The 56,295-nt window shown below is 53.0% G+C and carries 51 protein-coding genes and 4 tRNA genes (1 of these 55 only partly in view); 39 read left to right on the top strand and 16 right to left on the bottom strand.

Translation table 11 applies throughout. From position 1 onward, the window contains the following. Together AC1RSM_RS01060 and AC1RSM_RS01065 are read right to left on the bottom strand one after the other, a co-directional pair. Positions 1 to 163: the beginning of a PaaX family transcriptional regulator gene (locus AC1RSM_RS01060; RefSeq protein ID WP_492928625.1), read on the bottom strand. The gene continues 734 nt to the left of window position 1, outside the view; only the first 163 of its 897 coding nucleotides appear in the window; it begins with the start codon at positions 161 to 163; the stop codon falls past the left edge of the window. Positions 164 to 311: 148 nt separating this feature from the next. After that, complete coding sequence (locus tag AC1RSM_RS01065; RefSeq protein WP_492928627.1) at positions 312 to 617, bottom strand: Dabb family protein; 306 nt, start codon at positions 615 to 617, stop codon at positions 312 to 314. Between the two features lie 313 nt (positions 618 to 930). Between AC1RSM_RS01065 and AC1RSM_RS01070 the strand changes: the two genes are divergently transcribed. The 4 genes from AC1RSM_RS01070 (at position 931) to AC1RSM_RS01085 (ending at position 4,483) form a co-directional block, all read left to right on the top strand. Next, positions 931 to 1,428, top strand: a complete 498-nt coding sequence (locus AC1RSM_RS01070) for a flavin reductase family protein (protein WP_492928629.1) — start codon at positions 931 to 933, stop codon at positions 1,426 to 1,428. Between the two features lie 62 nt (positions 1,429 to 1,490). Further along, on the top strand, positions 1,491 to 2,822 hold the full coding sequence (locus AC1RSM_RS01075) for an MFS transporter (RefSeq protein ID WP_492928631.1): 1,332 nt from the start codon (positions 1,491 to 1,493) through the stop codon (positions 2,820 to 2,822). A 71-nt stretch (positions 2,823 to 2,893) separates the two neighbouring features. Further along, positions 2,894 to 3,940: a 2,5-dihydroxypyridine 5,6-dioxygenase NicX family protein gene (locus AC1RSM_RS01080; RefSeq protein WP_492928633.1), complete on the top strand. Its 1,047-nt coding sequence runs from the start codon at positions 2,894 to 2,896 to the stop codon at positions 3,938 to 3,940. Positions 3,941 to 4,156: 216 nt separating this feature from the next. Continuing rightward, the gene (locus AC1RSM_RS01085; RefSeq protein ID WP_492928635.1) at positions 4,157 to 4,483 is read left to right on the top strand and encodes a tetratricopeptide repeat protein; all 327 of its coding nucleotides are present in this window, start codon (positions 4,157 to 4,159) and stop codon (positions 4,481 to 4,483) included. 252 nt (positions 4,484 to 4,735) lie between these two features. Here AC1RSM_RS01085 and AC1RSM_RS01090 read toward each other — a convergent pair whose 3' ends face one another. Together AC1RSM_RS01090 and trxB are read right to left on the bottom strand one after the other, a co-directional pair. Then, positions 4,736 to 5,500: a Smr/MutS family protein gene (locus AC1RSM_RS01090; RefSeq protein WP_492928637.1), complete on the bottom strand. Its 765-nt coding sequence runs from the start codon at positions 5,498 to 5,500 to the stop codon at positions 4,736 to 4,738. After that, positions 5,487 to 6,443, bottom strand: a complete 957-nt coding sequence (gene trxB, locus AC1RSM_RS01095; protein ID WP_492928639.1) for a thioredoxin-disulfide reductase — start codon at positions 6,441 to 6,443, stop codon at positions 5,487 to 5,489. The genes AC1RSM_RS01090 and trxB overlap by 14 nt, the downstream gene beginning before the upstream one ends. Positions 6,444 to 6,486: 43 nt before the next feature. Here trxB and AC1RSM_RS01100 point away from each other — a divergent pair, with 43 nt between their 5' ends. The 4 genes from AC1RSM_RS01100 (at position 6,487) to serS (ending at position 12,406) form a co-directional block, all read left to right on the top strand. Continuing rightward, positions 6,487 to 8,862, top strand: a complete 2,376-nt coding sequence (locus AC1RSM_RS01100) for a DNA translocase FtsK (RefSeq protein WP_492928641.1) — start codon at positions 6,487 to 6,489, stop codon at positions 8,860 to 8,862. Beyond that, positions 8,852 to 9,478, top strand: a complete 627-nt coding sequence (gene lolA / locus AC1RSM_RS01105; RefSeq protein WP_492928642.1) for an outer membrane lipoprotein chaperone LolA — start codon at positions 8,852 to 8,854, stop codon at positions 9,476 to 9,478. Before AC1RSM_RS01100 ends, lolA begins: the two co-directional genes overlap by 11 nt. 124 nt (positions 9,479 to 9,602) lie before the next feature. Continuing rightward, complete coding sequence (locus AC1RSM_RS01110; RefSeq protein ID WP_492928644.1) at positions 9,603 to 10,916, top strand: replication-associated recombination protein A; 1,314 nt, start codon at positions 9,603 to 9,605, stop codon at positions 10,914 to 10,916. A gap of 143 nt (positions 10,917 to 11,059) precedes the next feature. Further along, complete coding sequence (serS, locus tag AC1RSM_RS01115; RefSeq protein ID WP_492928646.1) at positions 11,060 to 12,406, top strand: serine--tRNA ligase; 1,347 nt, start codon at positions 11,060 to 11,062, stop codon at positions 12,404 to 12,406. Positions 12,407 to 12,484: 78 nt separating this feature from the next. Here the strand turns inward: serS and AC1RSM_RS01120 are convergent, their stop codons facing one another. Both AC1RSM_RS01120 and AC1RSM_RS01125 read right to left on the bottom strand, forming a co-directional pair. Continuing rightward, positions 12,485 to 12,790: a hypothetical protein gene (locus AC1RSM_RS01120; protein WP_492928648.1), complete on the bottom strand. Its 306-nt coding sequence runs from the start codon at positions 12,788 to 12,790 to the stop codon at positions 12,485 to 12,487. A gap of 180 nt (positions 12,791 to 12,970) precedes the next feature. After that, positions 12,971 to 13,381: a hypothetical protein gene (locus AC1RSM_RS01125; protein ID WP_492928650.1), complete on the bottom strand. Its 411-nt coding sequence runs from the start codon at positions 13,379 to 13,381 to the stop codon at positions 12,971 to 12,973. Between the two features lie 298 nt (positions 13,382 to 13,679). Between AC1RSM_RS01125 and AC1RSM_RS01130 the strand changes: the two genes are divergently transcribed. Next, a tRNA-Ser gene (locus AC1RSM_RS01130) sits at positions 13,680 to 13,769 on the top strand. 131 nt (positions 13,770 to 13,900) lie between these two features. Here the strand turns inward: AC1RSM_RS01130 and AC1RSM_RS01135 are convergent. After that, positions 13,901 to 14,773 carry a LysR substrate-binding domain-containing protein gene (locus AC1RSM_RS01135; RefSeq protein ID WP_492928652.1) on the bottom strand — a complete coding sequence of 291 codons (873 nt, stop codon included), beginning with the start codon at positions 14,771 to 14,773 and terminating at the stop codon, positions 13,901 to 13,903. Positions 14,774 to 14,939: 166 nt separating this feature from the next. On the opposite strand from AC1RSM_RS01135, the gene metC reads away from it, so the two are divergent. Continuing rightward, on the top strand, positions 14,940 to 16,115 hold the full coding sequence (metC, locus tag AC1RSM_RS01140) for a cystathionine beta-lyase (protein WP_492928654.1): 1,176 nt from the start codon (positions 14,940 to 14,942) through the stop codon (positions 16,113 to 16,115). A 74-nt stretch (positions 16,116 to 16,189) separates the two neighbouring features. Here the strand turns inward: metC and AC1RSM_RS01145 are convergent, their stop codons facing one another. From AC1RSM_RS01145 to AC1RSM_RS01170, 6 genes are read right to left on the bottom strand one after another with little or no spacing between them, the layout of a single operon-like run. Continuing rightward, positions 16,190 to 16,915: an amino acid ABC transporter ATP-binding protein gene (locus AC1RSM_RS01145; protein WP_492928656.1), complete on the bottom strand. Its 726-nt coding sequence runs from the start codon at positions 16,913 to 16,915 to the stop codon at positions 16,190 to 16,192. 23 nt (positions 16,916 to 16,938) lie between these two features. After that, positions 16,939 to 17,634, bottom strand: a complete 696-nt coding sequence (locus AC1RSM_RS01150; RefSeq protein ID WP_492928658.1) for an amino acid ABC transporter permease — start codon at positions 17,632 to 17,634, stop codon at positions 16,939 to 16,941. Between the two features lie 10 nt (positions 17,635 to 17,644). Further along, positions 17,645 to 18,340: an amino acid ABC transporter permease gene (locus AC1RSM_RS01155; RefSeq protein ID WP_492928660.1), complete on the bottom strand. Its 696-nt coding sequence runs from the start codon at positions 18,338 to 18,340 to the stop codon at positions 17,645 to 17,647. 57 nt (positions 18,341 to 18,397) lie between these two features. Then, entirely contained in the window at positions 18,398 to 19,252 is an 855-nt protein-coding gene (locus tag AC1RSM_RS01160; RefSeq protein WP_492928663.1) for an ABC transporter substrate-binding protein, read from the bottom strand. Between the two features lie 21 nt (positions 19,253 to 19,273). Then, a complete protein-coding gene (locus AC1RSM_RS01165) occupies positions 19,274 to 20,875 on the bottom strand; it encodes a rhodanese-like domain-containing protein (RefSeq protein ID WP_492928664.1) in 1,602 nt (533 codons plus the stop codon). Positions 20,876 to 20,927: 52 nt separating this feature from the next. Next, on the bottom strand, positions 20,928 to 21,512 hold the full coding sequence (locus tag AC1RSM_RS01170; RefSeq protein ID WP_492931404.1) for a cysteine dioxygenase family protein: 585 nt from the start codon (positions 21,510 to 21,512) through the stop codon (positions 20,928 to 20,930). Positions 21,513 to 21,865: 353 nt separating this feature from the next. Between AC1RSM_RS01170 and AC1RSM_RS01175 the strand changes: the two genes are divergently transcribed. Both AC1RSM_RS01175 and yaaA read left to right on the top strand, forming a co-directional pair. Then, positions 21,866 to 22,648: a 3-hydroxybutyrate dehydrogenase gene (locus tag AC1RSM_RS01175; protein ID WP_492928667.1), complete on the top strand. Its 783-nt coding sequence runs from the start codon at positions 21,866 to 21,868 to the stop codon at positions 22,646 to 22,648. Positions 22,649 to 22,730: 82 nt separating this feature from the next. After that, on the top strand, positions 22,731 to 23,516 hold the full coding sequence (gene yaaA, locus AC1RSM_RS01180; protein WP_492928671.1) for a peroxide stress protein YaaA: 786 nt from the start codon (positions 22,731 to 22,733) through the stop codon (positions 23,514 to 23,516). Positions 23,517 to 23,671: 155 nt separating this feature from the next. On the opposite strand, the gene AC1RSM_RS01185 is transcribed toward yaaA, so the two are convergent. Then, positions 23,672 to 25,957, bottom strand: coding sequence for an FUSC family protein (locus AC1RSM_RS01185; RefSeq protein WP_492928673.1), 2,286 nt, complete (start codon positions 25,955 to 25,957; stop codon positions 23,672 to 23,674). Positions 25,958 to 26,397: 440 nt separating this feature from the next. On the opposite strand from AC1RSM_RS01185, the gene ilvB reads away from it, so the two are divergent. The 6 genes from ilvB (at position 26,398) to pnp (ending at position 33,710) form a co-directional block, all read left to right on the top strand. Continuing rightward, a complete protein-coding gene (ilvB, locus tag AC1RSM_RS01190) occupies positions 26,398 to 28,122 on the top strand; it encodes a biosynthetic-type acetolactate synthase large subunit (RefSeq protein ID WP_492928675.1) in 1,725 nt (574 codons plus the stop codon). A gap of 10 nt (positions 28,123 to 28,132) precedes the next feature. Further along, positions 28,133 to 28,624, top strand: a complete 492-nt coding sequence (gene ilvN, locus AC1RSM_RS01195) for an acetolactate synthase small subunit (RefSeq protein WP_189391150.1) — start codon at positions 28,133 to 28,135, stop codon at positions 28,622 to 28,624. A 211-nt stretch (positions 28,625 to 28,835) separates the two neighbouring features. Further along, positions 28,836 to 29,852: a ketol-acid reductoisomerase gene (gene ilvC, locus AC1RSM_RS01200; RefSeq protein WP_492928678.1), complete on the top strand. Its 1,017-nt coding sequence runs from the start codon at positions 28,836 to 28,838 to the stop codon at positions 29,850 to 29,852. A gap of 425 nt (positions 29,853 to 30,277) precedes the next feature. Further along, complete coding sequence (gene pssA / locus AC1RSM_RS01205) at positions 30,278 to 31,045, top strand: CDP-diacylglycerol--serine O-phosphatidyltransferase (protein ID WP_492928679.1); 768 nt, start codon at positions 30,278 to 30,280, stop codon at positions 31,043 to 31,045. 167 nt (positions 31,046 to 31,212) lie between these two features. Next, entirely contained in the window at positions 31,213 to 31,482 is a 270-nt protein-coding gene (gene rpsO / locus AC1RSM_RS01210; protein WP_003801068.1) for a 30S ribosomal protein S15, read from the top strand. An 89-nt stretch (positions 31,483 to 31,571) separates the two neighbouring features. Continuing rightward, positions 31,572 to 33,710, top strand: coding sequence for a polyribonucleotide nucleotidyltransferase (gene pnp, locus AC1RSM_RS01215; protein WP_492928682.1), 2,139 nt, complete (start codon positions 31,572 to 31,574; stop codon positions 33,708 to 33,710). Between the two features lie 403 nt (positions 33,711 to 34,113). Here the strand turns inward: pnp and AC1RSM_RS01220 are convergent. After that, positions 34,114 to 34,199 (bottom strand) — tRNA-Leu (locus tag AC1RSM_RS01220). Positions 34,200 to 35,310: 1,111 nt separating this feature from the next. On the opposite strand from AC1RSM_RS01220, the gene AC1RSM_RS01225 reads away from it, so the two are divergent. The 3 genes from AC1RSM_RS01225 to AC1RSM_RS01235 all read left to right on the top strand — a co-directional run bounded on the left by AC1RSM_RS01225 (position 35,311) and on the right by AC1RSM_RS01235 (position 36,936). Next, the gene (locus AC1RSM_RS01225; RefSeq protein WP_492928684.1) at positions 35,311 to 35,817 is read left to right on the top strand and encodes a hypothetical protein; all 507 of its coding nucleotides are present in this window, start codon (positions 35,311 to 35,313) and stop codon (positions 35,815 to 35,817) included. A gap of 15 nt (positions 35,818 to 35,832) precedes the next feature. Next, positions 35,833 to 36,627, top strand: coding sequence for a hypothetical protein (locus tag AC1RSM_RS01230; protein ID WP_492928686.1), 795 nt, complete (start codon positions 35,833 to 35,835; stop codon positions 36,625 to 36,627). A gap of 117 nt (positions 36,628 to 36,744) precedes the next feature. Next, entirely contained in the window at positions 36,745 to 36,936 is a 192-nt protein-coding gene (locus tag AC1RSM_RS01235) for a hypothetical protein (protein WP_492928689.1), read from the top strand. A gap of 665 nt (positions 36,937 to 37,601) precedes the next feature. Here AC1RSM_RS01235 and AC1RSM_RS01240 read toward each other — a convergent pair. Continuing rightward, positions 37,602 to 37,691, bottom strand: a tRNA-Ser gene (locus tag AC1RSM_RS01240). 231 nt (positions 37,692 to 37,922) lie between these two features. Here AC1RSM_RS01240 and AC1RSM_RS01245 point away from each other — a divergent pair. From AC1RSM_RS01245 to AC1RSM_RS01330, 18 genes are all read left to right on the top strand, one after another. Continuing rightward, the gene (locus AC1RSM_RS01245) at positions 37,923 to 38,897 is read left to right on the top strand and encodes an NAD(P)H-quinone oxidoreductase (protein ID WP_492928691.1); all 975 of its coding nucleotides are present in this window, start codon (positions 37,923 to 37,925) and stop codon (positions 38,895 to 38,897) included. A 159-nt stretch (positions 38,898 to 39,056) separates the two neighbouring features. Then, a complete protein-coding gene (gene tpiA, locus AC1RSM_RS01250) occupies positions 39,057 to 39,797 on the top strand; it encodes a triose-phosphate isomerase (RefSeq protein WP_492928693.1) in 741 nt (246 codons plus the stop codon). An 18-nt stretch (positions 39,798 to 39,815) separates the two neighbouring features. Continuing rightward, positions 39,816 to 40,226: a preprotein translocase subunit SecG gene (secG, locus tag AC1RSM_RS01255; protein WP_492928695.1), complete on the top strand. Its 411-nt coding sequence runs from the start codon at positions 39,816 to 39,818 to the stop codon at positions 40,224 to 40,226. Between the two features lie 219 nt (positions 40,227 to 40,445). Next, positions 40,446 to 40,530, top strand: a tRNA-Leu gene (locus AC1RSM_RS01260). 618 nt (positions 40,531 to 41,148) lie between these two features. Then, the gene (locus tag AC1RSM_RS01265) at positions 41,149 to 42,360 is read left to right on the top strand and encodes a porin (protein ID WP_492928697.1); all 1,212 of its coding nucleotides are present in this window, start codon (positions 41,149 to 41,151) and stop codon (positions 42,358 to 42,360) included. A 744-nt stretch (positions 42,361 to 43,104) separates the two neighbouring features. Further along, complete coding sequence (locus AC1RSM_RS01270; protein ID WP_189391140.1) at positions 43,105 to 43,464, top strand: NADH-quinone oxidoreductase subunit A; 360 nt, start codon at positions 43,105 to 43,107, stop codon at positions 43,462 to 43,464. A 146-nt stretch (positions 43,465 to 43,610) separates the two neighbouring features. Next, complete coding sequence (locus AC1RSM_RS01275) at positions 43,611 to 44,087, top strand: NuoB/complex I 20 kDa subunit family protein (RefSeq protein ID WP_003801059.1); 477 nt, start codon at positions 43,611 to 43,613, stop codon at positions 44,085 to 44,087. Between the two features lie 26 nt (positions 44,088 to 44,113). Further along, positions 44,114 to 44,725, top strand: coding sequence for an NADH-quinone oxidoreductase subunit C (locus tag AC1RSM_RS01280; RefSeq protein ID WP_492928703.1), 612 nt, complete (start codon positions 44,114 to 44,116; stop codon positions 44,723 to 44,725). Between the two features lie 5 nt (positions 44,726 to 44,730). Beyond that, positions 44,731 to 45,984: an NADH-quinone oxidoreductase subunit D gene (locus tag AC1RSM_RS01285; protein ID WP_492928705.1), complete on the top strand. Its 1,254-nt coding sequence runs from the start codon at positions 44,731 to 44,733 to the stop codon at positions 45,982 to 45,984. Between the two features lie 29 nt (positions 45,985 to 46,013). Continuing rightward, entirely contained in the window at positions 46,014 to 46,508 is a 495-nt protein-coding gene (gene nuoE / locus AC1RSM_RS01290; protein ID WP_492928708.1) for an NADH-quinone oxidoreductase subunit NuoE, read from the top strand. Continuing rightward, complete coding sequence (gene nuoF, locus AC1RSM_RS01295; protein ID WP_492928710.1) at positions 46,505 to 47,872, top strand: NADH-quinone oxidoreductase subunit NuoF; 1,368 nt, start codon at positions 46,505 to 46,507, stop codon at positions 47,870 to 47,872. The genes nuoE and nuoF overlap by 4 nt, the downstream gene beginning before the upstream one ends. A gap of 14 nt (positions 47,873 to 47,886) precedes the next feature. Then, the gene (gene nuoG, locus AC1RSM_RS01300) at positions 47,887 to 50,217 is read left to right on the top strand and encodes an NADH-quinone oxidoreductase subunit NuoG (protein WP_492928712.1); all 2,331 of its coding nucleotides are present in this window, start codon (positions 47,887 to 47,889) and stop codon (positions 50,215 to 50,217) included. Between the two features lies 1 nt (position 50,218). After that, positions 50,219 to 51,292, top strand: coding sequence for an NADH-quinone oxidoreductase subunit NuoH (gene nuoH, locus AC1RSM_RS01305; protein ID WP_492928713.1), 1,074 nt, complete (start codon positions 50,219 to 50,221; stop codon positions 51,290 to 51,292). 17 nt (positions 51,293 to 51,309) lie between these two features. Continuing rightward, on the top strand, positions 51,310 to 51,798 hold the full coding sequence (nuoI, locus tag AC1RSM_RS01310; protein WP_189391133.1) for an NADH-quinone oxidoreductase subunit NuoI: 489 nt from the start codon (positions 51,310 to 51,312) through the stop codon (positions 51,796 to 51,798). An 18-nt stretch (positions 51,799 to 51,816) separates the two neighbouring features. Beyond that, positions 51,817 to 52,458 (top strand): NADH-quinone oxidoreductase subunit J, encoded by a 642-nt coding sequence (locus AC1RSM_RS01315; protein ID WP_492928715.1) that lies wholly within the window; start codon positions 51,817 to 51,819, stop codon positions 52,456 to 52,458. 2 nt (positions 52,459 to 52,460) lie between these two features. Continuing rightward, positions 52,461 to 52,769: an NADH-quinone oxidoreductase subunit NuoK gene (nuoK, locus tag AC1RSM_RS01320; RefSeq protein ID WP_207875778.1), complete on the top strand. Its 309-nt coding sequence runs from the start codon at positions 52,461 to 52,463 to the stop codon at positions 52,767 to 52,769. Between the two features lie 15 nt (positions 52,770 to 52,784). Further along, on the top strand, positions 52,785 to 54,788 hold the full coding sequence (gene nuoL, locus AC1RSM_RS01325; RefSeq protein WP_492928716.1) for an NADH-quinone oxidoreductase subunit L: 2,004 nt from the start codon (positions 52,785 to 52,787) through the stop codon (positions 54,786 to 54,788). 12 nt (positions 54,789 to 54,800) lie between these two features. Beyond that, complete coding sequence (locus AC1RSM_RS01330) at positions 54,801 to 56,288, top strand: NADH-quinone oxidoreductase subunit M (protein WP_492928718.1); 1,488 nt, start codon at positions 54,801 to 54,803, stop codon at positions 56,286 to 56,288. Positions 56,289 to 56,295: the final 7 nt, after the last annotated feature.

The raw sequence follows: 56,295 nt of genomic DNA on the forward strand, positions 1-56,295 counted from the left end.
GATCGGCCAGTAGTTGAACCACACTGGCGACCGGAATTGTGATGCCGGCAGGTCGGGCGTACAGACCGTAGAGCGTCAGAATGTAGTGGTGCGGGGCGAGTTGCTCGTGCTCGCCATGGTCTCGGCTGGCGATGAACTCATCAATCGCGACGCTTGCTTTCATTCTGTTTTCCGGTGGTGGGGCTGATCGCTACCCATTTTTAATAGTAGGTTCTTAGCGGGCCATTTTACCGTGCGAGTCGTGGTGGCGCCAGCGTAGCGGCGTGCCGCTTGCTGGCGCCAAATGAGGATGCTGAAGGGAGCTTGCAGGCTTAGGGCAGATTGTGTTCCAGCACGCTATCCAGCACCACGATGTCCTGAATATAGGGGGCGATGGCATCGAGCATGGCTTGGTGCGCTTGACTGCTGCGGTAGCTGTTCAAGGCATCCGCTGTGCTGAAGACGGACAACAAGGCGTGGCTATAGCGTGCTGAATTAAGTGACAGATTGCTTACCCATTCAAACCGCTCTATGCCTGTGCACGTTTGGCGTATGTGTTCAAACGCCTGTTCCAGCTTGGGTACTAGTTCCGGGCTAAGGGGGGTGTGGGGCGCCATTAATACGATATGCAGATACATGGTGTCCTTCTATTTAGAGGGTGGGGTCATCAGCCTGCTGCTACTTCTGTAGCTGCTAAATATATTGCAAATAAATAATTATAGATAATTAAAGGCAATAAAATTTAGATGAATTGTATAGGTCTATAGTATTTAAAACGACGATTTTTCATAGGGTTAATACCTAAATTAGGCGTGATTCCGCTTTTTTTGTTATTTTTGTTATTGCAAAAAAATGACGATCGACACAAAATTGACGCCAATAAGGTGGGCTTGTTCGAAACTCGTCTTATTCCCGGTTTTGGGTCTTTAACGCCTGAGCAGAGTCATCGTCATGAAAGAAAAAACAAGTGGGTTGGAGGCTATGGCCGTACGCGAGGCCTTTGGGCACTTTCCGTCTGGAGTTGCCGCGATTGCGGCAGTGCTTGATGGCAAGCCGCAGGTCATTGTTGCGTCCAGTTTTTCGGTCGGGGTATCGCTGGCTCCACCGCTGGCCGCATTTTTTGTACAGAAAAGTTCGTCGACCTGGGCGCTGTTGTCTTGCGCCACGCGTCTGGGGGTATCCATTTTGAGCGCCGAGCATGCTGCCATTTGCAGGCAGTTGGCCGGGCCTGATAAGGGCAGCCGTTTTAGCAATATCCAGGTCGAGCTGACCGAGGAGGGGGCCGTACACATCCAAGGGGCATCGGTTTGGTTTGATTGCAGCGTTTTCCAGGTGCATCCGGCCGGGGACCACGATGCCGTGCAGTTGCTCATACACGATGTACAGATAGAACGTGAAATTTCGCCTTTGGTTTTTCATCGTTCTCGTTTCACGCAGTTGGTGGCTTAGCTCACCGAAATCAATAAAAAACTAGAAGTAAAAAAATTAAACCACAGTGAAGGGGACATCTTTTGGACGCACATACACCAGCTTTGCGCGAGCAGTCGTTGACCGCCGCGCAGCGTCGACGCGTTATTTTGGGGGTAGGGGCCGGTAACGCCCTGGAGTGGTATGACTGGACGGCCTATTCCATTTTTGCAGCCTATTTTGCCAAGCAGTTTTTCCATAGCGAGGACCCGCTGGCCGCCTTGCTGGGAACCCTGGCCGTATTTGCGGTCGGTTTTTTCATGCGGCCCTTAGGGGGCATCTTTTTTGGCTGGTTGGCGGACCGTAAAGGTCGACGCTTCACCATGACCTTGTCCATGCTGATCACCGCCTTGGGCAGTCTGGTCATCGGTGTTTCGCCCACCTATGACATGGTGGGGCCGATGGCGGCCTTGTTCCTTCTGCTTGGGCGCTTGCTGCAGGGGATTGGTCACGGTGGGGAGGTGGTGTCCTCGTTCACCTACGTTACAGAAATGGCCCCTGCCAAAAGGCGTGGCTTGTGGTCTTCCTCGGTGTTCGTGTTCGTCACCATCGGGGTGCTGGCGGCGGTACTTTTGAGCGCTTGTCTGACCAGCGTGCTGGGCGAGGACACGGTTCGCGCCTGGGCCTGGCGGGTGCCCTTTGTGCTGGGCGGTGCCCTAGGGGTGTATGCGTTGTATTTGCGCAGAAGGCTGGATGAAACGCCCATGTTCAAGGCTCGTCAGGCGGCAGCCGCGGCATCGGGCAAAACTGCCCGCCCCAGCGCACGCGCTTTCTGGGCAGAGGTCTGGAAATATCGTACGGCCTGTTTACGTGTCTTTGCGCTCTCGGCAGGTGGCACGGTGCTGTATTACGTCTGGGCAATCATGGCCCCCACCTTCGCGATCACCTCTTTGGGGATGCCTGCGGCCAAGGTGATGTGGGTTGGAGTCGGGGCGAATCTGTTCCTGATCCTGTGCCTGATCTTTTGGGGCGCTTTCTCTGATCGTTATGGGCGTAAGGCGAATTGGTACTTTTTCTCCATCGGCTCCATCATCAGCATCATCCCTTTGACGATGGTACTGACCGGCGGGCAGGGCGAAATCTGGCGTCTGGTGGTGTTCATGGCAGGTGGCATGCTGTTGATCTCTGCTCCCACGGCCATCATGCCGGCCTTTTTCCCCGAACAGTTTCCGACTCGTATTCGCGCCGTGGCCATGGGCTTGCCGTACTCCGTTGCGGGAGCCTTGACCGGCGGCACCGCTCCCTATCTGCAGGCTTGGCTGCACTCTATTAATCAAAAGCAGGTTTTTGACTGGTATCTGATTGGCCTGTGCGTTTTGGCCTTGTGGGCCACGATCGCTTCGCCCGAGACCAAGGGCAAAGATTTGCACGACTAAGACGATGGCTTGTGGCGCTGACTTACCGAGATGGAAGTCAGCGCTTTTGTGAATTTATCAGGAGTAGTGAGATGTTGCGCGAGCATATTGAAGGCAAGTGGATTGCTGATTTTGTAGAAGTGTTTGGGCTGTGCAAGGTGCAGCCCGGTGAACTGGCCGTGGTCTTGTCCGAAACGCAATCCCGCTCCGTTTTGGCTGAGCTGGCCGAACTGGCGTTGACGCAAATGGGCGCGCGGGTGTGCCATGTAAAGTTGGTCTCGCCGCGTTTGAAAAGCAATATTGCCTTGCGCTCTACCGGTACGTCCTTGGCCCTGGAAGGTATGGACCCCATTGTTCAGGCCCTGGCGGCAAGCCAGTTCATCGTGGATTGCACAGTAGAGGGGCTGTTGCATTCGCCGGAGCGCGCTGCTTTGCTGGCTAAAGGAGCTCGCATCATGATGATCAGCGACGAGCACCCCGAAATTTTGGAACGGGTCAAACCTAGTCCGTACCTGCAAAGCAAATGTGACATCGGCGGGAAACTGATTACTGACGCGAGTGTGATGCACGTACGCTCAGAGGCCGGTACCGATCTGACGATCAGCTTGGCTGGAGTAATCGGGCGGGGCAGTGCAGGTATTGCGGATAAGCCCGGCAGCTTTGGCTATTGGCCAGCGGGTCTGTGCATTTGCTACCCCAGCAATGGCAGCGTGAATGGCACCTTGGTGCTGGACAGCGGGGATGTGAACCTGACGTTCAAGCGCTATCTGGAGTCAGCCGTGACCTTGCGGATTGAAAACGATTATGTCGTAGCAATTGAGGGTAAGGGCGTGGATGCTGATTTGATCCGTTCCTATTACGCCAGCTGGAACGATAAAGATGCCTACGCAGTCAGCCACGTGGGATGGGGGATGGCGCCAGCGGCTCGATGGGATTCTTTAGCCATGTACGACAAGCGCGACACCAATGGTACGGAGCTGCGGGCCTTTGCCGGTAACTTCCTGTTTTCCACCGGAGCCAATCCAGCAGCGGGTCGTTTCTCCGACTGCCACTTCGATTACCCGATGCGCAATTGCACGGTCAGTCTGGACGGCCAGGAAGTCGTCAGCCAGGGTGTCTTGCAAGGCGATCTGGCCTAGATTCCCGCCAAGACTGCTCCTGTGATGGGCCCACTGTGCTTAGGTTGCTGCCGGTAGGCTGCTTGTTCCGTGGTACAAAATGAAGCTCTATCGTTGATGGCTGCCGCCTAATAGTGGCGGCCATCTTGCTGTCCAGGGTGGTGAGTTGGAAGATTCAATCAGAACTGATTGAATGCAGCACCACAAAAACTGGTTTGTTTTAAAGGGCACGGGATTATGCGCGAAGGATTGGAACAACTGTTGGCATCAGGTAAAGATAACGCCTTGCTGCGCTTTGGCTTGGGTAATGCTTGTATGGGCGATGGGGATTTAGAGCTTGCCCGCGAGCATTTGTCCAAAGCGGTGGAAATGAATCCACGTTACACCGCTGCCTGGAAATTGCTGGGACGGGTCTTGGTCAACCTGGAGCAATTCAAACAGGCTCAGGAAGTGCTGGAAAAAGGGGTGGAGATTGCCCAGGAGCAGGGCGATAAGCAGGCAGAGAAAGAAATGCAGGTGTTTTTGAAGCGTGCCGTGAAGGCTCAGGACACTGCGGCAAAGTGACAAGATGTTAGCGCAGGGGCTGATGAATTCTTGCCATGCGGGTATCAGTGCATTCCCTAAGTGTGACAGCTTTATAAATGGGGCACAATACGTTTCATGCAGGTGAGGAGACATAGCCCGCGTAGCTGGGCAATAAAGACCGAACTAAATCGGTCACTATTATAAAAGCAATATGCAGTACAACATAACAACAACAAAAAAAAGGCCAGCGAAAGCTGGCCTTTTTTATACCTGAACGAAAAGCAGTAGAAATCAAACGCCGTGATCAGACATGGCCTGCAAAACGAGTTTGACTGCACCTTGCCCGCCTTCATTGGGCGCACATTCCACATAAGCCAGCACAGTGGGCAATTGAGTCAGCCAGCGACGCACGGCATGACGCAAAACAGGCTCGCCATTACGCGACCCGTAACCGGTGCCGTGCACAATGCGTACACAGCGCACACCATGCTCCAGACAGGAGCGCAGAAAGTTATCCAGCCTTTCGCGGGCCTGTTCCAGATCCGAGCCGTGTAAATCCAGGCTGGATTCAATAGGCCAGCGATTCTTTTCCAGATCACGCAAGACATCAGGGCCGCAGCCTTGTCGCAAGTGCCGCAAATCGTTGCTCTCGCTCTGTACGCTGACGTACTGGTCTGAGGCTTGAGGCAAAGCAGGGGCGTTGGCCGGGGCGCCGACCGCATGGCGACGGCGTTGCTCCAGTTGCTCAGCACTGGCAGCCGGGCGTGTCATGGCCATGCTTTGACCGCGTTTCCTCAAGGGCGCGACATCGCGCAGGGACTGGCGTAGCCAGGCTCTATCGACCGGGTCCAGGGAAGAGGCAGTTTCTTCTATAGTGTTCGCAGTCCTGGAAGCAGCTTGCACTACTTTGCCGCCCGGATCGGGTGGACGGGGACGCTTGCGAGCTTGGGGACGGGCCGGTACAGGTGAAGGGCTGAGATCCTGGCGGACCTGATGCTGCAACTTTTTCAGGTCTGTCAGGCTACGGCCTACGGCTTTAGGCTTACTTGTTTTCATCCAACCAGCGCTGTGCATCCAAGGCAGCCATGCAGCCAGTGGCGGCGCTGGTAATTGCCTGACGATAAATATTGTCCTGCACGTCGCCTGCGGCAAAAACGCCAGGCACGGAAGTCATGGTGGCCATGCCTTGCAAACCGCTACGGGTGGTGATGTAGCCGTCGTGCATGTCCAGCTTGCCTTCAAACAGGCCGGTATTTGGTTTGTGGCCAATGGCGATAAATACGCCCGTTACATCCAGGTCTTCAGTTGCTTGCGTCTGATTGTTGATCAGACGAGCGCCCGTTACACCCGAAGCATCGCCCAGCACTTCTTGCAATTCGCTATGCAATTTCAGGCGAATATTGCCGTTTTTCACGCGATCCATCAGCTTGTCGGTCAAGATGGGCTCGGAACGGAATGTGTCACGACGGTGGATCAGGGTGACGGTTTTACAGATATTGGACAGGTACAGGGCTTCTTCCACGGCAGTATTACCACCACCGACCACAGCGACGTCCTGGTTCTTGTAGAAGAAGCCGTCACATGTTGCACAACCCGATACGCCGCGACCCATGAACTCTTGTTCTGTAGGCAGACCCAGGTATTGAGCCGAAGCACCAGTCGCGATAATCAGCGAATCGCAGGTGTAGACTGTGCCACTATCACCGTGCAGGGTCAGTGGACGAGTGGACAGATCAACCGACGACACCATGTCAAAGATTAATTCTGTTTCGAATCGTTCCGCATGAGCCTGGAAACGTGCCATAAGATCAGGTCCCTGGACGCCTTGGGCATCGGCTGGCCAGTTATCCACGTCCGTGGTGGTCATCAGTTGGCCACCTTGCTCCATGCCAGTGACCAAAACGGGGTTGAGGTTGGCGCGGGCTGCGTAGATCGCTGCGGTATAGCCGGCCGGGCCTGAGCCCAGAATGAGTACTTTTGCGTGCTTAGTAGTCGACATCACAGAAAATCCGAAAAAGACGATCTCCAATTATAATGAGTCCATGGCAAGAATACCTGCAACATCCCCTCGTTCGTCCCGGTCATCGAAAAATGTGCGCAATGGGCCCTCGGCCCTGCAGCAGCGCCTGACAGGGCTGCTGCGCGAGGCTCGATGGATTATCTTTGCCGCTTTGGCGGCCTGGCTTGGTCTGGTACTGGCGACCTGGGACCCGGGTGATCCCGGCTGGTCGCACTCTGTGCATTCGGGAATAACCCAAAACGGCGGCGGCATCTTTGGTGCCCATATTGCCGACTTCCTCTTGTTTCTGTTCGGTTTGACGTCCTGGCTCTGGGTCGTGCTGCTGGTGCAGCGCGTGGCTGTCGGCTTTTATCGTCTGACCGCCTTGTTGTTACCCAGCAAGAAAAACGAGGATGTTTTGCCTCGTGTGCGCTGGGAAATTGGCATTGGTTTTGCCTTTTTGTTTCTGGGCAGCATGGGCCTGGAAGCCCTGTTCTTTAAAGAGCTGGGTCAGCAATGGCAACTGCCAGCCGGGGCCGGAGGGCAGTTAGGTCAATTATTATCGCAACTATTAGTAACTTCGATAGGCTTTGGCGGTGCCACTTTAGTGCTGATGGGGCTGCTGGCCGGTGGAGCCAGTTTGTTCTTCGGTTTCTCCTGGCTGACGCTGGCCGAACGCCTGGGCGGGCTGATTGAAGGTGCCATCCGTCGCGTGATGAGCTTGTGGTCTGCGCGGCAGGATCGTCGTGTGGGCGAGGTCAAACGAGCCGAGCGCAGCGAAAGCGTGGTGGCCAAGCAAGAGCAACTGGTCCATGAGCAGCCCGTGCGCATCGAGCCCGCCTTTGTGGCCGTGCCTAAGTCAGAGCGCGTCGAAAAAGAAAAACAGCAGATATTGTTCAAAGCACCGCGTCAGGCGGGAGAGGCGGGCGATTTGCCTCCTTTGTCCTTGCTGGACCCGGCCACTGACAATGTAGAGACCGTATCGCAGGAAACGATTGAATTCACCTCGCGCCTGATCGAAAAGAAACTGTCCGACTTTGGGGTCTCGGTCACTGTGGTGGCCGCCCAGGCAGGCCCGGTCATTACTCGCTATGAAATCGAACCGGCTACGGGTGTCAAAGGTAGCCAGATCGTGAATCTGGCCAAAGACCTGGCCCGTGCTTTGAGCCTTGTCAGTATTCGTGTGGTTGAGACCATCCCAGGTAAAAACCTGATGGGCCTGGAGTTGCCTAACCCTCGTCGCCAAATGGTGCGGCTGGAGGAAATTGTGGGCTCCCAGACTTATCACAGCAGTGCATCGCTCTTGACGATGGCTTTGGGTAAGGACATCGCTGGCAAGCCTGTGGTGGCGGACTTGGCCAAAATGCCCCACTTGTTGGTGGCGGGTACAACAGGTTCGGGTAAGTCGGTGGGGATTAACGCCATGATTCTGTCTCTGCTCTATAAAGCAGATCCGGCAGATGTGCGTCTGATTCTGATTGACCCAAAAATGCTGGAAATGAGTGTCTACGAAGGCATTCCACACTTGTTGGCTCCGGTAGTGACGGATATGCGTCTGGCTTCCAACGCCTTGAACTGGTGTGTGGCCGAGATGGAAAAACGTTACCGCCTGATGAGCAAGATGGGTGTGCGCAATCTGGCCGGTTTCAATACCAAGATTCGTGACGCGCAAAAGCGTGAAGAGCCTATTGCGAATCCGTTTTCGCTGACGCCGGATGCACCCGAGCCATTGTCGGTCTTGCCCATGATCGTGGTAGTTATCGACGAGCTGGCTGACCTGATGATGGTGCAGGGTAAAAAGATCGAAGAACTGATCGCCCGTCTGGCACAGAAAGCGCGTGCTGCGGGTATTCATTTGATTCTGGCTACTCAGCGCCCCAGCGTGGATGTGATTACCGGCTTGATCAAGGCCAACATCCCCACGCGTATCGCTTTCCAGGTGTCCTCCAAGATTGACTCGCGCACCATTCTGGATCAGATGGGTGCAGAGACCCTGTTGGGCCAGGGCGATATGCTGTATCTGCCCCCAGGCACGGGTCTGCCCAAACGGGTTCACGGCGCCTTTGTCAGCGATGATGAGGTTCACCGCGTCGTCGAGCACTTGAAAGAGCACGGAGAGCCGGATTACATCGAGGGCTTGCTGGAAGGCACCGTCGAAGGCGAAAGCGGCGAGGGCGTTAACCCGATTACGGGGATGGCCGATGCTGAGGCCGATCCGCTTTACGATCAAGCCGTACAAGTCATTATCAAAAATCGCCGCGCCTCTATTTCCTCGGTGCAGCGTCATTTGCGTATCGGATACAACCGGGCTGCGCGGCTCCTGGAGCAAATGGAGCAGGCTGGACTGGTATCGGCCATGCAGCCTAACGGAAACCGTGAAATTCTGGTCCCCGCAGGAGGTGCCAAAGATGAAGATTAAGACACTGCTGGTCAGCATGCTGCTGGCCGCAACCCCTGCATTGACAATGGGGGCCTCTGCCAGTGAGCAATTGCGCTCTTTTGCGCAAGATGTGCGGGCCGCCCAGGGCGAGTTTTCCCAGCGCACCGTAGACGGTAATGGACAGTCCAAAGGGGCCCCGCAGTCCGGTCAGTTCGTCTTTCAACGTCCCGGCCAATTCAAATGGCATGTGCAACGTCCCTATGAGCAGCTAGTGGTGTCTGATGGCAAGCTGCTCTATCAATACGATCCGGACCTGGCACAAGTTACCGAGCGCGGCGTGGATCAATCCATTGGTGCTTCGCCTGCCGCCATCTTGTTTGGCACAGGCAATCTGGAAGAGTCCTTCCGCTTGGCTGATCAAGCAGCGCGTGATGGGCTGGAATGGCTACGGGCCACACCCTTGCAAAGTGATGCCGGCTTTGCCTATGTTGATATTGGCTTTAAGGGCCGCGAGCCACGCCGTCTGGAGCTGCATGACTCTTTCGGCCAAACCACGTTTATCGACTTCACCGGTCTGGAACCTAATCCTCGGATTACTTCAGGCACATTCAACTTCAAGGCACCCGCCGGGGTTGATGTCGTATCCATGCCTTGATGCACGAATGGTGTTCGTGCAGCTGTAGCAAGAGCTTGCGTTTGCCAGGTTCTTGCCAATCAAGTTTTCAATACAGACCTGGTCCGCTTGGCCAGGTCTTGCCATTTTAGGAAGGGCGATAGCCATGCGTGATCTGTTCGCACAGGAACCCGCTGCGCCGCTAGCCGAAGCTTTGCGTCCCAAAACACTGGATCAGGTGGTGGGGCAGTCTCATCTATTGGGAGAGGGCAAACCACTGCGTTTGGCCTTTCAATCCGGCAAAGCGCATTCCATGATTTTTTGGGGGCCGCCGGGTGTCGGTAAAACCACGCTGGCCCGTTTGACAGCCAGTGCTTTTGAGTGCGAGTTCATCGCTTTGTCGGCCGTGTTCTCCGGCGTCAAAGACATTCGTGCTGCGATGGAGCAGGCAGAGCACAATCTGGCGCTGGGCAAACACACCATCCTGTTTGTGGATGAAATTCACCGTTTCAACAAGTCCCAGCAAGACGCTTTGTTGCCGTATGCCGAAAGTGGCTTGGTCACCTTTATTGGCGCAACTACAGAAAACCCGTCGTTCGAGGTGAACTCCGCCTTGCTGTCGCGGGCGCAGGTCTATGTGCTCAAATCGCTAACGGACGAGGAGCTTAAGCAACTGCTGGGCCGCGTGCAAGAGCAAAATGCGCTGGATGGCCTGACGTTTGATGAACAGGCTGTGGATACTTTGGTGGGCTATGCCGACGGCGATGCCCGGCGCTTTTTGAATTTGCTGGAGCAGACTCATACGGCAGCCAAGACCTCCGGCACCGACGTCGTCACTACGGACTTTCTGCAAAATGCCCTGACTTTGAATTCCAGGCGTTTTGACAAGGGTGGTGATAATTTCTATGACCAGATTTCTGCACTGCATAAATCGGTGCGTGGCTCCAATCCTGATGCTGCGCTGTATTGGCTGACCCGTATGCTGGATGGTGGGGCTGATGCGCGCTATCTGTCCCGACGCATCATTCGTATGGCCTGGGAGGATATCGGTCTGGCCGACCCTCGTGCCATGCAGATTGCTAACGAAGCGGCTTTAACGTTCGAGCGTTTAGGCAGTCCGGAAGGTGAGCTGGCCTTGGGGCAGGCGGTAATTTATTTAGCGATCGCCGCCAAGAGCAATGCGGGTTATATGGCTTATAACCAGGCCCGAGCCTTCGTGAAACAGGATAAAAGTCGCGAGGTGCCTGTGCATTTGCGCAACGCGCCCACCAAGCTTATGAAGGAGCTGGGGCATGGTCATGCTTATCGCTATGCCCATGATGAGCCTAATGCTTATGCCGCAGGCGAGACTTATCTGCCCGAAGGTATTCCCGAGCCGCGCTGGTATCAACCCGTGCCCAGAGGGCTGGAAATCAAGATTGGCGAAAAAATGGAACGCTTGCGTCAGTTGGACGAGCAAGCAGGCAAAAAAGACGTATAAGGGCGGGCAGGGCACACAACCGTCCTTTATTTATCAGGCTCCCGATCGTGATCATGATGCCCGACCCCTGCTGCGCTTGCAGTGGCTTGTGGTTAAAATCATTGCATCAATCGGGATTGAACCATCACCTATATGGCTATTAAATGTTAGATCTGAACCAATTACGCAAAGACTTGGAGCCGCTGGTACAGGGCTTGGCTAAACGTGGCGTGCAATTTGACACGGAGCGTTTCCAGCAGTTGGAGGCCCAGCGCAAGGCTGTGCAGGTCGAGACCGAAACCTTGCAGGCCGAGCGCAATGCCTTGGCCAAACGTATCGGCCAGCTCAAGTCCAAAGGCGAGGACGCCAGCGAAGCATTGGCTCAATCCCAGCAGATTCCTGTGCGCCTGAAGCAGCTGGAGCAAGACTTGTCCCAAGTGCAGACCGAGCTGTCCTCCTGGTTCGCCACCATTCCTAATCTGCCCCACGAAAGCGTGCCAGTGGGTGAGTCCGAAGACGACAACGTGGAAGTGCGCCGCTGGATTCCCGGCCCTAAAGACGATCAGGGCAAGCCTGCTCACATTACGTTTGAGCCGCGCGACCACGTCGATCTGGGTGAAAAGCTAGGTCTGGACTTTGAGTCGGCCCGTAAGTTGGCAGGTGCCCGCTTCATGGTTCTGCGTGGCCCTCTGGCCCGCTTGCACCGCGCCTTGGCCCAGTTCATGCTGGACACGCAGGTGGAAAAGCATGGCTACACCGAGTGCTACACCCCCTATATCGTGAACGCTTCTACCTTGTACGGCACGGGTCAGTTACCTAAGTTCAAGGACGATATGTTCTGGGTTACTAAAGGTGGCCAGGACAGCGAGTCGGCCGAGCCAGCAGAATCCAAGCCTGAAGACCTGTACCTGATTTCGACATCCGAAATCAGCTTGACCGGCATGGTGCGCGACGAAATCCTGCCGGGTGACGAACTGCCTATCCGCCTGACAGCCCATTCCCCTTGCTTCCGCTCGGAAGCGGGTAGTGGTGGGCGTGATACGCGCGGTGTGATTCGTCAGCACCAATTCGACAAAGTGGAAATGGTGCAGATTGTTCACCCTGAACAGTCGTACGAGGCCTTGGAGTCCATGGTCGGCCACGCCGAACATGTGTTGCAAGCCCTGGAACTGCCTTACCGTGTTGTGCAGCTGTGCACAGGCGATATGGGCTTTTCGGCGGCTAAAACCTATGATCTGGAAGTGTGGCTGCCCGCCCAAGATACCTTCCGTGAGATTTCCTCGGTATCGAACTGCGAGGCTTTTCAGGCTCGTCGTCTGCAAGCTCGTTTCCGCGCAGACAGCAAGGCACGTCCAGAATTTGTGCACACGCTAAATGGCTCGGGCTTGGCCGTTGGTCGTGCTCTGGTTGCTGTGCTGGAGAATCATCAGCAAGAAGACGGCAGCGTGATTGTGCCCAAGGCATTGCGTCCTTATATGGGTGGCCTGGAGCGTCTGGTTCCTGCTCAGTAAGTAGTTGCTTAAATAGCAAAGGGCTGATGACCGTTGTGGTCCTCAGCCCTTTTTTATGGCTCGTTTCCTGCAAAAGAATCAATCATCCCAGTAACGCTCCTGCTGCTTGCGCCAGCGCTTGTGTGCACGTCGTTGCTCTTTACGCCACTCTTTATTGGAGCGTCCGTATTCCACATAGCCAGGTCGATAGACATAGCGTGGAGGATGGTAGACCACGGGCGGTGGGGCGACGTAGACAGGGCGCTCCACAATGTGGGCGGGAGGATGATACACGGGCCCGAAACCAAAGCCGGGAATGCCGACATTGATGTCCACATTCACGCCGCCAGCAGATGCTGCGCTGGTGCTCAGGGCCATCAAACCGGCTAAAAGTAGCTTTTTCATATGCTGCACCTCTAGTGATTCAAGCTGCAGCGATTGTTGCCCGGAACCGGTGCCTCAAACGTTAGGCAATCCTGCCAAAGCACTTCCAAACGCAACACGGGTCATAGGACCCGTGCGTATGGTTTACCTTTCTTAACACATGTGCACCCCTGCCTATCGGCAGGAAGGGCAAAACAGGGCTTAGAAGGTGTGGCGTTCAACCTGCCGGTGACGAATAGGGCGGCGGCTGTAGTTAGCGTGAAGCTGCCGTCCGTGCACGGAATCCACTTGTTGATGCAGGTGGGGGGCATGCCGTGCTTTGCGCTGTGCAGGTTCTGCTCGGGGCTTGGAATTGCTTTCCAAAAACCAGAGGCAGAGTACGGCCCAGAAGAACAGAGACAGGATATTGACCAAACCACCCCGCAAGGACGCATAACCGGTTGCATCCGAGGCTTGAATACGTAGAAGGTCAGAGAGAACGGGGACGGAGCCTAAAGTCTCTACAACAAGACTTCCCGGTATACGAAATGCCCAGCGCATGGTCTGGAGAATTTCGTTCAGGCTGTAAATGCCATCGCCGTTGGCGTCGATAATCCACTGAAAGGTTTGCATAACAATTCCTTTTATCAAGTCCAGCCAACAACACTGGAATTACAAGGACTGCCACTAAGGGCAGGGCTGCGATGCATCAAGGTGTGCTTTCAATATAGGCCTGGCTAACAGTGCGAACAAGCGAATTGGGCCGAAATAAAGGGTAAACCCTTGATTGGAAAGCAGTCTTTGGGACGGCCTTCCAAGACTATGCTCAAAAGGCTTTGTTCCGCGCATGTGCTATTTGTCTTTAGTGCTTGTCAAAGCGCTTCCTTTCCTCTATATTTATGGGCTTGCTTGTAACCATATAAGCAATCGCGGACAGGTGGCAGAGTGGTCGAATGTACCTGACTCGAAATCAGGCGTACGTGCAAGCGTACCGTGGGTTCGAATCCCACCCTGTCCGCCACATAGAATTTGAAAAGCCCTTGATTATTCAAGGGCTTTTTTGTTTTCTGGCCTCAGGGCCGCGTCATTTCTTTGTCGGGACACGACCTTTAGGGGCAAGGTTTTTTAGCCGCACTGTTATTGAGCGCATCATCAAGCGTTGAGCTGTGCATCCTCTTGGCTGAATTTCTCTTTCAGAATTTCAAATAGATTAAGCGTTAGTGGGCTGATGGTGTCTTTGCGTGCCCAGAGCATGTAGGTCACTGGGGGCAGAGGAGGCAAGCCATTGGTTTCGCCAAGGATGCGCATATCGGGCTCAAGAAACTCCACGCTGCGCGCTGTCATGCCCAGTCCCGCGCGTACAGCAGCTTTAATGCCAACCAAGGTGGGGGCCAGGTAGTTAATATGCCAGCTCAATTTGGTATGGCTGAGCGCTTCCAAGGCAATACGACGAAAAATGCTGGGCTCATCTGCCAGAATCAAGGCTAGGGGCGCATGCATATTCAGCACATAATCGGCGGCGCATATCCAGGCTGTGGGCGTGGTGCGTAAGCTGAAACCATTCAGTCTGGTGTCATGGCGTGTAGAAATGGTCATGTCCAGCTCACCAGCCTCCAGAGCATCCATTAAGAAGGGACTACGGTCGACGCGGATCTCAAGGCGTACCCGAGGAGCTTGCTGCGCAATAAAGGTCAGAATGGGAGGGAGCAAGGTGTCGGCCACGTCCAAAGGCGCACCAAACCGTATTTCACCTTCCATTTGCTTCTGCCCTATGGTGCGCATTGCCTCGTCATTGATCGCCAGTAAGCGTCGTGCGTAATTGGCAAGTTGCTTGCCTTGAGCGGTCAAAATACGGTGACGGCCTTGTTTTTGGAATAGGCTCACCTCCAGTTGGCTTTCTAGGCGCTGCATTTGCTGGGTGACGGCCGATTGCGTTTTATGCAATTGCTCTGCTGCGCCGGAGAAGGTGCTAGTCTTTTCTATGGTTACTAGGGTCCGTAGCAGGTCCAGATCCAAATTGCGCACGTTTTATCCCTTTAATTATTAAAAAAACTTATGGATTAACCCCCAGGTTTAATTTGTGGAAGACCTGGCACCCGCCTATAGTCAATATAGTAGTTGATTGATATATATATTGAAAAGTACCAGGAGATAAGGCCACAGACCAGCGTCATAGGTGGCTCAAACTATCATGAAAACAAGAAAACTTCAGACGGGGACACGTTTGGTGCATGCAGGCAAATATGAGGCTGGGCATGTGGGCAAAGCGGTTAATCCTCCTTTGGTTCGCGCCAGCACAGTGGTTTTTGACAGCATGCAAGATTGGCAGGATGTGCGAAAGCGCCGCTCCAGTGAGCGGCTTTTTACGTATGGTGCGCGTGGCACACCAACGACTTTCGCACTGGAGGATATGGTGACGGAGTTGGAAGGGGGGTACCGCACTCGTTTGTATCCAACCGGCTTGGCTGCAATTGCCATGGTGTTCCTGAGCTATTTGCGACCAGGGGACCATGTATTGATCAGCGACTGCACGTATTTGCCAGTACGGGCCTTAGGCACTGAGTTTTTAGCTGCCTATGGGATTAGTTATAGTTTTTTCAGTGCGCAGCATGCGGATTTGACGGATTTAGTTCAAAGCAATACTCGCATGGTCTATGTGGAAAGCCCGGGTTCCCTGGTCTACGAGATGCTGGACTTGCCGGCTCTTGCCGCGTTTACGCGGCAACGTAATCTCTTATTGGTGGCTGATAACACCTGGGGTTCAGGGGTCTTGTATCATCCCCTGGCCTTGGGGGCGGACATTTCAGTGATGGCAGCCACGAAGTATTTGGGCGGTCATTCAGATGTCATGATGGGATCAGTGTGTACTCAGGAAACACATTGGGAACCGCTCAATCGTATGAGTGAGGCTTTGGGCATGACGGTCAGCCCTGATGACGCCTGGCTTGTGTTGCGCGGCATACGAAGTTTACGGGCTCGCTTGCAGATGCATCAGCAACATGCTGAACAAGTTTTGCGGTGGCTGTCGGAGCAAAGTGTGGTGACTCAGTTGTTTAGCCCTGTGTTGCCGCAAGACCCTGGGCACGCTTTATGGCTGCGCGATTGCCAAGGAGGCAATGGCTTATTGTCATTTGCTGTGGCAGGGGCGTCTGAGCAGCAAGTTACAGCGATGCTTGACGCTTTACAGTTGTTTGGCCTGGGGGCTTCGTGGGGCGGGTATGAAAGCCTGGCTGCTCTTGCTGATTTATCGGTTGCGCGTAGTCAAACTGATTGGTCAGCCTATGGTCCTGTTGTGCGATTGCACATAGGGCTGGAAGATCCGCAAGATTTGATTGCGGATTTAGAGCAGGCTTTTCAGTATCTATGATCTGTTGAGATCCTGACACAAAAACCATCAAGGCAGCCTTCCGGCTGCCTTGATGGTTTTTAGTGGCGAGTACTTCAATGCAGAATGTCAGAAAGAAACTTACGCGCGCGGTCATGCTTAGGTTGGGAAAAGAACTGTTCAGGTCGACTATCTTCTAGGATTTCGCCTTTATCCATAAACCAGATTCGATCAGCTACCTCTTGCGCGAATCCCATTTCATGAGTTACGCAGACCATTGTCAGCCCTTCTTGGGCCAAGGATTTCATCACGCACAACACCTCGCCGACCATCTCCGGGTCCAAAGCACTAGTGGGTTCATCAAAGAGAATGACGGGCGGGCGCTGGGCCAGGGCGCGGGCAATGGCTACGCGTTGTTGCTGGCCCCCAGACAGGTTGGCGGGCATTGCCTCGCGCTTGGCGTGCAGACCTACTTTTTCCAATAGTTCGTCGGCTAAGGCGTAGGCTTGGTCTTTGGAAAGGCCATTGACCTTAATGGGTGCCAAGGCAATGTTGTCGCGTACCGAGAGATGCGGAAAAAGGTTGAAGTGCTGGAATACAAAGCCTATTTTGGCTCTGATCTGATTGATATTGTTATTTTTGGCGCTGACGTCGGTGTCATTAATATAAATGGCACCTTGTTGGATTTCTTCCAGGCGATTGATGGTGCGGATCATGGTGGATTTGCCGGATCCTGAGGGGCCGCATACAACCAGCACCTCTCCTTTATTGATCTGACCGTTGATGTTATTGAGAGCTTGGTACTGCTTGTACCATTTGTTGACGCCTTCAAAGCGAATCATAGTTGTCTCCTGAGTGCAAAGGGTTAAAACGCGGTACCTAATCGTTTGTTTTGCAGATGTTTTTCGAGTCGTTTTGCAAAATGAGATAGGAGCGCGCAGAGTAGAAAATAGAAAAGGGCCAGAATCAGATAGGTGCGCAAGGTGTTTGTCAGTTCCAGGCCATTGACCTGCTGCGCCGCATAGGTGGCCTCCTGAACGCCAATAATGTAGACAATGGACGTGGCCTTGATGGTTGAAACAAACTGGTTCAGCAATGACGGAATCATCGTGCTCAGTGCCTGAGGCAACTGAATGAACAGTAGGGTTTGGGTATAGCTTAAGCCGGCTGCTCGCGAGGCTTCAGCCTGCCCACGAGGCAAGGATTGCAGTCCTGCCCGAACAATTTCCGCTAAAAATGCGGATTCATAAATAATGATGGCTGCCAAAGCGGTGGAAAAGGGCGGGATTTCGGTGCCGATCAAGGTGGGCAATAGAAAGTAGGCCCAGAAAATGATCATGATCAGTGGCACGGACCGGAACAGATAGACCCATGAACTGGCAAGCATCCAGATGGGTTTGCAGGAACATGTGCGAGCGATGCCCACCAGTAAAGCGATAGGGAAAGCTCCCAAAATACCCAGGCCCGCCAGAATCAAAGTACCGGCAAACCCGCCTATTGGGCCATTGGGCCAAGAGCCAATCAACAGCATGAGGCCATAAGTGTCGAGAAACGCTAGCATTTAGGCCTCCTTAACGTTGAAAATTAGCGGGAAAGCGGCGTGATAGTAGGGCGCCTGCAGTGGCTATCAGCAAGGAGATGCATAGATAGATGATGGTTGCTACCAGAAACACCTGAAAGGTCTGGAATGTTTCGTTTTCAATGCGCTTAACTTGGTAGGACAACTCGGTGACGCCTATCACCATGGCAAGACTTGTATCTTTGAATAAGATCAGCGAACGATTTACAAAGGGAGGGATGGCGTAGCGTACGGCTTGAGGCAAGAGAACATAGCGTAGGCTTTGCGCCGCGCTCAAACCCACTGAGCGGGCAGCTTCTGCTTGGGAGCCTGCAATGGCTTTGATGCCAGCACGAAGGTCCTCGTAGTAATAGGCACTCACGTTCAAAGACAAGGCGATCAAGGCAAAAGAAAATTCGGTGTCGCCTTGATTAATCCATAGTCGCAAGGCTTTGGGCAGGATTTCAGGCATGCCGAAATACCAGACCATGATTTGGACGACTGTGGGTACATTGCGGTGATATTCAACGTACAGTGTGATGAGCCATTGCAAGGGTCGCCAGTTGATCAAGCCCAGGGCTGACAACAGGAACGCCATGGCAAACCCACCTGCCAGAGCACCGACAAACAGCCGCAGGCTCGTGCCTACTCCTTGCACGAGCAGGCTCGTGTTTTCCGGGTCGGCTAACAGAGAGAAAGATAAATCCATGATGTGGGGGGAAGGGGCAAGGCCCCTCTTTGTGTGGGGTGAGACGGCTTGGCTGGGTTAATTGACACCACTTTCGATGGGGCCAACGATAAAGTGGCGTGTCAGGTTGTAGTCGCTCTCGGGCCCCATCCATTTGTTATAGATCGTCGTCAGTTCCCCGGACTGATCCAATGCAACCAGAGCCTGGTTCACGGCTTCAACAAGTTCCGGTTGCCCTTTCTGGAAAATAATGCCGACTTTCTCGGTGTAGGTCGGTTCTTCGATCAAGACAGTAGGCCGATCGCTATTTTGTGACTCATTTAGAAATCGCTTCAAGACCAGCTCACCGGCCGTCATACCGACAACTTTGTCATTTTGAAGTCCCAGATAGCATTGGGAAATGTTTTGATAAGTCAGTACGTCAGAGTCCTTCAGTACCTCCTTGGCGATGGCAGCTGAGCTTGATCCTGATGAAGCGCAGACCTTTTTCCCTGCCAGTCCGCTCAGGGAGCTGATGCCGCTATCTTTATTAACCAGAACCTTAATATGGCCTTCCAGGTACTGATAGCTGAAATCCACCTCTTGCGCACGTTTGGGTAGCCAAGCTACCGAGCCCGCTACCATATCGACCCGACCCATTTTGACTTCTGGAATGCGTGCCTCCGTAGAGAGCGGCTTATGTTCCAGTTTCACTCCCAGTTGTTGGGCGACTGCTTGGCAAATGTCTACGTCATAACCTGCATACTGTCGCGTGGCGGGATCCTGAAAACCATAGGGGGTGCTGGCATTTTGTGTACCGCATACGAGCGTGCCTTTACTTTTTATGTCATCGAGCCGATTGGCGGATGCTGTTTGAGCAGAAGTCAGGCAGGCGGCTGCAAGGCTACCTATGACTACATGACGCCAAAGTGCAGTGATTTGTTTTGTTTTCATTTTTTGTCTCCTTGCAGGTGTTTAAATTAGAAATTCCTGACGCTCCTGCTCGTCCAGTTGGGCAAGCAGGCCTGTTTCCCATTCCAGATAGCGACGGGCTGCTTCTTTGTTGCCATCATGTCTGTCGTGCACAAAGAACAGGTAGTCAATGCAATGCTCATCTGAGAGTGGGTCGGTTTCATGTTGATGCCATAGTGGCCCGTGTTGGATATCTTGCTCTGAGACCAGGCATAGATAGACTGACTGATAGCCTTGTTGCTCTAAATCCAAAGCCAAGCTATGTAGAACAGCGTCTGTATTCGCCAGCACTAAAACAGGGCGATGGAGGGCGATTCCGGCCAGTTGCTGCTGAAGGGTGGGACGAATTGTCCAACGTGCATTTTGAAGGCTGGCCTGGCGAAATTGCATACTGGGGCGCGCATCCAGGATCAGCAAATCCGGCTGCTGTTGTAGCAGGGTCGGCAAGTCTTGTGCCGGATAGGGTTTGGCTGATGCATAGGGTGCGGCTTTCGAGGTGGTCTGTAAGTCTTTGCGCAGGTTTTCAGGGTCAGGCAAAAGGTAGACATTCCAGCCCATCTGTTTCAACCAACTGGCTACAACGGGGGCTCGAATTCCATCGGTATCACACAATACTACTGTGGAGCGCCTGACGCCCACGTATTGGTCGGTTGCTTGAATAAGTTGGCCGCCAGGCGTGTGCTGAACGTATGCAGGCCAGTGGCTTGCTTGAAATTCTGTTTTGCTGCGTACATCACAGATGAACAGGCTATGTAAGTTCTCTTGCTGCAGGCTTTGAAGCTCTGAGTGGCTCAACTGTGGAATATCAAAGTGGGCTCGCAACGTTTGCGCACGCTCTCGCTCGATATCCAGTGCTTGAAGGTCTACGTCTTCTGGATAGTGGCGGCGGGTTTTATGTTCCAGTTGCAGATCTTCCAGGTACCAGCCTTGTGTTCCGTTTTCCAGGGCATAGACGGGGTTGGGGATCCCCAGGTTGATCAGTGTCTGAGCGCCGATAATACTGCGCGTGCGACCAGCACAATTAATCACAACTGTCGTATCTTCATCCTGAACCATACTGCGCACGCGTAATGCGAGTTCCCCATTAGGGCAACATATTGCGCCGGGGATATTCATCTTGTAGAACTCGTCAATGGGACGACCGTCCAGAACAAGGAGTTTTTTATTGGGGTCTGCCTGCCAAGAATGCAAGGCTTTGGCTGAAATGCTGGGCGTACGTTGTTTGTGCTCGATCAGCTCGCCAAAGGTTTTGCTGGGTAAGTTAACGCCCGCAAACGTGCCATAGCCCGCTTCCTTCCAGGCCTCGATGCCGCCCTCAAGATAGTTGATGTCCGTATAGCCCAGACTTTGTAGCGCGCGTGCTGCATTCATGACGGTCTCGGTGTCGGAGTGACTGCCGTAGAGGGCGATGCGAACGGCTTGACGGGGTATAAGTCTGAGAGCCTGACTCTCTAGGATGCTATAGGGAAGAGGGGTGGCAAAAAACAGGTGATCTTCGCCAAACTGCCCGTGTTCACGAATATCCAGCAGGGCAAGTTCTGTCTTGCCATGAATCCATTGTTTGACTGTGTGCGCGTTTACCGGGCGAATGTGTGCTTGCTTCATGTCATCAGAAAGAAAAAGTGGCAGAGGGTTGCGTGAAAGTGCCGAAGTAGAATTAGCGGCGTGTTTTGACGCCAACGGGCATGACCGCGTAGCTGTCATTGCTGGTATCAAAAGCTAGTCGCTGATCCAGTTTCTCTAATGCAAGGCCATACATATGCAGGTGACGGATCGAGTCGTCGTCTATGTGAACGGCATGAATATCGTCGGGCATCAGGGCGATACCTTGGCCCGGCCCCACTTTCATTGAGCCTGTTTCTTCGAGCTTCGCGTAACCCGCTTGTTGGCCGTCATCGGAACGCTCATAAAGATAATTTGTCTCCGTTCCTTCAACTGCTGCGATACAAGCCCATGTGGTGTGGTTGTGGGGCACAATTTTTTTTCCAGGCTTCATCACGTTCAAGTACAGCGCATAGCTCTGGTCAGGCTCTTCATGAATCAGGTAGCGTGCCTGCAATTCGCCTTCGGTAGGGGCTGGGTACTCGTGTTCGGACCACCATTGTTTTTGAGCGGCAATGATCTTCAGCTGCGTCAGTACCGCCTCTATCCCGCTCCTGTTTAACGGGGCTTTCGTGTGTTGCTTGGCAGAGTTAATAAGTTCTTGGACAGCAAGGTGTTTGTGCTTTGTTTCGGTCACGATGATCTCCTATAGATGACAGTCAATATAGGCGTGGCCTTGAGCGCGGCACAAATTAAAAGTCTTGCTTTAACTATTAGGAAAGCTTATTGATTTAGGGTTTTTCTGGCCTGAGGGCGGTGGGGGTTAGGGTATTTACCTAAGTTTTTAGCCGCTTTGACTTATGAATTGGAGACCAATAGATTTTTATTTTTAATATATGAGCTGCTTATTTACGTAGGGGGCGGGTAAGAGTGCGGATTACGGTGCGCTGTGGCTATCCCGGACAAAAGGCTTCCTTTGAGGTTCCCGACGGTGCTGGGCGGCGAGTACACTTGGGGTTTCAGTTCTCCGTTGTCAATACTCACGAGGTATCTATGCTGAAAGGTAAAAAAGCGGTCGTAACAGGATCGACCAGTGGTATCGGTCTGGCCATGGCCACCGAGTTGGCCAAGGCAGGGGCGGATGTGGTGATCAATGGTTTCGGTCAGCCAGAAGACATCGAGCGCGAGCGCAGCACACTGGAGTCCAAGTTTGGCGTCAAAGCCTATTATCTGAATGCGGACTTGAGTGATGCGCAGGCTACGCGGGACTTTATTGCCAAAGCGGCAGAAGCCCTGGGTGGGCTGGATATTCTGGTCAACAATGCGGGCATTCAACACACTGCGCCAATTGAAGAGTTTCCGGTGGATAAGTGGAATGCGATTATTGCTCTGAATCTGTCGGCGGTATTTCATGGCACGGCAGCGGCCTTGCCCATCATGCAAAAGCAGGGTTGGGGGCGCATTATCAATATCGCCTCGGCCCACGGTCTGGTGGCATCGGTCAATAAATCCGCGTATGTCGCCGCCAAGCACGGCGTGGTCGGCTTGACCAAGGTAACAGCGCTGGAAAATGCGGGCAAAGGAATTACCTGCAACGCAATTTGCCCAGGCTGGGTTCGCACCCCTCTGGTTGAAAAACAGATTGAAGCTATCAGCCAGCAAAAAGGCATTGATATCGAAGCCGCTGCCCGTGAGCTGTTGGCAGAAAAACAGCCCTCTCTGCAGTTTGTGACTCCCGAGCAATTGGGTGGCGCCGCGGTGTTCCTGTCTTCTTCTGCTGCCGATCAAATGACGGGTACGACATTAAGCCTGGATGGTGGTTGGACAGCTCGTTAAGCCTTGCCAGAGCTTGTTTTATAGATAAGAACAGATAAGGGGCCGGGCCCTTTATCTGTTTGGATAGAAAGGATATAGGCGCATGTTGTTATTGCTCTCACCAGCGAAAAAGCTGGATTACGATTCTCCTGTACGCACGCAGCTGGACTCCCAGCCTTTGTTTGTGGAGCAGGCGCAAGGCTTGATTGATATTTTGCGCACTCAGTCCGAGCAGGACATTGCGGGCTTGATGAAGCTGAGCGATGATCTGGCACGTTTGAATGTGCAGCGTTATCAGGAGTGGGAACCGACGTTTGACCGCTCCAATGCGCGCCAGGCTATTTTGGCCTTCAACGGCGATGTTTATGAGGGCATGGCAGCGACAGATTTGTCGGATAAAGAGCTGAAGTGGGCCCAAGATCACATCGTGATTTTGAGCGGTCTTTACGGTGCGTTGCGCCCCTTGGATTTGATGCGTCCTTACCGTCTGGAAATGGGGACGCGTCTGAAGAATCCGCAGGGCGCTAGTTTGTATGCCTATTGGGGCAGCCGTATCTCTGATTATTTGAACCAGCGCCAAGATGTCAAGACCAAGCCTATCGTTCTGAACCTGGCCTCCGAAGAGTATTTCAAAGTCGTGGATCAAAAGGTCCTGCGCGCTCGCGTTGTGCAGTGCGTGTTCCAGGACGAGAAAAACGGTGCCTGGAAGATCATCAGCTTCTATGCCAAAAAAGCGCGTGGCTTGATGGCTCGTTTCGTTATCGATAATCGTGTTCAAACCATTGAAGGTGTGAAAGCGTTTGATCGTGAGGGCTATGTATTCCAGCCTGATCTGTCGAGCGACGATAAGTTAGTATTCCGTCGTTCAGAGCAAGACGCCAAGGCTTAAAGCCGGTCTTCAAGCAGGGACACAATGCCGCGCACTCTGTTTAAGACAGCTGTTCGCGGCTTTTTTGTGCCCGTGATTACCCCGGGGGAGTCAGCGGGGTAGATTGTCCACAAGGCGAAACAGTTCGCTACCCTTGGTGCTGGGCTTGCTTAAGCTTAAGCGCCTTGCTGCTCTAGTTCCTGCTTCCGCTCTGGCGGCAGTTGTGGGCCGGCGCTATATTCCAGCCCACGCATATCCTGACGTATCAGTTGCGCAGCTTTAGCCATCTGGCGGATGGGGTACGCCAACATAGCTAATTCGCCTTCGGTTTCGATAGAGGCGGGTGGTTCCGCATCCTTATCGTTAATCAGAGCGCCGATGGCATCCAGCGAGTTCTGGATGCCGGGTGGGATCTCGTTCAGGTTAGCCAGCAAGGGGGCGGCGGCACTGATTTGTGAGGCCAGTACGTGGTTTTGAATCAGCAGGTTATTCAGTAAAGACACATTGGCCTGGCGACTGACGGGCTCGTCCATCATGCGATAAAAGGCTGAAGCAAAATTGCTGAACGCGATGTGCACGTTCTTGTTGGCGAGTTGCCAAGCGGTGTCGGCCTCCATCAGATCCAGATCTACCTGCTCTTTTTGGGCATCGCTCATGACGGACTCGCCGTCTTTGCCGTTCTTGATAATTTGGCTGTGGAGCCGGCTTAATCGAGCAAACTCCAGGCCAGCACGCCAGAACTCCTGATTGGCCGCCAGAGCAGCGCGGGCCAGACCCGTCATGGCGCTGGACTCCCAATTGGGCAGCAAGTAACTGGCCGCCATGGCTATACCGCAGCCAATCAGTGTATCCACCAGACGCTCTCCAATAATGAACGAGCCCCCAGTAGACAGGAATTGGAACGAAAGAATCACAAAAATGGTGTTGAACAGCGCAGACAACAGGAAATTGAGCTGAACCAGACTGTTGCCCAGCAAGTAGGCCAACAACATGGCAATCAGATAGAGCTCACGGTTGTCCGTCAGTTTCAACAAGAGGAAGGCGGCAGCGCAGCCGAGAACCGTGCCAAACAAGCGCCAGCCATTGCGTTGCCGTGTAATGGCAAAGCCTGGTTTCATGATGACCAGAATGGTCAGAATGATCCAGTAACTGTGCGCTGTTAGCGCACTGACCAAGCCCAGTTCGCTCTGAAAGTGGGCGCTCAAGGCACCTACGCCCAAAGCAACCATAGACGCGATACTGACGCGGGCCGCATATCGGAAATGCGAGGACTTCAGTTTGAGGTTGCTGGTCAGCATGCCCAAGCGCAGCTCTTCACGTGACAACATCCGGCTCAAGGATTTGTTCAGATACTGATCTACGGGCAGATTCTGGCTGGCTCGGTGAGACAAGCTGGCCATATTGTCAACAATGCGATTCAGGTTGCGCAGACGTCGCAGGACTTGGACCAGTAGGGCATAGGTCTCTGGGTCGGTTTGCGACATGCCCTGGCGCTTGTATTTTTCCAGCTCGTATTCCATGGCTCGGATTTCCGCTTTGACGCTTGAGCGGCGGGTAGTGCGAGTGCTGCGCGACACATTCATGGCGATACGGCCAATATCAAGAGACAGCTTGTACAGCCCGTCCCGCGCAAACATCATGAAGTCGCTTTGTGCCAGTTGACGGCGCAGGACGGTGTAGTCGGTATACGTCGCAACCAGAGAATCCAGAATGCTGACCATGTTCAAGAAAATGGTCAGCAGCGCGCGACGGTGGTGGTCGCCCCGGCCATGCCCGCGTGGTAGCTCACGCAGCACGACGTCGCGTGCGGCCTGATGCTTTTCGGTCATATTCGACTGTAGATTGATCAGGCGGCGATAGCAGGCGTCCAGATCAGAGGTGGGGTCATAGAATTGCGAGCGCGCTTCCATGTATTCAGCCGTGGCAAACAAGGCGACGGCCAAAGTCTGGCGTTCTTCTCGATACCAGAACAAACGCCGGAACAAGGTGCTGAACAGGTAATAGGACAGGCCCCCCGCAAAAGAATACAGCGTATGGGCCAATACCTCCTGCGGTTCCATGGGAAAGCGCATTGTCAAAGTCATCAGCAGCAGGGCGGCAAAACCGATCAGCCCGCCGCGACGGCCAAAGACAGAAAACATGCTGTACAGAAAACACAGCAAAGGTACGCACAGGACCAGCAAAAGAGGAGAACTGGAGGCTAGACCAGTCAAACCCACCGTGATGGTGCCCAAAGCAATGCCACCCAGCATCTCGTTATTGCGATTGCGGCGTGGGCCACCGGGCTGGTCAATGATGGCGACACAGGTGGCGCCCATGGATGCAATAACGCCAATGTCATAGTGGCCAAAGAAGCGGCCCAAAATAATGACAGGCAAGAGCACGCCGATGGACTGGCGCAGTCCACCGAAAAAATAGTGGCTATACAGGAATTGTTTTAACTGTGGAATGGGCGATGCCATAAAATACCCGGACAGCTCGTCATAGGTAGACAGTATATCGTTTTACGTATGCAAGCTTTAAGCCTGTTTTTTTGCACTTTACCAACAATCACAGTTGCTCGCTTTGTGCAGGCAAGGTAAAGTAACTAGGTGTTTTTGCTCCCTATCCGAGCAAATTGTAGCGAGGCACTGTTAACCGGGCCATCCGCCCGGTTTTTTGCGCCTAAAAACTTTGTTGCTGGCCGCGTCACAAGCGTGGGATGCCAGGACTTCCGTTTCAAGCTAACGCATACGTTTTTGTATGCACGCACTGGGTGTCGAAGAGTGCAGGCCGGACGGTAATGTGTCTGGGTGGTGTGGTCCTGTGGATCATGAAGCGCCAGATCATGTTGCTGACATCGGTTCAAGCTCGGACCGTCGTGGTCGATCGATATTGCAGAGCAAGACTGAAAGGAAAACTCATGTCTGAATTAAATGGCGCAGATATTGTTGTGCGCGCGCTCGCGGACGAAGGCGTGGAACACGTTTTCGGATATCCGGGCGGTGCCGTTCTCTATATCTACGACGCAATCTTCAAGCAGGACCGCTTCCAGCACATTCTTGTGCGTCATGAACAAGCTGCTGTTCATGCGGCGGATGCCTATTCCCGTTCGTCCCAGAAAGTTGGCGTGGCACTGGTAACCAGTGGCCCGGGCGTCACCAATGCCGTCACCGGTATTGCGACTGCTTACCTGGACTCCATCCCGATGGTCATCATCAGTGGACAGGTCAGCACCCAGGCAATTGGCGAAGATGCTTTCCAGGAATGTGATGCCATTGGTATCACCCGTCCCTGCGTCAAGCACAACTTCCTGGTGCGCGATGTCCGCGAATTGGCAGATACCATTCGCAAGGCATTTTTCATTGCCACCACAGGCCGTCCTGGTCCTGTGCTGATTGATATCCCTAAAGACATTACCACTGCCATGTGCAAATACTCGCCAAAACGTGGCGAGGTCAAAATGCGCTCTTACGCACCGGTAACCAAGGGTCATCAAGGGCAAATCAAAAAAGCCGTTCAGATTTTGAACAGTGCTGAACGTCCGCTGATTTATGTCGGTGGCGGTGTGGTGCTGGGCAATGCTGAAAAGGAACTTGACGAGCTGGTCAAGTTAAGCGGTGCCCCTTGCACCACTACCTTGATGGGCTTGGGCGCCTATCCTGGCACGGCTGATCAATACATTGGCATGCCTGGCATGCACGGTACCTATGAAGCCAATATGACCATGCAGCATTGCGATGTGCTGGTGGCCGTAGGTGCCCGTTTTGACGACCGAGTGATTGGTAACACCCGTCACTTCAGCCAAAACCCCCGCAAGATCATTCATATTGACATCGATCCCTCCGTGATTTCCAAGCGCGTCAAAGTTGATGTGCCTATCGTCGGTTGTGTGAAAGATGTGCTGACTGAGCTGAACGAACTGTACGCACAAGCGCGTCAGGAAGCGCCTAGCTCTCAGCCTGCTTTGAATGACTGGTGGAAACAGATCAATGTCTGGCGTGGCAAGAACTCCTTGGCCTACGCCAAGTCGGACGAACTGATCAAGCCGCAGTACGTGGTGGAATCCCTGTGGGAAGTGACAGGCGGCAACGCTTTTGTGACTTCTGATGTGGGGCAGCACCAGATGTGGGCGGCACAGTACTACAAATTCAATAAGCCTCGTCGCTGGATCAACTCCGGTGGCCTGGGCACGATGGGCGTGGGCTTGCCCTATGCAATGGGTGTGCAAATGGCCAACCCTGGTCAGGACGTTGCCGTCATCACAGGTGAAGGCTCCATCCAGATGAACATCCAGGAACTGTCTACCTGCAAACAGTACCGCTTAAGCCCCAAGGTTCTTTGCCTGAACAATCGTTATCTGGGCATGGTGCGCCAGTGGCAGCAGATCGACTACGGCTCGCGTTATTCCGAGTCCTATGTGGATGCACTGCCTGACTTTGTCAAACTGGTGGAAAGCTATGGCCACGTAGGTCTGGAAATTGATAAGCCAGCCGATGTGGTTCCCGCGATTCGCGAAGCCTTCACCACGCACAAAGACCGCCTGGTATTTCTGAACTTCATCACGGATCAAACGGAAAACGTGTTTCCGATGGTGAAAGCAGGCCGCGGCCTGACAGAAATGCTCTTGGGCCCGGACGATCTGTAAGGAGAGAATCATGAAACACGTCATTTCTATCCTTCTGGAAAACGAGCCGGGCGCACTGTCCCGTGTGGTTGGTCTGTTTTCGGCTCGTGGCTATAACATCGAGACCTTGACCGTTGCTCCGACCGAGGACGACACCTTGTCTCGCATGACTATCGTCACCCAAGGGTCAGACGATGTCATCGAACAGATCACCAAGCACTTGAACCGTCTGGTTGACGTGGTCAAGGTGGTGGATCTGTCCGAGGGTCCGCACATCGAGCGCGAGCTCATGCTGATCAAAGTGCGGGCAGTGGGCAAGGAACGTGAAGAGATGAAGCGTATGGCGGATATTTTCCGTGGTCGCATCATTGATGTTACGGACAAGACATACACCATCGAACTGACCGGTGTTCAAGACAAAATTGCTGCTTTCATTAATGCGCTGGATCGTACGGCCATTCTTGAAACAGTGCGCACCGGGGTCTCTGGTGTCAGCCGTGGCGAACGCGTCTTAAAGCTGTAAGCCAAGGCTTTTTCAGGACATAGTTACCGCCTTTATGAAGGGGCCGCTTTTTCAAGGCAGCTTCGCATAAGGGCACGGCTTGATGCTGTGCTGACCGCGGTGGCCCTGTCCTGGATGTAATGAGTCAAGGTCCTTTTTTGTGCCGCTGCTGCATGAGCGGCCATTCTCGAATTGCTGTTTAAGCGAAATTATTAAATTTGGAGCACCTGAAATGAAAGTTTTCTACGACAAGGATTGTGATCTTTCCCTGATCAAAGGCAAGACCGTTGCTATCATCGGTTACGGCTCGCAAGGCCACGCCCACGCCCTGAACCTGCACGAGTCCGGCGTGAACGTGGTTGTTGGTCTGCGTAAAGGCGGCGCTTCCTGGAGCAAAGCTGAGAACGCTGGCCTGAAAGTTCAGGAAGTGGCTGAAGCCGTTAAAGGCGCCGATGTGGTCATGATCTTGTTGCCTGACGAAAACATTGCTGAGGTCTACCGCAACCAGGTTGCCGAGAACATCAAGCCCGGCGCTGCTCTGGCATTTGCTCACGGCTTTAACGTTCACTACGGCCAAGTTGTGCCACGTGACGATATCGACGTCATCATGATTGCTCCTAAGGCTCCTGGTCACACCGTTCGCGGCACCTACAGCCAAGGTGGTGGCGTTCCTCACCTGATCGCTGTTTACCAAGACAAGACCGGCGCTGCTCGCGACGTGGCTTTGTCCTACGCATCCGCTAACGGCGGTGGCCGTGCCGGTATCATCGAAACCAACTTCCGCGAAGAAACTGAAACTGACTTGTTCGGTGAACAGGCTGTTCTGTGCGGTGGCGCTGTTGAGCTGATCAAAGCAGGTTTCGACACACTGGTTGACGCTGGTTACGCCCCTGAAATGGCTTACTTCGAGTGCTTGCACGAGCTGAAGCTGATCGTGGACCTGATCTACGAAGGCGGTATTGCCAACATGAACTACTCGATCTCCAACAACGCCGAATACGGCGAGTACGAGACCGGTCCCAAGATCGTTACTGAAGAAACCCGCAAAGCAATGCGCCAGTGTCTGGAAGACATCCAGACCGGTGTTTACGCCAAGAACTTTATCTTGGAAAACGCCGCTGGTGCGCCTACTTTGATCTCGCGTCGTCGTATCAACGCCGAATCGCAGATCGAGCAAGTGGGTGGCAAGCTGCGTTCCATGATGCCTTGGATCGCTGCTAACAAGCTGGTTGATAAGACCAAGAACTAAGTTTGATATTGGGGCAGGCTTACTGCTTGCCCTGGTGACGAACTTGAACCGGCTGACGCCTTTTCGGCGTCAGCCGGTTTTTTATTGTGCTGTCGATCGTGACGGGCGGGCGTGTGTTTCGGTGTGGGGGCCCTCTGTGTTACAGGTGCCGCATTGGCGAGCTGGTGGCCGTATCTGCGCTGCCACGATAAAATTCAATCTTTGCACTGAAAGAACAAGCATTGTCATGCGGCTTTTTTGCTGGCCAGCTGCGCTTTGGTCGAGTCTGGCCAAACACGTTTGAAAAAAACGGTGGCAGCAGGCTCACTGGCTGGCCCCACGCATTCTGACTTATATTTGCTTGAATTATTCACGCTCTGTAGCCTTACGTACAATGCTACATTCGAGTGCTCAGTCCTCAAGTAACAACTCTTAAAGCATCAACTATGCCCAATCTGCACAATGATGAAACCCGTCGTCGGCGTAGCATCTATCTTCTGCCCAACGCATTTACCACTGCCAATTTGTTTGCGGGGTTTTATGCCGTTGTGCAGGCCATGAATGGTCGGTTTGAAGCAGCGGCTATCGCCATATTTCTGGCTCTGGTATTTGACGGTATGGACGGACGTGTCGCCCGTTTGACCAACACCCAGTCGGCTTTTGGTGAGCAGTATGACTCGCTGGCGGACATGATTTCCTTTGGCGCGGCGCCTGCGCTGGTCATGTATGTCTGGGCCATGCAAGGTTTGGGGCGGTGGGGCTGGTTAGCCGCCTTCATCTATGTTGTTGGCGCCGCCTTGCGTCTGGCGCGCTTCAATACCAATATCGAAGTGGTGGACAAGCGCTTCTTCCAGGGGCTGCCTAGTCCTGCTGCTGCTGCTCTGGTGGCCGGGTTTGTCTGGCTGGCAGTCGATAACAAGTTGTCCTTGCAGGTTAATGCGATCCCTTGGGTGGCCTTTGGCTTGACGGTGTATGCCGGCTTGGCCATGGTATCCAACGCGCCGTTCTACAGCGGCAAGTCTTTCGCCGTTGGCCGCAGCGTTCCGTTCTGGGGCATGCTGCTTTTTGTGTTGGTCTTTGTCTTCGTGTCTACGGACCCGCCCGTGGTGCTGTTTGGCCTGTTCTGCGCTTACGGCTTATCTGGCTGGTTAGTTATGGCCTGGCGTTGGCGTCGTGCACGAGCTTTGGCCCGACTTCGGCGTGGAAACAACTAAAGCTGCGGTGTTTAATGCGATTTAAGCTGTAAATGCTTAACGCCCGCTCTGCTTTTTCGCTATAATCGTTTGCTTGTGCCTGACCAGGTGGGTCGGGACACAGTCAATTTAATGTTCACCACGTTAGGGCACCTCGGTCCTAACGCAAGTCTTAGAGGCTAAATAAAATGGCAGTTGCAGATATCAAAAAAGTCGATATCGTTTCCGAGTTTCAGCGCAAACAAGGCGATACCGGCTCTCCAGAAGTGCAAGTGGCTTTGCTGACCGCTCGCATTAACGAATTGACCGGCCACTTCAAGGCTCATAACAAAGATCACCACTCCCGTCGTGGTCTGCTGCGTATGGTCAGCCGTCGTCGCAAATTGCTGGATTACCTGAAAGGTCGTAATCCAGACGCTTACCGTGCTTTGATCGAAAAACTCGGTCTGCGTAAGTGATACCGGGGCTGGCTCCCCGCTAAACAACCGTGCATTCGGCGAACTGGTTTCGCTGTGTGCACGGTTTTTTTATTGTAAGGATTCTCCTAATGTTCAATAAAGTCACCAAGTCTTTCCAGTACGGCGAACATACCGTCGTGCTGGAAACAGGAGAAATCGCACGTCAGGCGTCAGGTGCCGTGCTGGTTTCTATTGAAGACACTGTTGTGTTGGCCACCGTTGTTGCCAAAACCGAAGCAAAAGCAGGTCAGGATTTTTTCCCTCTGACCGTTGATTACGTTGAAAAAACCTACTCTGCAGGCAAGATTCCTGGTGGTTTTTTCAAGCGTGAAGGCCGTCAGTCCGAGCGCGAGATCTTGATCTCCCGCTTGATCGACCGCCCCTTGCGTCCTCTGTTCCCAGAGGGCTTCTACAACGAAGTGCAAGTCATCATTCACACCGTGTCGGTCAATCCAGAAATTGATCCCGATATCGCTGCCATGATTGGTGCTTCTGCTGCCCTGGCTATTTCCGGTATTCCTTTCAACGGTCCTGTTGGCGCTGCGCGCGTGGGTTACGTTGATGGTCAGTACGTGCTGAACCCATCGGCCACTCAGCTGAAATCCTCCACCTTGGATCTGGTTGTTGCCGGTACCGAGCAAGCTGTGCTGATGGTTGAGTCCGAAGCCAAGCAGTTGTCCGAAGAAGTGATGCTGGGTGGTGTAGTGTTTGCTCACGAGCAAATGCAAGCTGCTATCAACTGCATTCACGAACTGGTTGAAGAAGCTGGCAAGCCCGAGTGGAATTGGCAGCCCGCTGCTGTGAATGAAAGCCTGCTGGCCGCTGTGACTGCAGCTGCTGAAGAAGGTTTGACACAGGCCTACCAGACTCGTGAAAAGCAAGCTCGTACCGAGCAGCTGCGTGCTGTGTACGCTCAAGCTAAAGAAACAGTCTTGGCTCAAGTTGCCGCGAATGGCGAAGCACAGCCTGATCTGGTGGCTGTTGAAAACATGATGTTCGATCTGGAAAGCAAGATCGTACGTTCGCGCATTTTGGGTGGCGAGCCTCGTATTGACGGTCGCGACACCCGCACTGTTCGTCCAATCAGCATCCGTCTGGGCGTTTTGCCTCGTGCACACGGTAGCGCCTTGTTCACCCGTGGTGAAACGCAGGCTCTGGTTGTGACCACCTTGGGTACCAAGCAAGACGAGCAAATCATCGATTCGATCATGGGCGAGTACCGTGACCGCTTCATGATGCACTACAACATGCCTCCTTTCGCCACTGGCGAAGCTGGCCGTTTCGGTGCCCCTAAGCGTCGTGAAATTGGTCACGGTCGTCTGGCCAAGCGCGCTCTGACTCCTTTGTTGCCTGCTGCTGAAGACTTCCAGTACTCCATCCGCGTGGTGTCCGAGATTACTGAATCCAATGGTTCGTCCTCGATGGCTTCGGTGTGTGGTGGCTCGCTGTCCATGATGGACGCCGGCGTTCCTGTGCAAGATCACGTGGCAGGTGTGGCCATGGGTCTGATCAAGGAAGGCGGCAAGTTCGCTGTGCTGACTGACATCCTGGGCGACGAAGATCACCTAGGCGATATGGATTTCAAGGTTGCCGGTACCGAGAAAGGTATTACTGCTTTGCAGATGGATATCAAGATCCAGGGCATTACCAAAGAAATCATGCAGGTTGCATTGGCTCAGGCCCATGAGGGCCGCATGCACATCTTGGGTAAGATGAAAGAAGCTCTGGACGGTTCCCGTACTGAGATGTCCGAGTTTGCTCCTCGCATGTTGACCGTCAAGATCAACCCCGAGAAGATTCGTGATGTGATCGGTAAAGGTGGTGCCACTATCCGTGCACTGACCGAAGAAACCGGCACACAGATCGATATTTCGGATGACGGTACCATTACCATCGCCAGCGCTGATCTGGACAAGGCTCGCGAAGCTGAGCGTCGTATTAAAGAGCTGACCGCTGAAGTTGAAGTGGGCCAGGAATACGAAGGCCCAGTGATGCGTTTGCTGGACTTCGGTGCAATTGTTCAGGTTCTGCCAGGCCGTGACGGTTTGCTGCATATCTCCGAGATTGCAAACTACCGTATTGCCAACATCAATGACGTGCTGAAAGTGGGTCAGGTTGTTAAGGTCAAGGTCATCGAGGCTGACGAGAAAGGTCGTCTGCGTCTGTCGATCAAGGCTATTGGTGGTATCGAAGCTCAAGGCGGCCCAGCGGCTCCTGCAGCTTCCTGATAAAGACTTAGGTCTAGTTAAAGAAAAACCCGCCTTTGGGCGGGTTTTTTGCGTTTGTGCTGAAGTGTGTGTGCTTAGTCCTGAGGCTGATGAGGTAGGCATTGAGCTCGCTCCAGATTGATGCTGCGTTGGCGACGGATGTAGTGCCTGTTCATCAGGGCGTATGCTTGCTGAGCGGCACTGTGGTGCTGATAGCTGTAGGGTCGAGTGTTACTTGAGTCGCCACCTGAGGGCCTTGTAGCTGCTCGTGGCGCATGCGGGCCTGTTTGGCGCTAACTGCCGCAAAGGCTCGGTATGGCTATGGGCATTAAATGGCAGCAATCAGGCCATCAACTAGCTTTTAGGAGTGGGGCGAGGCCATTGATTCGATTTTTATACTTATAGATCAATGGGCTTCAAGCTGTGGTGCATCCAGCCGGAATCGAACCGGCACGATCAAAGATCGAGGGATTTTAAGTCCCTTGCGTCTACCAATTCCGCCATGGATGCAGCGGGTATCTTGGCGAAAGTGATGAGATTAGCACCAGCTTTCACACAACACCAATAAAATCAATCGATTAACATCGGCTGAGCCAAGCATTATGGCACAGTTCTTTCGCATAATGCAAACTTGAAATCATCTAGTGCTCAGATTTAGTATAAGTCGCCTTTAATCAATAGCATGCGTATTGAACCCCTTATATTGAGTCACTTCGCCTAGTCTCTGGCAGGTGGCGGTTTGCTCAGCAGGCTGCTTAACAATTGCCCCATGGTTCTATGCGTTGATCTTGGCTGCTAAGCCGAATACGCCTTCTGTTTGTGAGTGCTTGGCGCTACACACTCTACGAGGACTTGTTCCTACACCTTGAGGGAGAGGGAGAAGTATGGCGTCACAACGCCCGTTTTTTTTGGGTGAGCCCAGCTAAAAATAGCGAACGACTTATTTTGGTATCGACCAAAAACAGGGTGGAATGGGTTGGGAGAATATGCTGATGAGTCGACGTACCATTGATACCATCAGCCTCGAGTTATTGAAATCAGTCGTGCTGATAAATACCAACCCTGCTAATGATAAAAAATACTAGAAACACCTATAAGCACTGTGATGTCTAATTATTGCTAGTACCTAATTATGATGTTTGGAATTTTTGGAAAATTTGATAAAAATATTTTCGTTTTTTAGGTGTTTTATGTAAATTCTAAAGTAAATAAAAAGCGAGGCGTTTCGCTAGTGAACCAATATATAAGAGCTGTTTATGAGAAACGGCTTTATAGAACGGATCTGATTGATAGGTTTTTTATATTAGAGCGTTGCATCTAATGCGAGGAAATTGTTTAGATCGATAAGCCAGAAAAATTTTCCCGAGGAATCCAGTTTTTTTATTTTTTGTTCAAATTTGGAGAATGCTAACTTTTTGATTAATTCTACCGTCAACTAGCAAAGATCGGAGGCGAGCTTGGGGTTGGTAGTGATATTTACAAGCTCTTGAGCCAAGGTTCTGGAATAGCCGAGTGCACAACTATAAGGGCGAGAAGTCGCCACTTCTGTATGTGTATCTACTAAAAATATCGCATGACAATCCTTCCCCCTTCATGCATATAGGCAGTACCCCGTTAACGTATGGAGTTATTTGAAATATACGTCCAAAAGTCTTTGCTTGTTTCTGTGGCCGCTATATTGATGTCGACTGCTGATATGGTTTATGCAGGGACGTTCGTAACGGTAACTTTCAAGAATCTGGATGCTGAGGCAGCAAACTCCACAATAGCTACTGTGAGTGAATCAAGTACGCATGCAACAATAAGCCCTAAGCCTGCATCAATAGGGAACCTATTTAATTCTGACACCTACAGAGTTCAGAGCAACGTTAGCGCCAATGGAAATGCTGCACTAGTTCGTTATAGGATGGGAAATCGCCCGCTGGGTGGAAAAGAGCGCACGTTCAGTACGACCTATGTCAACATGATCGGTCCAGGTGGGAGCATGACGCCCCAGTGGAGTAAAAATGCTAACGAATCTGCGGTGTTTAGCGGATTAATGGTTAGTGGCGATACACCTAAGCGTATGGCTCGAGAGTTTGTCGTGGAACTTCCAGAGAATATATTTAAAAAAATTGCAAGAGTCTAAAATGGATAAGTTGCTATGAATATTATTAATACTGCTAAGACGGTAGTTGAAGTTCAAAGCGATCTGCTCACAGATAGCGCTATAAAACGGGAATCGAATGGTATCGCACCATCCTCTCCGGCGACAAATGCGGCCGCAAGCACAAGCAAGAAAATAGTAGATTTTTCATCATTTGCTCAACAGTTGAGCGAGGCGGAGAGTCGTGCATTTACTCGAGAAATCAGCCTGACTCGTCAGGAACTCGCCATAAAAGGCAAACATATTGTTAATAAAATTGTTGGATCTGATTATTGGGCCAATAGAAAAATTCACGATGCTGAGGTCCCTAAAACCGGCGATCCTTTGCATTTAGCACGCGCACAGCAATCAACTGCTTTTATAAATCGTGAAGGCCCCAATCCTTTCAAGGGAATGAGCCGTGAACAACTCTCCCTTATTGCTTATGACGAAAGTGGAATATTCACTGTGAACGAGCGCCATGCCGCCTGGAGTGAGGCCTATGATCAAGACCAAGTGCAGAAAAGAATAGTTGTAGCAAAAATGAATGAAGAATATAACCGCACTGGTAAAGTCGTTGACTCCCTTATTGATTTGCTTAATTTTTATAAATCGATGCCAGCCATTGATCGAGTTATACAAATTCCAGCTGATTATGAAGCGAAATTGACATATCACGTTCTCACAGGTGGCATTACTGAATCGCTGGAGGATTTCTCTTCTCTATGGGGGCTGGACGCTAAGTTGAATGTTAGTCAGCTAAGCGAAAGAGAGGAGATGAGCTATGTATCCCAAACATCTTTTAACCGGTGATTGTGAATTTATATTAAAGCCTTTGATGTCCTGAGCTTGATAGGCTGAAAACGCTGATGCGCTGGTTGAGCCAAGTGTGTGAGGTTGATAACAACTACGAGGACAGAAAGAAAGCGTATGCCTGGAACACTCGGCACGAGCCTGATTAGTTTGCAGGGAGTCTCACATGGATACATCATGGGCGCGTCCATGCAGCCTGTCTTGCACAATGTGACGCTATCTATTCATGCGGGCCATGACGCGCAACCGAATCATTGGATTTGTATTTCAGAGTTCCAATCTTCTGCCAAGGCTTACTACTTTGGATAAGGTGGCCTTGCCTTTGTTGTATCGTGGCGCTTCGCGTAATGTGACGCGCTATGTTGGCGTTGCTGAGTATTGCGGTAGGTTGTGCGGCGGTGGTGGTGCTGATGAATATAGGCCATGACGCTCAGCTTGAGACTATGAGTATCTTTAGGGGTATGGGCCGTGATTTGCTCGTAGCTAGTGTGCAGATGCTTATGGGCAGCCAATTTGACTCACGGATGCCCCCTATTGAACTGACACAATCGCATTGCGCAGAACGGTGTATGACATCCAAGCAGCCGCAGCAATGGTTTTAGCAAACACACAAACACAGATGGGCGGACAGACAGTTAGCGCGATGGTACTGGGTAGCAGCGCTGAACTGGGTGTGGTGCTCGGCTTTTAGGTGCTGGACCAAGAAGTAATCCGTCCTGTGAATCAGGTCTAAGGATTTGGATCGTTCTAGGTCGGTATGGCCGGCCGATTGCTGACATTCTTTAACACCAGTGATGTTCTTTTGGTGCGCTGAGGGCGGCAGGCGCACATATCAATGGCGAGAATATCTTGGCGGTGAAAATACTATGGCACTCATAATTGTTGATTCATATAGGCATGGTTTTTTGCATGCCTATCACCTAAGTAACCTCATAAAAAAGGGACTATAGGAAAATCTACAACTTATGGGGTTTTGGCGGAAGCGGTGAGATTCGAACTCACGGATGGGTTACCCCATCGCCGGTTTTCAAGACCGGTCCATTCAACCGCTCTGGCACGCTTCCTATCAATTTTGCTTATCCCCTGGCTAGTCGCGATGGCAAAAAGCTTTGCGGCCAGGAAAGCCTTAAAGTGTAACGTATAAAATTGCCAGCGTCATGGAAATAATGCGTTTTCTCTGCAGGAATAGGGCATCTGTGGCGGGTGCCTATGATAGATTGCACCTGGTACGGCTGCTTACCTTATCTATAGGGTGCGGGCAGGCCGAGGAAATGAATTTGATATCTGGAGTGAATATGCGAGCAGTTGAAATCACTGAGTTCGGAAAACCGGAGGTATTGCGCGTTGCTGATCGGCCTATGCCGCAAACCGGGCCAGGGGAAGTGCTGGTTAAGGTTTTGGCGGCTGGCGTGAATCGCCCCGATGTTCTGCAGCGAGCTGGTGCGTATCCTCCCCCTGCCGGCGCGTCTGATATTCCCGGCTTGGAGTTGGCGGGTGAGATCGTATCCGGTGATGTGCAGGGCAGCCCTTTCAAAGTTGGTGATCAGGTCTGCGCTTTGGTAACGGGTGGCGGCTACGCAGAGTATTGCGTGGTCCCAGTGCAGCAGTGCTTGCCTATTCCTGCTGGTTTCAGCTTGATCGAGGCCGCCGGTTTGCCAGAGACTTTCTTTACCGTCTGGAGCAACGTCTTTGATCGTGGCCAGTTGAGCAAAGGAGAAACTTTGCTGGTGCATGGCGGAGCGAGTGGCATTGGAACGACAGCGATCCAACTGGCCGTCGCCTTGGGGCATACGGTGTATGCCACGGCGGGTAGCGACGAACGTGTTGAGGCTATTAATCGTCTGGGCGGGATTGGCATCAACTACAAAACTGAAGTTTATGAGGATGTCATCAAGAGCAAAACCGACGGTCATGGTGTTGATGTCATTCTGGATATGGTCTCGGGCGACTATATCAATCGAGACCTTACCTGCTTGGCTGACGATGGCCGCATCGTCATTATTGCTTTGCTGGGTGGGGTGAAAGCCACTATTAATTGTGGGGAAATCCTGCGACGCCGTTTGACGATTACGGGCTCGACCTTAAGGTCTCGTTCGGTGGAGTTCAAGGGGCAATTGGCTCAGTCTTTGCGCGAGCGCGTTTGGCCATTGCTGGAGGCGGGGCAGGTTCGGCCTTTGATTCACGCCACTTTTCCGCTGGAGCAGGCTTGCGATGCGCATGCCATGATGGAGGCGGGTGAACAGGTGGGCAAGATCATTCTTGTTCCCTAAAAGCAGCAGGGGGTGGCTTAGCCACCCTTTTTCTTTGGAGTTTCAAAGGAATTTTCAGCTAAATGCGCGCGAAATGGATTGGCTCGCGCTACAATAGCCGGTTAGCTGCGCCTGGATTGTAGGCGTTGGTGTAACTTTTTGACTGGCATCAAGGGAGCAATGAGCGTACATTCTTCGCGTAAACGACTGGTTGCGGGCAATTGGAAATTAAATGGCTCGCTCGATGGCAACAGCCGTCTTCTGCAAGAACTGATCGTTCAGCCTGATGCGCAGGCAGATTGTGATGTAGTGGTCTGTGTTCCGTATGTGTATGTGTCCCAGGTGGCAGATATCTTGAAGGACTCGGCAATTGCAGTCGGTGCCCAAGATATCAGCGTACATGCCAAAGGTGCTTATACCGGCGAAATCTCGGGCGCTATGCTGGCTGATGTGGGTTGTCGCTGGGTTATTGTCGGGCACTCCGAGCGTAGGCAGTATCATCAGGAAAGTAGCGCTTTGGTTGCTGCAAAAGTTGTCGCCGCACTGGATGCGGGTTTAAGTCCTATTGTTTGTATTGGTGAGCAACTAGCCGATCGCCAAGCTGGGCAAGAGACCTGTGTGGTGCAAGATCAGTTGGAGCCTATCAAGGCTCTGGGAAAAGTAATAGTGTCCAGGTTGGTGGTGGCTTATGAGCCGGTTTGGGCGATTGGTACGGGTTTGACGGCAACGCCGGAGCAGGCCCAGCAAATGCATCAGCAGATTCGTGCGTATATGGGATCGGATCAGTTGCGCATTCTGTACGGTGGTAGTGTGAAAGCGGATAATGCCGCTGAGCTGTTCGCCATGCCGGATATTGATGGTGCCTTGGTGGGTGGTGCATCTTTGGATGCGCAGGAATTTTTACGTATTGTGGCCGCTTAAAGGGTCTGGAGTCTTTAAATGCAAGATTGGATGTCTTCCGTTCTGATGGCGGTGCAGGTTATCTCCTCGCTGTTGATTATTGGTCTGGTGCTTCTGCAGCAAGGTAAGGGCGCTGATATGGGCTCTGCTTTTGGTGGTGGCTCTGCGGGTAGTGTGTTTGGTGCAGCGGGTGCGGCCAACTTTTTGTCTCGTATGACCAAGTGGGCAGCCATCATCTTTTTTGTTTCTACTGGTGGTCTGGCTTGGGTGGCTCACCATCCTGCTCAGAAAGCAGATGCGGGTGTGATGCAAGGCTTTGAGTCGTCAGTGCCAGGCGGCGCTCCATCTGGTGCGGCTTCGGTTCCTGCTCCTGCAGCAGCTGTGCCATCCTCTGTTCCTTCAGCAGCACCTGAGAATCAGGAAGCTCCAGCAGTGCCTGACGCAAAATAAGTCGCTATTTGATCTTCTGGTCTGTTTTGCTTCTCTTATATAGAGGTGCTCATCAAAACAGGTCCGAATCAGGTAAAACAAAGCCCGCCTTGATGGTGGGCTTTGTTTATTGAGCGGTGTTTGTCTCCAATAAGGCTTGGTGGCGGCTTTTTTGGGTGTTTTGGGCGGTTTCGTGCTGACAGTCCTGCTTTTCTCATGCTAATATCGCTGTCTTGATTTGCCGACGTGGTGGAATTGGTAGACACGCTATCTTGAGGGGGTAGTGGCGAAAGCTGTACGAGTTCGAGTCTCGTCGTCGGCACCAAGCGAATCTCGGAAGAGTGCTCTGTATACAGAGCCCGGGAATGAAACCTGATCCTGAAAAGGGCGGGTTTTTTTTTCGTCTATTTTTGGGTTTTGTTCGCTTTCTAATAAATTGTGTGGAGACTTAATTTAAAGGTCCTTATTAAGTGTTTAGGTGCCGTTAAATTTTGGGCGTGCCGCTCCCTTACACTTTGGGATGTATTCTCACTATATGAGAATGGTGGCTTTTGGGCGGGGTGGACTGAAAATGCGGGTTTCGGGGTGCGCGAGCTTGTTTGAGCTTTTGCGCTTAAAACGGAATCTGTTCTTATCTCTTAAAAGATCAGTGTTGACGACCCTTTGTTGTGCAGACTTAAAGCAAGTTCTTAAGAGGTGTCGGTGTTTGGCTTGCTAAACCGTGTTGTTGGCGAAAGCCGCCTGCAAAGCGCCTAGAAGTGGGTTTTTGTTGTGTATAGCCAACAGGCTGTGCACAAAGATTCACGATTCCGAAGGCTTTCGTAGTCAAGCGACGGGAATTTTGATGCAATATCGTTAACTTCCCATCGCGGAGTTAGAAAGAGCAGCAGCACTGTTGTAGTTGGGCTGCTCTGATTTACTCAAATCTACGGAGATTTCTTACATGAAAAAGACTCTGCTCGCTGCTGCTCTGATGGCCGGCTTCGCTGGCGTCGCACACGCAGAAACGTCTGTCACCCTGTACGGTATTCTGGACGCTGGTATCGGTTACCAAAAAGTTAAAGGCACTGATGGTTACGCTCAACGAGCCAACGAGCCAGAACTTAACTCCAAGCGTACTGGTTTGATCAACGGCATTCAGTCCGGTAACCGTTGGGGCCTGAAAGGTTCCGAAGATCTGGGCGATGGTCTGCGCGCTGTATTTGTTCTGGAAAGCGGCTTTGATCTGGGTACTGGTAACTCGGCTCAAGGTGGCCGTCTGTTCGGTCGTCAAGCCACTCTGGGTCTGGCTGGTGACAGCTGGGGTCAACTGGACTTCGGTCGTCAAACCAACATCTCGTCCAAGTACTTGAGCGCTGTTGCTGATCCATTTGGCGGTGGCTTCGATCAGGCTAACATCGGTGGTGCATTCACTGCAGCTAACACCGTTCGTTACGACAACATGGTCATGTACCAAACCCCTAACTTCTCCGGCTTCCAGTTCGGCGTTGGCTACTCCTTCAATGGTGATGGCAAACAGGCTTGGGACAAAGATCTGACTGTTTATGATGTTTCCACCGGTACTAATATTACTGGCAACAACAAAGATTTGAACCGTCAAGCAGTTACTGCTGGTCTGCGTTACGCGAATGGCCCAGTCGGTCTGGCTGTGTCCTACGATCAAATCCGTAAGCGTGGTATTTCGTTCAACAGCAATGCTGATCGTTTCGAATACAACGACGGCGGTGATTCCACAGTTAAGTCTTGGAACATTGGCGGTAGCTACGACTTTGAGGTTGTGAAGGCCTACTTGGCTTTCGGTCAAACTCGTGACGGCCTGTTCGAAGGTCAAACTTTTGGTGAGTTGAACAAGCAAGTTGGTCTGGGTAAAGGCCTGAAGGTTAATTCCTACTTGGTTGGTTTGTCTGCACCTGTTGGCGCCGGTACCATCATGGGTTCCTGGACGATGGCTGATCCCCGTTCGGCTCCAAACACATTGTCTGATAGCAATGGCCCATGGGAAATGAAGAAGCAGCATACTTACAGCCTGGGTTACAGCCACCCACTGAGCAAGCGCACGAACGTGTACGCAATTGGCTCCTACGCCAAGAACGTGTACTTCATGCCTGATGCTAAGTCCACACTGATCGGTGTTGGTCTGCGTCACCAGTTCTAATCGTTTCGCGTAGCTTGTCTGCGCGTTGTGATAAGCCAGCTCTCGGGCTGGCTTGAACTGAGGAAGTATAAAAAGCCATCCTTCGGGGTGGCTTTTTTATTGCCCGCTTTTTTGTGGTTCTTTATTCCTTCGGTGTGGCTGGGGTGCATGGATTAATGGTGCAGGCTTATATGCTTGCCGCTATATCGGCTGTCTTTTAGTCTTCTTGATCGATGGGGTGCCTCTTTGACTCCTGGGTTGATGATGGGCTGTGACACAGCAGGGGTTGATAGCGGTATTGTGGTGGCTTTGATGTGGTGGCGGTGGTGGTGTGATCGATTAGTCGATTCGCTTTCTGCTTTGGTGGATCTTGGGGAAGTCTCGGACATATGCCGCTGTGCTGCTTGTTTTCTTCGGTCTTGAGTGTGGTGCTCAATAACCGTTCCAAGTCGTTACGCTCCCGTTCCGACCACTTGGTCTTGTTCGTCTTGCTTACAAAATAAGCGGAAAAAATCACGCTCTCGCTTCTAAAGGCTGACATTTTGCTTACAAAAGCGGGTAAGATAATCATTAGCTTCTTGGAATCGCAACCCTGAATAATCTAAATAATCAATAGTTGAAGGGTTTTTGGTCAGGTAGCTGACAGTTTTTGCTGCATGGGTGCAACACCCGCGCATAGATGTAATGGTTTGGGGTTATCCCCCAAAACTGTGCTCTCAAAATGCTACAATCCAAGAGTTTATTTACTGCGATTGGATGCTTTGCATGAACCTGCAAGAGTACTTTCCCGTTTTGCTATTTATCATCGTCGCCACTGGGATTGGCTTGGCACTGCTTTTGGTTGGTCGAGTGTTAGGTCCAAACCGCCCCGACCCTGAAAAGCTCTCTCCTTACGAATGCGGTTTTGAGGCATTCGGCGATTCGCGCATGAAGGTGGACATTCGTTACTACCTGATCGCGATTCTGTTCATCATGTTCGATCTGGAAATCGCTTTTCTGTTTCCCTGGGCTATGGCCAATGGGACAGTAGGCCTGGTCGGCTTCTGGACGGTGATGGCGTTTTTGGCCGTTTTGACGGTCGGTTTTATCTACGAATGGAAAAAAGGCGCTCTGGATTGGGAATAACCCATCCATAGAGAACTCTTACAGGGGTTTTCGCGTCTGCTGCTGGACATAAGGGGCACGAGGATGCGTCTTGATGACAGCGGGTTTGGTCAGCAACAGGATAGGCCGGGTCTTCCCAGTGCCTGATCCGGCAAAAGGCAACTACTATGGCTATCGACGGCATTCTCAAAGAAGGTTTTGTGACAACCAGTGCAGACAAGTTTCTGAACTGGGCAAAAACAGGGTCTATGTGGCCCATGACATTTGGTCTGGCCTGTTGTGCAGTGGAAATGATGCACGCGGGTGCAGCTCGTTATGACCTGGACCAATTTGGCATTATTTTCCGCCCCAGCCCTCGTCAATCTGACTTGATGATTGTGGCAGGCACGCTGTGCAACAAGATGGCGCCCGCCTTGCGTAAGGTGTACGACCAGATGGCCGAGCCGCGCTGGGTGGTCTCCATGGGCTCCTGTGCCAACGGTGGTGGCTACTACCATTACTCCTACTCGGTGGTGCGCGGCTGTGACCGCATCGTGCCAGTAGACGTGTATGTGCCTGGCTGTCCTCCGACCGCTGAAGCCTTGGTTTACGGTTTGCTGCAAATGCAAAACAAGATCCGTTTGACCAATACCATCGCACGCTGAACGGTTAGAACAGGCTAAACAAGACTATGACACGGCTAGAAAATTTAAAAACGAACCTGCTCTCCATCCTGGGTGAACAGGCTGCGTTGACGCAAGCGCTCAATGAGCTCACTTTGGAAGTGCCAGTTGATGCATGGGTCGATACCTGCACCTTGCTGCGCGACCACGCTGACCTGCGCTTTGAGACCTGTATAGATTTGTGCGGAATTGATTATTCCGCTTGGAAAGCGCCGACGTACCAGGCAGCAGCGGGCCAGTTTCCCCATCGCTTTGCGGTTGTGCTGCACTTGATGTCCTTGAAGCACAACTGGCGCCTGCGTGTGCGCTGCTTTGTGCCTAATGACGACTTTCCCGCTTTGCCGACCCTGTTTGAGGTCTGGCCTTCGGTGAACTGGTTCGAGCGCGAAGCGTTTGACCTGTACGGCATTATTTTTGAGAACCACCCTGATCTGCGTCGCATCCTGACTGACTACGGTTTCATCGGTCATCCTTTCCGCAAAGACTTCCCCATCTCCGGCTACGTCGAAATGCGTTATGACACCGAGCAGAAGCGGGTCATTTACCAGCCCGTCACCATCGAACCGCGTGAAATCACGCCACGAGTGGTGCGCGAGGACGATTACGGAATTGGGCGATAAGCATCATGGCAGAAATTCAAAACTACACCCTGAACTTTGGTCCTCAGCACCCAGCCGCACACGGTGTGTTGCGCCTGGTGCTTGAACTGGACGGCGAAGTCATTCAGCGTGCTGACCCCCATATTGGTCTGTTGCACCGTGCCACTGAGAAGTTGGCCGAACACCGCACTTACTTGCAAGCCTTGCCTTACATGGATCGTCTGGATTATGTGTCCATGATGGTCAATGAGCATGCTTACTGCATGGCTGTAGAGCGTCTGATCGGTGTCGAGGTGCCGTTGCGTGGTCAGTACATCCGCGTCATGTTTGACGAGATCACACGCATTCTGAATCACCTGATGTCGGTGGGTTCGCATGCGCTGGACGTGGGCGCCATGGCCGTGTTCTTGTACGCCTTTCGTGAACGCGAAGACCTGATGGACTGCTACGAAGCGGTTTCTGGTGCTCGTTTGCACGCGGCTTACTACCGTCCTGGTGGTGTCTACCGCGACTTGCCTGAGACCATGCCTCAGTACAAGGCCAATAAATATCGTTCCGACAAAGAACTGAAAGCCATGAACGAAGCTCGTTCAGGCTCTTTGCTGGATTTCATCGAAGACTTCACCAATCGCTTCCCCGCCTGCGTGGACGAATACGAGACCCTGCTGACCGATAACCGTATCTGGAAGCAGCGTCTGGTAGGTGTGGGCGTTGTCTCCCCAGAACGCGCCATGGCTTTGGGCTTTACCGGCCCCATGCTGCGTGGCTCGGGTGTGGAGTGGGATTTGCGCAAGATGCAGCCCTACGAAGTCTACGATCGCGTTGATTTTGATGTTCCCGTGGGCCGTAACGGCGACTCCTATGACCGCTACCTGGTCCGCATTGCTGAAATGCGCGAGAGTAACCGCATCATTCGTCAGTGTGTGCAGTGGCTGCGTAACAACCCCGGCCCTGTCATCACGGATAACCACAAAGTGGCACCGCCTTCGCGTGAACGCATGAAAACCGGGATGGAGGACTTGATCCACCATTTCAAACTGTTCTCCGAAGGTATGCACGTGCCAACCGGCGAAGTGTATGCCGGCGTGGAGCATCCAAAGGGCGAGTTTGGCATTTATATGGTTTCTGACGGTGGTAACAAGCCTTACCGCATGAAGATCCGTGCTCCGGGCTTCGTCCACTTGCAGGCCCTCGATGAAATGAGCCGCGGTCACATGATTGCTGACGCGGTCACAATCATCGGCACGCAGGACATTGTGTTTGGCGAGATCGACCGTTAAGGTCGCGCCTGGAAAAACGGAACCGAATTATGTTGCTTTCCGAAAAAGCCTACCAACAGATTGATAAGGAACTGAGTAAGTTCCCGGCAGATCAAGGTCGTTCTGCCATCATGGCCTCTTTGGCCATCGCCCAGCAGGAAAAAGGCTGGGTGTCGCCTGAAATTATCGAGGATGTTGCCAAATACATTGGCGTGGAGCCCATTGCTGTTCAGGAGGTCGCGACCTTCTACAACATGTTCCACACCAAGCCTGTTGGCCGCGTCACGATTTCTGTATGTACGAACCTGCCCTGTGCGCTGCGTGACGGTGTCAAGGCAGGTGAATACCTGAAAGAAAAATTGGGTATCGAATACGGTGAAACCACGGCTGACGGCCAGTTCTCCCTGATTATGGGTGAGTGCATGGGCTCATGTGGTGATTCGCCCGTCATGTTGCTGAACAACCAGCACATGTGCGTGCGTATGGAAGCCGAGCGCATTGATGCCATGCTCGAAGAATTGAAGACACACGGAGAATCGGCATGATTGCACCGGACATTCTGCGTAAGTTCGCACAGGGATTGGAACCTAACCCTGGTGGCGATCTGTCGCGCAGCATGATTTTTCATGATCGCCACATCCAGCCACAGATTCTTGCTGGTTTGAACGGCGATAACTGGGGCCTGGAAGAGTACGTCAAGCGCGGTGGCTACGAAGCCCTGCGTAAAGTCTTGACCACTGGCATGAAGCCTGAGGACGTGATTGCTGAAGTCAAAACTTCGGCTTTGCGTGGTCGTGGTGGTGCAGGTTTCCCTTCGGGTTTGAAGTGGAGCTTTATGCCCCGCACATTGCCAGGTCAAAAGTACCTGGTGTGCAACTCTGACGAGGGCGAGCCCGGCACCTTTAAAGACCGCGATATTCTGCGCTTTAACCCGCATATCGTGATCGAAGGCATGGCGATTGCTGCCTACGCGATGGGCATTACTGTGGGCTACAACTATATCCACGGTGAAGTGTTCGAGATTTATCAGCGTTTTGAAGAAGCGCTGGAGCAAGCTCGTGCAGCTGGCTTCCTGGGTGACAATATCCTGGGCTCGGACTTTAACTTCCAGCTACATGCGTTCCATGGTTACGGCGCCTACATTTGCGGTGAAGAAACCGCATTGCTGGAGTCTCTGGAAGGCAAGAAGGGGCAGCCACGCTTCAAGCCGCCATTCCCCGCCAGCTTTGGTCTGTACGGCAAGCCCACTACCATCAATAACACCGAAACTTTTGCGGCTGTTCCCTGGATTTTGCGCAATAGCGGTCAGGAATACCTGGAAGTCGGTATTCCTAACGCAGGTGGTACCAAGATCTTCTCCATTACTGGCGACGTAGAGCGTCCCGGTAACTACGAAGTGCCACTGGGTACTCCATTTGCCACTCTGCTGGAGTTGGCCGGTGGCATGCGCGATGGTCGCAAACTGAAAGCAGTGATTCCCGGTGGTTCCAGCTCGCCCGTTTTGCCAGCTGACATCATCATGGCGACCAATCTGGACTATGACTCCATCGCCAAGGCCGGCTCCATGCTGGGTTCCGGTGCCGTCATCGTGATGGATGAGACCCGCTGCATGGTGAAGTCCTTGCTGCGCCTGTCATATTTTTACTATCACGAAAGCTGCGGCCAATGTACGCCGTGCCGGGAAGGTACTGGCTGGTTGTGGCGCATGGTGCATCGTATCGAGAACGGTCAGGGTCGTGCTGAAGACCTGGACATGCTCGATGACATCGCACAGAACATCATGGGCCGCACTATTTGCGCCCTGGGTGACGCTGCTGCCATGCCGGTGCGCAGTTTCGTTAAGCATTTCCGCGACGAGTTCGCACACCACATCGAGCATAAAGGCTGTGTGGTGCCTCAATATTTGTAGGCCAGGACAACGTAATGGTAGAACTCACCATCGATGGCATTAAAGTTGACGCCCCGGAAGGCAGCATGGTCATTCAGGCTGCCCATGACGCCGGGGTCTACGTGCCGCACTTCTGTTATCACAAAAAACTGAGTATTGCCGCCAACTGCCGCATGTGTTTGGTAGACGTGGAAAAAGCACCCAAGCCTTTGCCTGCTTGTGCCACCCCCGTCACCAACGGCATGGTTGTGCGTACTCGTTCGGAAAAAGCCATTGCCGCTCAAAAAAGCGTCATGGAATTTCTGCTGATCAACCACCCTCTGGATTGCCCCGTATGCGACCAGGGTGGTGAGTGTCAGCTGCAGGATCTGGCCGTGGGTTACGGTAGCTCCGAGTCGCGCTACAAGGAAGAAAAGCGCGTTGTAGCCGCCAAGTCCATGGGCCCGCTGATCTCCACTGAAGCCATGCAGCGTTGCATTCATTGCACCCGCTGTGTGCGTACTGGCGAAGAGATCGCCGGTGTTCAAGAGGTTGGTATGCTCAACCGCGGCGAACACGCCGAAATCACTACCTTCGTGGGTCGTGCAGTCGAGTCCGAGCTGTCGGGCAATATGATTGACGTCTGCCCAGTGGGTGCTTTGCTCTCCAAGCCATTCCGCTTCAATGCCCGTACCTGGGAATTGGCCCGTCGTCGCAGCGTTAGCCCGCACGACAGCGTGGGTGCCAACCTGGTGCTGCAAGCCAAGATGGACAAAGTGCTGCGTGTCGTGCCTTTCGAGAACGAAGAAGTCAACGAGTGCTGGATCAGCGACCGTGACCGTTTCTCTTACGAAGGCCTGTACACCGAAGACCGTTTGACTCGCCCCATGGTGCGTGGTGATGACGGTCAGTGGCGTGAGTCCTCCTGGAACGACGCCATGCAAACTATTGTTGCTGGCATGAATGCCGTGCGCGAAAAGTTTGGTGCCGATCAGCTGGGCTGTATTGGTTCGGCGACTTCCACCACAGAAGAACTGGCTTTGCTGGCTCGTCTGGGTCGTGCTTTGGGTACTGAAAACGTGGACTTCCGTCTGCGTCAGACCGATGCGCGTTTGGATGGCGCTCTGGCCGGTGTACCTTGGCTGGGCATGCCGTTGACGGCTCTGAACGAGCTGGATCGTGTTCTGGTCGTCGGTTCGTTCCTGCGTAAAGATCATCCTTTGATGGCTCAGCGTCTGCGTCAGGCCGTCAAACGCGGTGCTCAAGTTTCCTTTATTGATTCGGCTGCCGATAATCCATTGTTCAATGCGATTGCTGGCCGCATCACTGTGGCTCCTAGCCAGTTGGCCAACTCCTTGGCTCAGGTTCTGGTGGCCGTTGCCAAAGCCAAAGACGCTGCCGTTCCTGCTGGTCTGGAAGGCGTGCAAGTGTCTGCCCAGGCTCAGCAAATTGCTGACAGCCTGGCCTCGGGCGAGCGTGTGGCCATTCTGCTGGGCAATATGGCCGTTAATTCGGATCAAGCCAGTGTGATTGCTGCGAACGCCAATGCCATTGCACAGGCAAGCGGCGGCAAGCTGGGCTTCTTGACTGCCGGTGGTAACACGGTTGGTGGTTACCTGGCCAATGCTGTTCCCGGCAAGGGCGGTTTGACTGCTGAGCAAATGCTGGCTCAAACCCTGCGTGCTTATCTGGTTCTGAACGTCGAGCCTGCGCTGGACAGCGATCTGGGTGAACGTGCTGTTGAAACGCTGAAGTCCGCAACCTTCTCGGTGGCACTGACCTCCTATCGTTCCGCTGCTGAGCAGTGGGCCGATGTCATGCTGCCTGTGTCGCCTTTCACTGAAACCTCCGGCACTTTTGTGAATGCCGAAGGCCGTGTGCAAAGCTTCAAGGGTGCTGCCGCTCCGGTAGGCGATACACGTCCAGGCTGGAAAGTCTTGCGTGTGCTGGGCAACTTGTTCCAGCTGGATGGCTTTGACGATGAAACCTCCGAATCGGTTCGTGACTCTGTCATGGCTGCCGGCGTGGAATCGCGTCTGTCCAACCAGATTAATCTGGCTGCCAGCGTATTGCCTGAGGGCAGTGGTCTGGAGCGTGTGGCCGATGTACCTATTTACCGTAGTGATGCGCTGGTGCGCCGTTCGGCTCCTTTGCAGCAAACGCCTGCATCGGCAGCGCCAACGGCTCGCATGGCTGCCGCAACGTTGACTCAGTTGGGTCTGGCCGATGGCGATCTGGTGAAGGTTCGTTCTTCGCAAGGTGAAATCAGCCTGCCTGCGCAGTTGGATGACACCGTGGCCTTGAACTCGGTGCGTGTTGCCACCGCTTTTTCTGAAACTGCCGCTTTGGGTAGCGCATTCGGTCAATTGACAGTGGAGCGTGCGTAACATGGATTTCCTCTCTACCATCAATAGCTACGGTACGGACCTGTTGGGTCCCACCGCCTGGTATGTGGTGTGGACGCTGCTGAAGGTTGTCGCGATTGCGGTACCTGTCATTTTGTGTGTGGCCTACCTGACGTACTGGGAACGCAAGATGATTGGCTTCATGCACTCCCGCTTGGGACCGACCCGTGTCGGTTACCGCGGTTTGCTGCAGCCTTTTGCTGACGTTTTCAAACTGCTGACCAAAGAGCTGATCATTCCGGCGCAATCCAACAAGGTCCTGTACCTGTTGGCTCCGGTGGTCACCTTGATGCCTGCTTTGGCCGCCTGGGCTGTGATTCCTTTCAGCCCAGAAGTGGTTTTGTCCGACATTAATGCAGGTCTGCTCTACATCCTGGCGATTACTTCGCTGGGTGTGTACGGTGTGATCGTGGCGGGTTGGGCGTCCAACTCCAAGTACGCTTTGCTGGGTGGTCTGCGTGCAGCCGCTCAGGTTCTGTCCTACGAACTGGCCATTGGCTTTGTCCTGATTACGGTGTTGCTGGTTTCCGGCACACTGAACCTGTCGGGCATTGTGGTGGGTCAGACTCAGGGCTACTTTGCGGACAAGGGCTTGAACTTCCTTTCCTGGAACTGGCTGCCTCTGCTGCCACTGTTTGTGATCTACGTTATTTCCGCTGTTGCTGAAACCAACCGTCACCCGTTTGACGTGGTGGAAGGCGAGTCGGAAATTGTGGCTGGTCCCATGGTGGAGTATTCCGGTACCGGTTTTGCTCTGTTCTTCCTGGGCGAATATGCCAACATGATTTTCTTGTCGGCACTGGCGTCCATCATGTTCTTGGGTGGTTGGACTCCGATTGTCGAGTTCGCTCCCTTTACCTGGATTCCGGGGTGGCTGTGGCTGGGTCTGAAGACCTTCGTCGTGGTCTCCATGTTCATCTGGTTCCGTGCGACTTTCCCACGTTACCGCTATGACCAGATCATGCGCTTGGGTTGGAAAGTATTTATCCCGCTGACCGGTGTTTGGCTGGTTATTGTGGCGATCTGGATGCAGACGCCCTGGAACATCTGGCATTAAGGCTAAGGGGCAAAATTATGGAAGCAATCAAAGATTTCTTTGGCAGCCTGATGCTGTCCGAGATGCTCAAAGGCATGCGCCTGACGGGGAAGTATTTCTTCAAGCGTAAAGTTACGCTGCGCTATCCCGTTGAAACCACGCCTACTTCGCCACGTTTTCGCGGTCTGCACGCTTTGCGTCGCTACGAGAACGGCGAAGAGCGTTGCATCGCGTGCAAACTGTGCGAAGCAGTATGTCCAGCCATGGCCATCTCGATCGAGTCGGCAGAACGCGAGGACGGCACGCGCCGCACCACGCGTTACGACATCGATCTGGCCAAGTGCATTTTCTGTGGTTTCTGTGAAGAAAGCTGCCCGGTCGATTCGATCGTGGAAACGCACATTCACGAATACCACGGTGAGAAGCGCGGCGATTTGTACTACACCAAGGACATGCTGCTGGCTATCGGTGACCGCTACGAAGACGAGATCGCTCGTCGTCGTGCCGCAGACGCACCTTATCGCTAAGGCCGGAGCTCTACACTCATGTTATTTACTACTGTTCTGTTTTATGTGTTGGCACTGGTGATGGTGGTGGCCGCGTATCGCGTGATCGCCGCCAAGAACCCAGTTACGGCCGTATTGCATTTGATTCTGGTGTTTTTCACGGCAGCCATGCTGTGGATCACGATGGGCGCCGAGTTCCTGGGCCTGTTGCTGGTAGTGGTCTACGTCGGCGCTGTGATGGTGATGTTCCTGTTCGTCATCATGATGCTGGACGTGCGTCAGGAATCCGCTGCCAAGAAGTTCAAGGCTCACGTGCCAATGGGGCTGTTGATCGGCGCCATCATGGTTCTGGAAATGGGCTTTGTGCTGACCAAGCTGTGGTTCACAACCGCTCCCGCTGCTGCTTTGCCTGCTGACTACAACAACACTCGCGTGATTGGCGAATTGATGTACTCCCAGTATGTCCTGGCCGTGTTGCTGGGTGGCATTGTGCTGCTGGTTGGCATGGTCTCGGCCATTGCCCTGACCCTGCGTAAACGCGAGGGTGTCAAACGCACCGTATCGAGCGAGCAAGTCAAGGTTCGCGCCTCCGATCGCCTGCGTATGGTCTCTATTCCTTCTCAAACCGAAAAGCCGTCGGTGTCCAGTTCGGCTGACGCTGTCGTGCCAGGAGACAAATGATGATGACGCTGACGCTTGCGCACTATTTGGTCCTGGGCGCTGTGCTGTTCACGATTGGCCTGTTTGGCTTTTTTCTGAACCGTCGCAACCTGATTATCTTGTTAATGTCGGTTGAGCTGATTTTGTTGTCAGCCAACATTAATTTCGTGGCCTTTTCCACGTGGATGGGCAATGAGGCAGGTCAGGTGTTTGTCTTTTTCGTCCTGACGGTCGCTGCGGCCGAGGCGGCCATTGGTCTTGCAATTTTGGTTCTGTTGTTCCGTAACCTTAATTCGATCAATGTCCAGGATCTCGACCAGCTCAAGGGTTGATGGGATAGCACACTAATGAACTCCATAAATCTTTACTTAACGATTGCGCTTGCCCCCTTGGTGGGCTCCGCGCTGGCCGGTTTGTTCGGTACCGGCTTTCTGGGCCGCTTTATCGGCAAGACGGGCGCTCATCTGCTGACTATTGCTGGCGTGCTGATTTCTTTTATCGGCTCGGTAGTGGTGTTGATGCAGGTGCTGGAAGGCCAGACCTTTAACGGTCCGGTCTACACCTGGATCACTATCGGCAGTGCTCAGTGGGATATCGGTTTCCTGATCGATAAGCTGACTGCGCTGATGATGGTGGTGGTCACTTCCGTGTCCCTGATGGTGCATATTTACACCATCGGCTACATGAAAGATGACCCAGGCTACCAGCGCTTTTTCTCCTACATCTCCCTGTTTACCTTCTCGATGCTGATGCTGGTCATGTCTAACAACATGCTGCAGCTGTTCTTCGGTTGGGAAGCAGTGGGTCTGGTGTCCTACCTGCTGATCGGTTTCTGGTACGAGCGCAAGACGGCCATTTTTGCCAACATGAAGGCCTTCTTGGTCAACCGTGTGGGTGACTTCGGTTTTGCTCTGGGTATTGGTCTGCTCTATGCCTACACCGGCTCCATGAACTACAGCGACGTGTTCGCCAAGGTTCAGGAACTGAGCACCATGACATTCCCCGGTACCGACTGGCAGTTGCTGACCGTTGCTGCCCTGGCCCTGTTCGTGGGTGCCATGGGTAAATCGGCTCAGGTGCCTTTGCACAGCTGGTTGCCAGATTCCATGGAAGGTCCAACTCCTATCTCCGCACTGATTCACGCGGCGACCATGGTGACGGCCGGTATCTTCATGGTGGCTCGTTTCTCGCCTGTCTTTGAACAGTCCACCACTGCGCTGTCCTTCATCATTGTGATTGGTGCAACCGGTGCCTTGTTCCTGGGTCTGCTGGGTATCATCCAGAACGACGTCAAGCGTGTTGTGGCGTACTCCACCTTGTCCCAGTTGGGTTACATGACGGTGGCATTGGGTGCGTCGGCTTACTCGGCCGCTGTGTTCCACCTGATGACACACGCTTTCTTCAAAGCCTTGTTGTTCCTGGGCGCCGGTTCCGTGATTATCGGTATGCACCACGATCAGGACATCCGCAATATGGGTGGACTGCGCAAGTACATGCCTATTACCTGGCTGACCTTCCTGATCGGTACGCTGGCTCTGGTCGGTACACCGTTCTTCTCGGGCTTTTACTCGAAAGAGCACATCATTGAAGCCGCTGGCGAAGCAGGCATCTGGGGTTCTACCTATGCTTACTACGCCACCCTGATTGGTGTGTTCGTTACCTCGCTGTACTCGTTCCGTCTGTATTTCCTGGTGTTCCACGGTAAAGAACGTTTCCGTGACGTCAAACACGACGAGCACCATGGTCATGACGAGCATCACGCACCTGGCGGTGATCCTCACGAGTCGCCTTGGGTTGTTACGCTGCCTTTGGTTCTGCTGGCCATTCCGTCGATCTTTGCCGGTATCTGGTTTGTCGATCCCTTGCTGTTCGGTGGCTACTTTGAAGGCATCGTAACGGTTCTGCCCGATCATCCTGCTATGGCAACTCTGGCCAGTCACTGGACTGACTGGATGGCTTACGCCATACACGGCTTTGGCACATTGCCATTCTGGCTGGTTGTCGCTGGTGCTGTGGTCGCCTGGTACATGTACCTGGTTAACCCCGCCTTGCCTGCAGCTATCAAAAAGAACTGCTCTTTTATCTACCGTATCCTGGAGAACAAGTACTACGTTGATTGGTTCAACGAACAAGTGCTGTCTCGTGGCGTTCGTTGCCTGGGTACGGGCCTCTGGAAAGGTGCTGACCGCGGTCTGATTGATGGACTGATGGTCAACGGTAGTGCGCGCGTGGTGGGCTGGGTGGCTGCAATTAGCCGTCACCTTCAGTCTGGCTATGTCTACCACTACGCCTTTGCCATGATCCTTGGGATTCTGGCGCTCTTAACCTTTTTTGTACTGACGGTTCGGTAAATGGCTAGCGATATGGCGTCTTCTACTCTTCCTTGGTTAACGCTGGCGATTTTTGTACCTATCGTCGCTGGCCTGTTGGTGCTGGCTCTGGGGCGCGATGACCGTCCCACCTTCACCCGCTGGCTGGCTCTGCTTGGTTCAATTGCTGGTTTAATTGTCACTATTCCTCTGTACACGGGCTTTAATCCCGGCACGGCCGACATGCAGTTTGTCGAGCTGGCTCCCTGGATTGATGCCTTCAAGGTGAATTACCACCTTGGCGTGGACGGTATTTCCATGTGGTTTGTATTGCTGACCGCCTTCATCACCGTGATTGTGGTGCTGGCGGGCTGGCAGGTCATTACCAGCCGCGTGGCGCAGTACATGGGGGCTTTCCTGATCCTGTCGGGCCTGATGGTCGGCGTTTTCGCCGCACTGGATGGCTTGCTGTTCTACGTGTTTTTTGAAGCCACACTGATTCCGATGTATTTGATCATCGGTATCTGGGGCGGTCCGAACCGTGTGTATGCATCGGTCAAGTTCTTCTTGTACACCTTGCTCGGTTCTCTGCTGACCCTGATTGCCTTCATCTACCTGTGGAATGTGTCCGGCGGTACCTTCGATATCCTGACCTGGCATAAAGTGCCGCTGGATTACACCACTCAGGTGCTGATCTTTGCTGCCTTGTTCATGGCTTTTGCTGTGAAAGTGCCGATGTGGCCTGTCCATACCTGGTTGCCAGATGCTCACGTGGAAGCACCTACCGGTGGTTCCGTGGTGCTGGCCGCCATCATGTTGAAGCTGGGTGCTTACGGTTTCCTGCGCTTTTCCCTGCCTATCGCTCCTGACGCGTCGCAAGGTCTGGCTGGAATCATTATTGCCCTGTCCCTGGTCGCGGTGATCTACATTGGTCTGGTCGCTATCGTTCAGGACGACATGAAAAAGCTGGTGGCTTACTCCTCTGTGGCTCACATGGGTTTTGTCACACTGGGCTTTTTCGTCTTCAACACCACGGGTATGGAAGGCGCGATCATGCAAATGATCTCGCACGGTTTTGTTTCCGGTGCCATGTTCCTGTGTATTGGTGTGTTGTATGACCGCCTGCATAGCCGTCAAATCGCCGATTACGGCGGTGTGGTCAAGGTTATGCCGCGCTTTGTCACCTTCTTTGTGCTGTTTTCGATGGCCAACAGTGGCTTGCCTGGCACCAGTGGCTTTATCGGTGAGTTCACCGTCATCATGGGCGCGGTTGAATACAACTTCTGGATTGGTCTGTTGACAGCAACAGCGCTGATCACGGGTGCTTCTTACTCGCTGTGGATGCTCAAGCGCGTGGCCTTTGGCCCCGTGGGTAACGACAAAGTTGCCGGCATGAGCGATCTGAGCGGCCGTGAGTTCTTCGTTCTTGGCGTAATGGCGATTGCGGTGCTGGGCATGGGTGTCTATCCCAAGCCATTCACCGAGGTCATGCACGTTTCGGTTGAAGCGCTGCTGCAACACGTCTCCATCTCGAAACTGTAGGCCGAAT

Source organism: Alcaligenes sp. GW821-FHT11D07 (genome assembly GCF_058808495.1).

What these genes read in the sequence shown, in the direction of transcription:
- trxB (WP_492928639.1), bottom strand. Translation starts at nt 6,443, where the DNA reads ATGTCGACTACTAAGCACGCAAAAGTACTCATTCTGGGCTCAGGCCCG.
- nuoH (WP_492928713.1), top strand. Translation starts at nt 50,219, where the DNA reads ATGGATTTCCTCTCTACCATCAATAGCTACGGTACGGACCTGTTGGGT.
- AC1RSM_RS01065 (WP_492928627.1), bottom strand. Translation starts at nt 617, where the DNA reads ATGTATCTGCATATCGTATTAATGGCGCCCCACACCCCCCTTAGCCCG.
- ilvC (WP_492928678.1), top strand. Translation starts at nt 28,836, where the DNA reads ATGAAAGTTTTCTACGACAAGGATTGTGATCTTTCCCTGATCAAAGGC.
- AC1RSM_RS01225 (WP_492928684.1), top strand. Translation starts at nt 35,311, where the DNA reads ATGGAGTTATTTGAAATATACGTCCAAAAGTCTTTGCTTGTTTCTGTG.
- AC1RSM_RS01120 (WP_492928648.1), bottom strand. Translation starts at nt 12,790, where the DNA reads ATGAAAAAGCTACTTTTAGCCGGTTTGATGGCCCTGAGCACCAGCGCA.
- AC1RSM_RS01280 (WP_492928703.1), top strand. Translation starts at nt 44,114, where the DNA reads ATGACACGGCTAGAAAATTTAAAAACGAACCTGCTCTCCATCCTGGGT.
- nuoF (WP_492928710.1), top strand. Translation starts at nt 46,505, where the DNA reads ATGATTGCACCGGACATTCTGCGTAAGTTCGCACAGGGATTGGAACCT.
- AC1RSM_RS01275 (WP_003801059.1), top strand. Translation starts at nt 43,611, where the DNA reads ATGGCTATCGACGGCATTCTCAAAGAAGGTTTTGTGACAACCAGTGCA.
- AC1RSM_RS01230 (WP_492928686.1), top strand. Translation starts at nt 35,833, where the DNA reads ATGAATATTATTAATACTGCTAAGACGGTAGTTGAAGTTCAAAGCGAT.
- ilvB (WP_492928675.1), top strand. Translation starts at nt 26,398, where the DNA reads ATGTCTGAATTAAATGGCGCAGATATTGTTGTGCGCGCGCTCGCGGAC.
- serS (WP_492928646.1), top strand. Translation starts at nt 11,060, where the DNA reads ATGTTAGATCTGAACCAATTACGCAAAGACTTGGAGCCGCTGGTACAG.
- AC1RSM_RS01330 (WP_492928718.1), top strand. Translation starts at nt 54,801, where the DNA reads ATGGCGTCTTCTACTCTTCCTTGGTTAACGCTGGCGATTTTTGTACCT.
- nuoL (WP_492928716.1), top strand. Translation starts at nt 52,785, where the DNA reads ATGAACTCCATAAATCTTTACTTAACGATTGCGCTTGCCCCCTTGGTG.
- AC1RSM_RS01100 (WP_492928641.1), top strand. Translation starts at nt 6,487, where the DNA reads ATGGCAAGAATACCTGCAACATCCCCTCGTTCGTCCCGGTCATCGAAA.
- AC1RSM_RS01265 (WP_492928697.1), top strand. Translation starts at nt 41,149, where the DNA reads ATGAAAAAGACTCTGCTCGCTGCTGCTCTGATGGCCGGCTTCGCTGGC.
- ilvN (WP_189391150.1), top strand. Translation starts at nt 28,133, where the DNA reads ATGAAACACGTCATTTCTATCCTTCTGGAAAACGAGCCGGGCGCACTG.
- AC1RSM_RS01085 (WP_492928635.1), top strand. Translation starts at nt 4,157, where the DNA reads ATGCGCGAAGGATTGGAACAACTGTTGGCATCAGGTAAAGATAACGCC.
- nuoG (WP_492928712.1), top strand. Translation starts at nt 47,887, where the DNA reads ATGGTAGAACTCACCATCGATGGCATTAAAGTTGACGCCCCGGAAGGC.
- AC1RSM_RS01110 (WP_492928644.1), top strand. Translation starts at nt 9,603, where the DNA reads ATGCGTGATCTGTTCGCACAGGAACCCGCTGCGCCGCTAGCCGAAGCT.
- AC1RSM_RS01285 (WP_492928705.1), top strand. Translation starts at nt 44,731, where the DNA reads ATGGCAGAAATTCAAAACTACACCCTGAACTTTGGTCCTCAGCACCCA.
- secG (WP_492928695.1), top strand. Translation starts at nt 39,816, where the DNA reads ATGCAAGATTGGATGTCTTCCGTTCTGATGGCGGTGCAGGTTATCTCC.
- AC1RSM_RS01235 (WP_492928689.1), top strand. Translation starts at nt 36,745, where the DNA reads ATGCCTGGAACACTCGGCACGAGCCTGATTAGTTTGCAGGGAGTCTCA.
- pnp (WP_492928682.1), top strand. Translation starts at nt 31,572, where the DNA reads ATGTTCAATAAAGTCACCAAGTCTTTCCAGTACGGCGAACATACCGTC.
- nuoK (WP_207875778.1), top strand. Translation starts at nt 52,461, where the DNA reads ATGACGCTGACGCTTGCGCACTATTTGGTCCTGGGCGCTGTGCTGTTC.
- rpsO (WP_003801068.1), top strand. Translation starts at nt 31,213, where the DNA reads ATGGCAGTTGCAGATATCAAAAAAGTCGATATCGTTTCCGAGTTTCAG.
- AC1RSM_RS01080 (WP_492928633.1), top strand. Translation starts at nt 2,894, where the DNA reads ATGTTGCGCGAGCATATTGAAGGCAAGTGGATTGCTGATTTTGTAGAA.
- AC1RSM_RS01145 (WP_492928656.1), bottom strand. Translation starts at nt 16,915, where the DNA reads ATGATTCGCTTTGAAGGCGTCAACAAATGGTACAAGCAGTACCAAGCT.
- AC1RSM_RS01125 (WP_492928650.1), bottom strand. Translation starts at nt 13,381, where the DNA reads ATGCAAACCTTTCAGTGGATTATCGACGCCAACGGCGATGGCATTTAC.
- AC1RSM_RS01315 (WP_492928715.1), top strand. Translation starts at nt 51,817, where the DNA reads ATGTTATTTACTACTGTTCTGTTTTATGTGTTGGCACTGGTGATGGTG.
- metC (WP_492928654.1), top strand. Translation starts at nt 14,940, where the DNA reads ATGAAAACAAGAAAACTTCAGACGGGGACACGTTTGGTGCATGCAGGC.
- tpiA (WP_492928693.1), top strand. Translation starts at nt 39,057, where the DNA reads ATGAGCGTACATTCTTCGCGTAAACGACTGGTTGCGGGCAATTGGAAA.
- pssA (WP_492928679.1), top strand. Translation starts at nt 30,278, where the DNA reads ATGCCCAATCTGCACAATGATGAAACCCGTCGTCGGCGTAGCATCTAT.
- AC1RSM_RS01070 (WP_492928629.1), top strand. Translation starts at nt 931, where the DNA reads ATGAAAGAAAAAACAAGTGGGTTGGAGGCTATGGCCGTACGCGAGGCC.
- AC1RSM_RS01165 (WP_492928664.1), bottom strand. Translation starts at nt 20,875, where the DNA reads ATGAAGCAAGCACACATTCGCCCGGTAAACGCGCACACAGTCAAACAA.
- nuoI (WP_189391133.1), top strand. Translation starts at nt 51,310, where the DNA reads ATGGAAGCAATCAAAGATTTCTTTGGCAGCCTGATGCTGTCCGAGATG.
- yaaA (WP_492928671.1), top strand. Translation starts at nt 22,731, where the DNA reads ATGTTGTTATTGCTCTCACCAGCGAAAAAGCTGGATTACGATTCTCCT.
- nuoE (WP_492928708.1), top strand. Translation starts at nt 46,014, where the DNA reads ATGTTGCTTTCCGAAAAAGCCTACCAACAGATTGATAAGGAACTGAGT.
- lolA (WP_492928642.1), top strand. Translation starts at nt 8,852, where the DNA reads ATGAAGATTAAGACACTGCTGGTCAGCATGCTGCTGGCCGCAACCCCT.
- AC1RSM_RS01155 (WP_492928660.1), bottom strand. Translation starts at nt 18,340, where the DNA reads ATGGATTTATCTTTCTCTCTGTTAGCCGACCCGGAAAACACGAGCCTG.
- AC1RSM_RS01160 (WP_492928663.1), bottom strand. Translation starts at nt 19,252, where the DNA reads ATGAAAACAAAACAAATCACTGCACTTTGGCGTCATGTAGTCATAGGT.
- AC1RSM_RS01185 (WP_492928673.1), bottom strand. Translation starts at nt 25,957, where the DNA reads ATGGCATCGCCCATTCCACAGTTAAAACAATTCCTGTATAGCCACTAT.
- AC1RSM_RS01090 (WP_492928637.1), bottom strand. Translation starts at nt 5,500, where the DNA reads ATGAAAACAAGTAAGCCTAAAGCCGTAGGCCGTAGCCTGACAGACCTG.
- AC1RSM_RS01270 (WP_189391140.1), top strand. Translation starts at nt 43,105, where the DNA reads ATGAACCTGCAAGAGTACTTTCCCGTTTTGCTATTTATCATCGTCGCC.
- AC1RSM_RS01175 (WP_492928667.1), top strand. Translation starts at nt 21,866, where the DNA reads ATGCTGAAAGGTAAAAAAGCGGTCGTAACAGGATCGACCAGTGGTATC.
- AC1RSM_RS01245 (WP_492928691.1), top strand. Translation starts at nt 37,923, where the DNA reads ATGCGAGCAGTTGAAATCACTGAGTTCGGAAAACCGGAGGTATTGCGC.
- AC1RSM_RS01150 (WP_492928658.1), bottom strand. Translation starts at nt 17,634, where the DNA reads ATGCTAGCGTTTCTCGACACTTATGGCCTCATGCTGTTGATTGGCTCT.